Here is a 45,185-nt window from a genome sequence, read left to right as displayed (position 1 = left end):
CTTCCCCAATCTGACCCGTTTCTACACCCCGGGGGCCGCCCCGCCCGTGGGGTACCTGCTGTGAGTAATACCAATCTGCAGAATTGGCTGGTAGAATGGCCGAGTGGATTTCGGGCCAGACCAAGGCGCGACGAGGGCGCGGTGCAGGCACCGTAACCGAGGAGCAACGCTGGGCTGGCTCCGAAAGACACCGGCTCTCCCTTCCCCGCGCTTCAGCGCCTCTTCCCCACAACACCTTCCCTCCATTCTAACAGTGAATTCTGGAGGTTGGTATTAGCGGCCTGGGAGGGAGCGAGAAGCCGTTGCATTCCTAAGCCTTTCGACAGACAGGGAGGGATGTCCAAGCACCAAGCCACCCTCACCTGGAATCGTGGAGACGCTTCCTTCGCTTACAAGGAATATCCTAGGGAACACGACGTGGATTTCGGACATGGGCAATCGCTGCCCATGACGGCCGCTAAGGAGTATCTCGGCAAGGAAGAGATTCCCGATCCCGAGCAGGCCTTCGTGGCTTCGCTCTCCAGTTGCCACATGCTGACCTTCCTGGCCTTTTGCTCGCTGCAAAAGCTGACGCTCGAAAGCTACACCGATGAGGCGGTGGGGTTTCTCGAGAAGGGCGAAAGCGGCAAGCCGGTCTTAGGCCGCGTGGAGCTGCATCCAAAAACGGTTTTCGCCGAAGGGGTGGAGGTCTCCCGGGAGAAGCTGGAAGAGCTGCATCACAAAGCGCATACGGAGTGCTTTTTGGCGAACTCGGTCAAAACCAAGATTTTGACGGTCTTGGAGGGAGTTTGAAGTTTCCCGTGCCCCCTTGGGAGAAGCGGGAGAAGCGGGAGAAGCGCGAGATCACGCGCCGAGTGAGCCTTCCAGGAGCCGGTCGAGGTAAGTGAGGAAGGCGTTTTGGCGGGTGGGGTAGCTGGCCTTGCGGTCCTTCATCCGGCGTTGGATGAGGCCCCCGGTTTCTTCGGTTCCCGAGCCGAGGAGGAGACTGTCTTCCGAGGGCGTTCGCAGGGCACGGGCGACTTCGGGCGAAGCCAAACTGCTGGCGGTGGCCAGGGGCAGCAGCCGAGCCAACAAAGCGCTGGGGAGAGCGGGCGCTTCCTCGACCGCGGCGCTGAAGGGCAGGCCGCGGAGCCGATGAACCAGCCAGGTGGTCAGGCATTCGGCGCTCCGGGCGGCGTGCACGATTTTGAACTCTCCCCGATGTTCCAGCCAGCCCGCCACCCAGTGGGCGCGGCGGGCATCGCGAAAGTAGCGTTCGCCCTCGACGAGGGCCCCGAGCTTTTGCCGAAAGTCCAGCAGCGAAGTGCGCGCCGGCTCGTCTTGGAGCCAAGCGGCCTCCAGGAGTCCGCCGTCGGGAAGGGTTTCGCACTCGGCTAAGCGCGCGGCCGGGAAGCGGCTCCCAGCCGGGACGTGGCCCGCCAGCAGGAGGACTTCGCAATGGGGATGGGTCAGGGCCCAGGTCAGTTCCTCCGCTTCCGAGGAGTCGGCCTCCGGGAAGTGATCGAGAAGGTAGAGAACCTTGGCGCGAGGGACTTCGATTTCGCTCGGTCGCAGGGCCGGGATGGCTTGCCCTATGGCCTCGGCCAGTTGGCGGCCGCTTTGCTCGACGGAGAATTTTGATTCCAAGACCACTTGGCTCTCGAAGCCGAGGGCGGCGGCGGTGGCCGGTCGCTGAGCCCACTCCAGTAGGGTTTCCGCGATGGTGGCCACCTCGCCCGGGCCGACCAAGCGGCCATTGCGACCGTCCTCCACGGCGTCCGCCAAGTTGCCAGCTCGGGAGGCCAGGATGGGCAGCCCGGCGGCCAGCGCGGTCAAAAGCGGGGAGGGGAGGAGGCCCGGATGATCCTCTTCCAAGTGGACGAAGACGTGCGCCATGGAGAGCGCGTCTTGGTAGGCCGCTTCGTCGACCGGGCCGATGAAGACCTGCTGCGAGAGGCCGAGCTGGGCGGCTTGAGCGCGGAGTTTCTCGCGCTGCGGGCCATCCCCATCCAGCAGGAATTCGAAGGCGATTCCCTGCGCCTGCAAGCGGGCGAGCGCTTCCAGGAGGTCGTGAAAGCGGGTGGCGGGATGGAGATCGCTCTGCGCCAGGAGCACCAAGGCCCCGCCAGGACGATGGGCCGGACTCGCGGCCACCACTCCTTTGCGGTCGACCGCTGGCGGGCACCATTGGCAGCGTCCCGCCAAGCCGAGGGAGCGGGCTTCTTCCACGGCGGCCTCGGTCGGGAGGAAGAGCGGGCGGGCCGCTTGGCCGAGGCGTTGGCGCCAGGCGCTTTCCAGTCGAAACCAGTCTTCCGCCGCGGGAGAGAGGCTGAAGGAGAGGCCGGTCCGGCGGTGAATGGCCAGGGCCACCAGGGCACAAGCGCCGCCTTGGGTGGCGTGAAGATGGCGGACGCGACGGCGAACTAGGCACCGGGCCAGCGCTTCGGCTTGGGCTTCGAGGCGTTGGGGCTGGCGAAGAAATTCGAGGCTGGGTTCGACCAGGACCGGTTTCCCATCGAAGGCGGCTTCCAGCACGCTGGGCGCGGGCAGGTGGAGGACTTCGCTTTCGCGATCGCGGACCGGCTGGCCCGCCAGGGGGGGCACGAGGGAGGCGAAGAGGAGGGAGTGCCCGGATTCTTTCAGCTGCCGGGCCGCTTCCTTCTGGCAATCGCGAAGCGAGGAGGGGAAACGGCTGGTGAGGAAGGCGACGGTGGCCGGCGAGGTCAGGGGCACCCCACGGCCTTAGCGGCAGGCGGGGCGGACTTCAACGAAAGTCCCTCACTCCAGCTCTTTCATGAGGGCCCGGTCGTTTAGGATTTTGTCCCATTCGCGATGGGCGAGGTCGGCCGCTTGGTTGATTTCCAAGATGGCCTGTTGGATGCGGCTGTAGGCACGCACCCCGTCCAGTTCGCGGCGGTGGCGGTGGTAGAGTTGGCCCAAGTCGACCACCGAATCCGCGTAGTCCGAGAGGCGGCGGTCGAGGGAGGGGCGGATGCGCCGGAGGTCGGACAAGGAGTCGGCTACGCCGTCCTCCTGCAAGCCCCCGCCGATTTGGACGGCATCGTCATCGATGGCCTTGGCCAGCTCATTGTGGATGATGGAGAGGCGATTGAGGGAACCGGAGAGACTGAGTTGGTCCGGCGTCCGGCCGAGGCCGTGCAGCAGGAGAAGACGGGCCGAGAGGTGCTGGGGCAGGGCTTGGCAAACTTCCTTCAGGCGGCTCTGCACGTGGGGGTTGCGCAGGAGGTCGGGGTTCTGGTGCTTTTGGAGAACCCTTTGGATTTCCGCGAAGGTGGCCAGGGCTTGGCGGGTGCCTTCGCTCCGCTCGGCCCGGGCGATGTCCCAAGCTTGCTCGAAGTTCTCGAACTCCATGATTTGGATTTCCCAGAGAGGGGCGGCTCCTTGGGTCAGGAGCAGGTCGGAGACATCGATGCGGTTTTCCTGGGGGATGCCCACGATCTGACAGTCTCCTTCGGCCGCGCCTTCGATCTTGGCGCTGACCCCGCCCACCGGCAGGATCATCCCGGTGGCATTCATATCGCCGGTGATGGAGAAGCCGGCGTCGATCTCCTCCCCTGTCAGGAGGGCTTGGAGCAGGAGGCCGCAGGCCACCGCTGCGGAGGGGCCGTCCTTCTCGATCCATTTCTCCTGAAAGCCGATTTCCACGGTGCCCCCCTGCGGCCAACCGTCATGCCGGATGCGGAGGTATTTCACGACCTCGCGGAGGGCGCCGGTCATCATGTCGCCCGTGTCTTGATTGAACTTCACCCGCATGCCGCCCGCGTCCTCCCCGCCCGGCACCCAGGTGGCGTTCATCTGGGAGGAGGAGCCGGTTTGCTCGCCGATTTCGAGGGAGCGGACCAGGAGACCTTTGACTTGGCTCTGCTTTTCCACCAGCTCGACCGACCAGCCGCACGAAAGCCCCCAAAGAGAACTAAAGAAAAAGGCCAGGGAGAACTTCATTGAGGAAAGCCGACTGGAGGGAGGGTGGGCACGAGAGCGGGACGGGAGCGGTGGGAGCAGATAAGCGGCCAAAGCCGGGATTGGCAAGAACGCACGTTTGATCTTTGGAGGGGGCTCCGCTTAAGGTGCCGGGTCCATGGAACGACCCTCGATTGAGACCCGGGAAGAGGTCATGTTTTTTGATACCGACTGCGGGGGCGTCGTGCACAATCTGGCCTACTTGCGGATGATCGAGACGGCCCGCACCCGCCTGGCGACCGAGGCCATGGGGATGAATTTGCGCCAGATGGCCGAGGAGAAGCTGTTTCCCGTCTTGCTGAGCACGGAGGCCAGCTACAAGCGACCGGGGACGCTCGGGGACGGGCTGTTGGTGCGGGGGCGCTTGGCCTCGCTCGAGAGGGTCCGCTTTTGGACCGAGTTTGAATTGCTCCGCCAGCTGGATGAGCAGGTGCTGGTGACTTGCCGCCAATCGCTCGCGCTCGTGCGGATGCCGGAAGGACGTCCCCAGCGCTTGCCCCAGGAATGGACCGAACGCTGGGGAGGGGGCGGCTGATGGGCGAGAAGATTGTCTACTTCGATTTGGAAACCCGCAAACTCCTCAACGATGTGGGAGGATGGGGAAATCGAGACAAGCTCGGCATCTCGGTGGGGGTGAGCTACAGCACCGCCGAGGAGCAATACCACATCTTCCGCCAGGAGGAGGCCGAGGCCCTCGTGCAGCAACTGCTGACCGCCGATTTGGTGGTGGGCTTCAATCACCTGAGCTTCGACTACGGAGTGCTCCAGCCGTTCTCGATTTTGACCCTCGAGGAGCAGACGCGGAATCTCGATCTGATGGTTTCGCTGGAGGAGAAGCTCGGTCACCGCATCAGTCTCGATGCCGTGGCCACTGCCACGCTCGGCTTGAGCAAGGTGGCGGTCGGGACCGAAGCCGTGCTCTGGTGGCGGGACTATGAAAAAACCCAAAAGCCGGAGCCCATGAACAAGATCGCCCACTACTGTGCTTACGACGTCAAGGTGACCAAGGCGGTCCATGAGTTTGGACGTCGCGAGGGGCACATTGTCTATCGCGACAAAGCGGGCCGCGACCAAAGGGTGGAGGTGGCTTGGTGACGACTTTTTTGCTCGACCATCCCCACTCACCTATCTATTAAGCTTCCCCGTGTCCGAGGACCCTTCTAAAGACGATCTCCAACGCTCCTTCGACCAGATTGTGGATCGCTTGGAGAACGGAGAGCTGCCTGTGGCCCGCAAGCGGCGTCGCAAAAAGAAGCGCTCCCTTTCCGGGAGCACCTACGTGGATGCCCGCAATCAGGTCCATGAGTTCGAGAACGGAGGGGAGAGGCCGCTCGAACTGGATTTTGAAAAGGAGGGGCCCCGCGAGCGCCGCGCTCACACGATCCGGCTGAGCCGATCCCTTTTTTTCCTGTGGCTGCTGCTGCCGCCCTCCCTGGGAGTGGCTTTTTTTCTCCTCTCCCTTCAGGCTCCCACCCCCACGAGGGGGCCCGAGCCTCTCGCCGCGGGCTCGGTGAAAGAGACCGCTGAGGGGGACGCGCTTTCCAAGGAGGAGGGGGGAGCGATCCAGGTCGAGCAAGAAGGCCTGCTCGGCTCCGAGGACGTGAGCGAACGCTTTCAGCAAGCAGTGGAGACGGTTCGCAGCTTTTTGGGCGAGCCCATGCTGGAGAAAAAGATCGCCTATCTCCGCAGGACGCCCGGGCTGATGCAGCACGTGGAGCACAGCCAGAACCATCCGATCTTCCGTCTCCGGAGAGCCCAGCAATACGGGCCCCGCTACGCGGTGCAAGAGGGGGTCATTTTGCTGCCGGTGACTTTTCCGGTGATCGGCGAGCGCATCGTGCCGGTGGAGGAGACGATCGAAGGCATGCGCCTGGATTTCGATAGCTTGATCGCCTACAGCGAAGTCTCTTGGCGAAGTTTGCAGCAAGCGCCGCCCGCCGCCCCCGTGCTGCTGCGCGCGCGGGCCGAAGTGGTGGAAATCAAAGAGCGCCAAGGCGAGCTGTCCGAAGAAATGATTCTGGAGTTGCTGCATCCAACCAAAGAAGAGAGCGTGAGGGCGGTTTTGCCCTCGTCGGAGTGGGAAGAGACCTCTGAGCTGGCTCACTTGCGGGAGGAGAAGAAAGTCCAGGTGACCTTGTATGCCCAAGCCCTGAAAGCGCCTCGTGAGGATGGCATCCGGCTGGAGGTGGTGGAACTGGTGACCTTGGGCTGGTTTGTGAAATGAGCAGGAGAGCGGAATGGTCGGGGACAGCGTTCCTGCGCTGGTTGGGAGAACCCTTGCTGGAATCCTGGCGGGATTCTTGGGGCTGGCTGGGACGCCGTTGGCGGGCTTTGGTTCTTTCTCTGCTGCTGGTGGCGGGCTCGGTCATCCTGATGAGCCGGACGGTGGACGGCCCTTGGCTGGAAGCGAGCTTGGTGGAATCGAATGCGGAGCGAAAGAAGATGGCTGAGTCCATCAGCAAGTGGGGGGACTTCCTCTACTACACGCTCGGCTTGGTCACGGCCCTGTTTTTGCTGGCCGCGCTCCGGCGGTCGGCCCACTGGCGACGGGTCGCGGCCACCGTGCTGGTTTCGGCGGTCTTGGCGGGGCTGGTCTGCAATCTTTTCCGAGCGGGGCTGGGTCGACCCCGCCCAAGCGCCCGCGACGATTCGGGCCAGAAAATTCCCGATGGCTTTTATGGGCCGCGATGGAAGCCAGGGAGCGGCCCCGACAACCAATACCTGGGCTTTCCCAGTGCGCACAGTGCGGTGGCGGTGGGAACGGCCGTGCCGCTGGCCATTTTGGCCCCGCCTGTAGGCGTGCCGCTCTTGCTGGTCTCAGCCAGCATCCCGTGGTCGCGCATGGCGCTCAATCGCCACCACCCCAGCGATCTTTTGGCGGGCTGTTACCTCGGAGTGGTCTTTGGGCTGGCGGCCGGTCTTTCCGCAAGAAAACGTCATGCTACGAAGCGCCCCACGTAGGGAGAAGGGATGGCCGAAAACATTTTTGGAGAAGCCCTCGAGCCCTGTGGCTTCGACCCTAAGACGGGATTCTTTCGGGACGGGTATTGCCACACCTGCGGGGAAGACACCGGACAGCACACGGTGTGTGCCGTTCTGACCGCCGAATTTCTCCAGTTCAGTCGGGCACGTGGCAATGATCTCGAGACGCCTCGACCGGAATTTCAGTTTCCGGGGCTGAAGCCGGGCGACCGCTGGTGTCTTTGCCTCGGGCGCTGGATCGAGGCCCGGGAGGCCGGGAAGGCGCCCCAGGTCGTTCCTCGAGCGACCCATCTTTCGGTCCTCGAGTTTCTGGACCGAGAGGAATTGGAGCCTTTTTTCCTTTCGGACGAAGGGTGAGAACGCGTTCTGACCGCCGCTTATACCAACCTCCAGAATTCACTGGTAGAATGGAGGGAAGGGAGGGGCACTTGGCTTTGAACCAGGGGCCAAGAGAGGAGGCCAAGAGAAGCGACTCCGCGGGGGGTCAGGGGCCTTCGGCGTCGCGGAGGTGTTGGAGGAACTGTTCTCGCTCGCGGCGATGACGCTTGGTGGGGCGTTCGCCGCCTTGTTCTTTCGCTCGGCGATGGGCTTCGGCGGCGGCTTCTCGATTTTCTGCTGGAGTGAGGTCCGAGTAGCAGGTGACGGCTTCGGGAGCACCGACCCGTTGGCGGAGGAGTTTTTCGACTCGCAGGTGGAGTTCGAGCGGGCCTTTCGTCAGGCGGAGTTCGTCTCCGATGCGGAGAGGGGTGGCGGGTTTGAGGGCTTTTCCTTGTCGCTTAAGATGGTCCGCCTGGCAGGCTGCGGCTGCCAGGGGGCGGGTTTTGTGGAGGCGGACCGACCAGAGCCAAAGGTCGGCCCGGACGCTGTCGGTGGGTGGGGCGATGCCGGAAGATGCCGGAGGAAATTTCCGGAGGCAAGGCGCGAGTTTCGGCCTAGAGGGGCGGATGCAGTTCACGCTTTTTGGCACGCCCGTGCGGGTGCAACCCATCTTCTGGGTGGTGATCGTGATTTTGGGTCCCATCTGGGCGCTGGATGATCCGGGCGGGTGGAAGTTGATGCTGGTGTGGGTGCCGACGGCCTTTGTCTCCATCCTGGTGCATGAGCTGGGGCATGCCTTTTACTTCCGCAAGGCGGGCGGCCGTCCTTCCATTCTCCTGTATGGCATGGGGGGCTTGGCCACGGCCACGGGGCGCTTCCAACGCCGGGAGCTTCTCTGGATCACGGCGGGGGGACCGCTCTTCGGTTTCGCCCTCGCGGGGATGTTGCTCTTTACCCAGCGCAGCTTGGCCCAATCCGGTCTCGAGCCTTCTCCGCTCTTGGTGGCGTTCTTCGTGTTTGGGATCAATGTGAACGTGTTCTGGACCCTTTTGAATCTGATGCCGATTGAACCACTCGATGGCGGGCAGTTTCTCCGGCATTGGATGCGGGAGGGAAAACAGAAGTTGCGCTCGACGATCGGGGCCGTGACGGCAGGGGGCCTGGCCTTGGCCGGGCTGGCCTTTTACCAGAGTCTTTTGATGGGGGTGCTCTTCGGTTATCTCGCCTGGACGAATTGGCAGGCTCGCGAGGGCGAGTTCCAAAATCCTTGGAATCGCGGGGGCTCAAGCTAGCGGGAGGGGATAGGATTGACTCGGCCATCCCGATCAAGGACACTAGGGTATGCCCAGTCTGCCGACACTCCTGCGCATGGGTGCCTTGGGAGCGATCCTGTGGTCCTTTGGGGTCTGCCTTTTGATTTTTTACGGCGACTACCTGTTTCACCAAATGCCGGATTCACCGCTGCGCCGGTTTGAGTCCGTGGGCAGTCTCTTGGACCTTTTCAATGGGGTGCTCCCGGGCGCGCTCGGGGCGCTCCTGGTGGCGCATCGTTTGCGGGTGGGGCGGGGAGGCGATGGCGATTCTCTTCTTTTTTTGCTGGCCGCTTGGGGGATCGCGCTCTGGGTGGCTTTCAAGGCCTCTGGTCAGATGGCGGAGCTGGACCTGGTGGCCAGTGTTTGGTGGCTATTTTAGCTTATACCAACCTCCAGAATTGGCTGGAAGAATGGAGGGAAGGTGTTGTGGGGAAGAGGCGCTGAAGCGCGTGGAAGGGAGAGCCGGAGTCTTTCGAGCCAGCCTTAGAGCGCGGTGTGCCGGACGGCATTGCAGAGGATGCGGTTGGTGGCATCGCTCTGCTGGAAGTAGTCCATGCCGAGGAGGATGACCCAGCCGCCGTCGAAGGATTGCGCCACGATGGGAGAGGGCCGTTCGGTGGTCCAGGATTCGACTTTGGGGCCGGGCTGGTAAAATTGGGTGGAGTTGGTGGTGCGGAAGGTTTCGCCGATCCCTTCTCCGATCTGATGGCCCCGGGGGGAGAAGGCCACTTCGCTGTTATCCCGACTGCGGGAGATGGTGGTGGCCAGGAGGTCGAGCTGCTCCAAGAGGCCGAGGTGCTTTTGTTGGAGGCCGCAGAAGACGAGGTTTCCCCCGTAGCGGAGGAATTCCTTCAAGGCGGGCTCGAGGTCTTCGTGGAGCACTTCGCGGAGGAAACGTTCGCCATCGACGGATTCCTCCAGGGAGTGGTTGCTGAAGTGCTCGGGCTCGGGGATGACGAGGGCTCGGGATTTGAGGAGCTGTCGGCGAAATTCGTCGTCGAAAAGCCGCTGGTGGTAGACCTGGATTTCCCAGTCCGGCAGGCCTTCGCGGAGAGCCTCGACGGTGTGGCGGGATTCGCCATCCCGGTCGGCGTAGGCGTCCCAGACGAGGATTTGGCGGGAGTCGAAGAGGTTGCCCGCGCTGAAGCTGAGCCCAAGCAATTGCTCCACTGGGACGGCCAGCCGCTCTTGGTTGACGAGGGTGAGATGAATGGCTCGCCCTTGAAGTTCCGGGTTTTGGCCTACGAGGTGGGTGCCGTTGCGGAGGTCGAGGGCGAGGTAGGAGCTGCCGGCGGCCCGCTGGGCGGGGAAGGGGCGAGGGCTGGTTTCGGCGTCCGGGAATTCCCAGAGCTGAACGGCGCTCAGCTGGACTTGGGCGGCCAGGCTTTCGCTTTTGAGCTGGAGGGTCTGGCGGTCGGCCCGCTCGACCTCGCCGGACAATTGGATGCCCCTGGTCAAAAAGAGGGCGTGCTCCCGCGGGCTGGTTTGGAGGGCGCTTCCGTGGTGGGTCAAGGTGTCAGTGCGCTCGAGACGATGGAGCCAGGAGCGGGGAATCTGCAAGGGGCCGAGGTCCTGGGCGTCGAAGAGGAGTTCTTCCGCGTTCAGCTCGATCCACTCGCCCCGCAGTTCACTGAAGTCGCGCAGGGTGAGCGAGAAGGGGGCGGGCGAGTCGTTCGCTTCGTCCGAGAACCGAATTTGGCGGGTCCGGCTGCGGTCGATCGCGACCTGCGTGCCGGGCGAGAGGGCGGGTTGGCAGAGGATGCCCTCGGCGTCGAGGGAGAGCAGCTCGGCTTGGAAGCGATCGCCGTTGGCCAAGCGAATCTCGCAGGAGAGAGGCTGGCTGGCTGGGAGCAGCCAAGGCGTGGCGGGAAGAAGAAAGATTCCCGAGCGGAGAAGAGCGATGGCAAAACCGTGTCTCATCATTCCGGAGATAGTGACGGTGAAGGCGGAGCGGCAGGGTCGGCTGCCGACCTCGTGGGAGAAAGAGCAAGAACCGGGCACAGTCCGCCTTTTCTGCGCGGGCGCTCGGCTTGAATTTCATTGCCAAGCCGAGAGAGAACCGTAAAGATCTGCCCGGTGAGCGTGATTCCCAGATGGGTCTTGGGTCGGCTGCAGCAGGCCGCCCCGACCGATGCGGAGACCGGCGGCCAAGCGGGTCCTTCGGATAATCTCTTGGTCGCGCGGGCGCAAGCGGGCGATTTGCGAGCCTTCGATTCTCTGGTGGAACGCTACCGAGGGAAGATTTACGCCATCATTGTCAACTTGATCAAAGACAGCGCGGAGTCGTGGGACCTGGCGCAGGATGTCTTTCTCAAGGCGTGGAAGGCCTTGCCGAAGTTCGAGGCGCGCTCGCAATTTTACACTTGGCTCTACCGCATCGCCCACAATGTGGTGTATGATTGGATGCGGAAGCGCAAGAGTCGCGGTCCTCACGTGGAAGAGACAGCCATCCGACAAGACAACATCGAGGCCGGAGCCCGCACCGCGCCGCGGGAAGCCATCCAGCCGGATGCCCAGGCCGAGCGCGGGGAACTGCGCGAGCGGCTCGACGCGGCCCTGGCCCAGATTTCGGAGGACCACCGGACCGCCATTTTGCTGAAGGAAGTGCAAGGGCTGAAATACCACGAGATTGCCGACGTAATGGGCTGTTCGATCGGCACGGTCATGTCGCGGCTCTTTTATGCCCGCAAGAAGTTGCAGGAGATTTTGAAGAGAAATGAGGAGTGATCCGTCGGAATCCCCGAGAAAAATCATCATGAGATTGACCGAAGAACAAATGGTCCGTTGGCTGGACGGGGAGTTGTCGGACTCGGAACGGGCTGCGGTCGAGGCGCTGGCTTCGGCCGATCCCGAGCTGCAAGCCTGGAAGCAAAGCGATGACGAGCTGCGTTCGGCGCTCCGAGAGCGTTTTTCGGCTTCCGAGGAACCGGCTTACCCGGATCTTTTCCAGCACCAGCTGCGCCGTCGTCTCGAGGAGGAGGCCACCCGGCCGCGGGGCTGGAAGCAGTGGTTCCAGCGCGTCCATCCTTTTACGCTGCTCGGTTTGCCCTGGGCGGTGGCGGCGGCTTCCCTCATGCTGCTGGCGGTCTTTGTCTTTTCTGACCAGCATCGGGAAAAGATGCCGGTCCTCTCGAGCGTGGCGGCTGCCAGCGCCTACTCTCCCGTGCCGGGGATTTCGGCGGAGGCTTTCTTTTCCCCGACCGCCAATGCCACGGTCATCGTGTTGGATGGCTGGGAGCCGCTGGAAGAGGAGGAGTTGGCAGGGCTGGAGTTCCTCTTTGACGAGGCCGAGGGCGGCCCGCCCAGCGAGAGCGAGGCTTTGGATGAGCTTGCAGTTCTCAGCCTCCCCTATTAAGAACACCAGCCATGAACCGGCGACATGCCCTCTTCTTCGCAGCGACCTTCCTTCTTTTCCCTCTCGGCACTCTCCAGGCGGCCGAGGAGCCGAAGGTTTGGGGAGCGCTGATTTTGGGGGGCGCGGACTTGGCGGTGGCGGGGAGCGATTCCGCGCAATTCCAGGAAATCCGGGGCCGGCTCTCCAAGGAAGCGCAGCTTCGCTTTTCCGAGTATGTTTTGCTCGGCGAAGAAACCCAGGCCGTTCCCAAGGAATTCGATACCTGGGTCGTGCCCTCGAAGGAGATTTTCTTGGAGCTGGATTACAAGGGAAGCGATGCCAGCGGAATGAAGTTCTTCCTCCGCCTCTGGCACAAGGAGACGGTCAAGACCAAGGCGGACGTGGTGCTGACGCCCGACCAGCCTCTTCTGATCCGCGGTCCCCAATGGAAGGGCGGCTACCTGATCTTCGCGCTCGATTTGGTAAACTGAATCCGGCCGACCCCTTGCTCCGGCAGCTTGCGAGGAGGAGGCAGGAAGCGGAAAGGTCGCCCGCCAGGGGAGCGTTCTTTGAAGGGCGCTCTGCGCCCTTTCTTCTGAAACGCCTATGACGACTTGCCGCTTTTTCCTCCTCTGTTTCCTCGGGCTTTCGCTGGGCTCCTTTTCCGGGTGGGCGGCCCCGTCTAAGAACGTGCTCTTTCTGGTGGTGGATGATCTCAATACCTGGCTTTTGGGCGATCCCCAGCGATACACGGGGAGGGTGGTGGCGCCGAACATCCGAAAGTTTGCCCAAAGTGGGGTGCTTTTCCGGCAGGCCTACACCTCGAGTCCCTATTGCTCGCCTTCCCGCACGGCCCTCTTCTCGGGCGTGAGTCCTTGGAAGTCGGGCGTGTATGACAATGCGGCCGTCATGGAAGAGAGCGAGCCTCTCAACCGAGCCACCTCTCTTCCCAAGCTTTTCCAGGAGGCCGGTTACTTCACCGCTTCCTACGGAAAAATCGGGCATGGCTGGCACATGCGGAAGGATTTTGACGGCCAGCTGGGCCACAAGCGCAATCCCGTGCCTCCCGGGGCGCCTTTCTCGCCCGCGGCCCGGGGCGAGAGCGATTGGGGTCCGACCCACCTGGCGGAGGAGGAGATGAATGACACCCGCTACGCCGATCGGGCCATCGAGCAGCTGGCCAGGGAACACCAGCAACCGTTTTTCATCGCCTGCGGTCTCTTTCATCCGCATATGCCATGGTATGTCCCGCAGGAGTATTTCGATCTTTTTCCGCTGGAGGAGGTGGTGGTCCCCGAGCTGTTGGCAGGCGATCTCGAAGACCTTCCGCCCTTGGCCGATCGCGTTTTGACGAAGCGCCGCATCGTGGACGAGATCGTGGCGACTGGGGAGCATCAGAAAGCGGTCCAAGGCTACCTCGCGACGACCGCCTATGCCGACCGGCAGATCGGGAGAGTCTTGCAGGCTTTGGAGGAAAGTCCCTATCTCGATGAGACCATCGTGCTTCTCATGAGCGACCATGGCTTCCACTTGGGGGAGAAAAATCATTGGCAGAAGGCCACGCTCTGGGAAGAGGCCACCCACTGCCTGCTGATGATGCGGGTGCCTGGAATGACCCGCGCGGGCGGCGTCTCGCCGCGTTTTGTCTCCCTGCAAGATCTCTACCCGACCTTGGCCGAGCTGTGCGGCTTGCAGGCCCCCGAGTATGTCGACGGCCGTTCTCTGGTTCCTTTGCTCCACAACCCGGAGGCGGCTTGGGAGAGCACCGCGATGAGCGCGCTCTACGAGCGCTTTCTGGCCTTCCGCACGGAGCGCTTCCGCTACATCCGTTACAGCGAGGAGCAAGAGGAACTCTACGATCTGTCCAAGGATCCCAAGCAATGGACCAATTTGGCGGACAACCCGGAGTATGCCGAGGCCTTGAGAAAGCTGCGCGCCCGGGTGCCTGCTTACAGTGAGATGGCCAAGCCCGTGGCGGTCAAAAAAGGCAAGCGCTGAGCGTTTTGGGCTGGCTCACTCCGGCGGTTGACCGGGAGTTTCAGGAGGATAGGTCAGGCGGAAGTGACCCTCCCGCTGAAGGGCTTGGAGCAGGTGGGTGCGGGCTTCTTCGACCTCGATTTGCTGTTCCAAGAGATCGCTTTCTAGGCGCTCTTTTTGCTCCGCGAGCACTCGTTCCAGCTCCTGGGTCCACCAGGCACCAAAGGCTTGGCCAATGGCCAGCGACATGCGGAAGGCGAGCTGGGGGTCGGGATGGCGGAAGAGGATTTCAAAGTGGCGAGGGGGCGAGGGCAGGAGCCGGATTTCGAGGCGCTGGCGGATTTTCTCTAAGAGGGCCGCGGGCTCGCTCACTCCCCAGGCTTGCGAGAGCTGGACGGCCTGGGCCGCTTGCAGGAGTCGAGAATCCGTCTGAAGGGCGGTCAGCAGTTCTTCTTCGGTGGCGGGCACGCCTTGGCGTTCCAGGAGGGCAGGGGCCGGGGGTTCCGGCACTTCCAAGACGGTTCGGGCTTGGTGATCCAGTGGATCGCACTGGCAGAGAAGAAAGAGGCTGCCGAGCGAGAGGGAGAGCGCGCGATGCGGGGGCATGGGGCAAAAGGGGGAGGAAGACGCGAGCCAGCCCAGGCGGCGGCTGGAGGTCAAAGGTTTTTGACGGTCGGGAGGGTGCCTTGTTCGGTTTCTTGCTTGAGGCGGAGTTGGCCGCAGGCGGCGTCGATGTCATGGCCCTTTTCTCGCCGGAGGGTCACGGCCACACCGGATTCGGCCACCAGGTCGCGAAAGGCGTTTTGGCGGGCTTCGCTGGGTCGGACCCAGGGAAGACCTTCCACGGTGTTGTAGGGGATGAGATTGATCTTGGCTTGGAGGGCGCGGGCTCTTTTTGCCAGGAGGGCGGCTTGTTCGAGGCTGTCGTTGACTTGGTCGATCAAGATGTATTCGAAGGTGAGGCGCTGCTTTTTGTGCTCCCGCCAGTGGTGGAGGGCGTTGAAGAGCACCTCGATGGGGTAGCGTCGATTGATCGGCATGATTTGGTCGCGCACTGCATCGTTGGCCCCGTGGAGCGAGATGGCGAGGCGGATCTGCAAGGGGACGGTGGCCAGCTTCTTGATCTGGGGGGCGAGGCCGCTCGTGCTGACGGTCATGTGGCGCGCGCCCAGATTGACCCCCCAGTCGGCGTTCAAGATGTGGAGGGCCTTGGTGAGTTGGCTCAGGTTGGCGAGCGGCTCGCCCATGCCCATGAAGACGAGGTTGTCCACCCGGTGGCCGCTTTCTTTTTCGGCCGCCAGGACCTGTTCCACGATTTCTCCGGCGTCGAGGTTGCGGGTGAATCCAGCCAGCCCGGAGGCGCAAAAACGGCAGCCGTAGGCGCAGCCCACCTGAGAGCTGACGCAAAGGGTGCGGCGATCCGAGCGCTCGCCATAAAGCGCGGGCGAGGCCGGGATGAGAACGGTTTCGATGTAGCGGCCGTCGTGCAGCCGGAAGAGGAACTTGCGGGTGGTGTCAGCGGACCCTTGGGCTTGGACGAGGTCGAGGGAGCCGAGGGCGAATTCCCGCCAGAGTTTTTCGCGCAGACCCTTCCCGAGGTTCGACATTTCGGCCGGGGCCAAGACGCGATGACGGTAGAGCCACTCCAGGATTTGCTTGGCTCGGAAGGCCGGTTCCTGGGCCGAACGCAGCCAGGCCCGCAACTCGTCCGGCAGCATGCCTGTGAGAAAGGTCATGGCTTATGCAAGGCGGGTGGGTGGTCTCGGGTCACGTTCCAAAAATGTCCTTGGCAAGCTACCCGCCCGACGCCAGGAATATGCCCGATGCGCGCCTACCAAATCTTCGCCGCCCTGCCAGGTGATCTCGCCGATGAGATCCTGACCTTTTTCCGTCACGAAGACCGGGACACCTACCGGGCCGCGCTCCTCACCCTCTGCCAGCAGCGTCGGCTGCGCCCGGTCTTCATCCAGCGCAAGCCGGCCACCGAGCAGATGGCTTGGATTCGGAAGTATCTCCAAATCGTGGCCAATGATTCCATGGCGGAAACCGTCCTCCAGACCTGGTTCCTGAAGGATCGCCAAGATCTTTTGAAAGTCTTTTTGGATGGAGTGGGAATCGAACATGATGGCAAGGGCGCGGTCGAGAATCTTCCCGAGGCGCTTGATGAGGAAAAGCTTTCCCAAGCAGTCGACCAGCTCTTTGCCGACTACCCACCGGCGGAAGTGTCAGCTTACCTCTACCTTTTCAATCTGCAACGAAGCACGGGCTGGGAAGAGCTTTCCCAACTTCTGAAATCGGATCCCCGAGTCCATCCCAGTGGCCAAGGCCAAGAGGTGGCCTCACTGGAGAAGGCGCCCGTCGAGGAGGTCGCTCAGTCGGAAGAGCCCCCGCCCGCCAAAAAAGCGGCCAAGAAGAAAGCCGTGAAGAAGAAGGCCGCCAAAAAAAAGGCAGCCAAGAAGAAGACCTCCTGAGCTGGCGGGTCAGGGAAGAAGGGCTGGTTTGGCTTCCTGGATCGTGAAGAGGACAGGAAGCGGGCGTCCCTGGGGAGCGCTTATACCGAGCTGGAGAATTGGCTGGTAGAATGGCCGAGTGGATTTCGGGCCAGACCAAGGCACGACGAGGGCGCGGTGCAGGCACCGTAACCGAGGAGCAACGCTGGGCTGGCTCGAAAGACACCGGCTCTCCCTTCCCCGCGCTTCAGCGCCTCTTCCCCACAACACCTTCCCTCCATTCTAACAGTGAATTCTGGATGTTGGTATTAGCGGAAGTAGTGCCGAAGGGCTTCGACCACGCCCAGGCCGGCGCCCCGGGAGGCCACGAATCCTCCATGAGCGGTCACTTGGTGGCGGACTTCGGAGACGGCGTTGCCAGGGCAGGCGATCATGCCGGCGCAGTCGGGGTGGAGCATGGTAAGGTCGTTGTGGTTGTCTCCCACGGCAAAGACGCGTTCGGTGGGAACCTCTAGGAGCGACGCCAAGTGGGAGAGGGTGCTGCCCTTGTTGTAAGCGCGGTGGGCGATGCGGAGGTAGATGGAGTTGCGCTCGTAGTGCAGCTCCGGGTGCTCTGTTTTGAAGCCATCGAGGTAAGCGACGATCCCATCCATTTCCTCATCGGAGCGGGCCACGATGCCAGCGGGTTCGTCTTTTTCCTCGATGTAGCTGGCCCCGGTTTCGCTTTCGATGAATTTGCGGACCTTTTTGAGGGATTTGCGGATCGATTTGAAGAAGACTCGGTGGGCTTTCTCGCAGCGTTCATTCCAGGGGCCCAAGGGGACCCAGCGATGAAAGCGCCCCGGCTGGTAGAGTTCGCGTTCTTTCACGATGAGGAAGTCGGGCAAGCGGCGGAGGCCGTGGTCCGCCATGCCTTGGAGGCAGTGGAAGAGCCCGCGTCCGGTGTTGATGGCCCAGCGGGCATTTTGCTCGCGGAGTGCGTCCATGATTTCGAGAAACTCGTCCACGATGAGCGGGCTGAACTCTTCGTGCACGAGGGTGCCATCGAAGTCGAAAGCGAGCAGGCAGGACGGCGGGGGCGGGGGCGAAGAACTCATTTCGGAAACGCTTTGGCCAAGGCCTCACCGCAGCACCGCTAGCCAATGCACGAGAGTGGCGGCCAGAGCAAGGGAGAAGGCCACTTGGAAGAACAAGCAGAAGCGAATCTGGCGGGGGTCGCCGCCACGATCGCGAAAACGTCGCAGCAGGCTATCCATCCCCGCAAAGAGCGAGCAGAGGACGGCCGGGGTGAGGGCGGCGAGGTCGGGGAGTTCGGCAAAGAGCCGGGCATCCCAACCGGCCAAGGCATTCTGCCAGGCGAAGGCGCCCACCGTGAAGAGGAGGATCGAGCCCATCTCGGCGGCGTGTCGTTGCCGCGGCAGTTGGCTGCTGGGTTGGTGTCGTTTCACCAAGACCGCGGTGGCCAGGAGCGCGGCCAGGAGCAGGCCGAGATGGAGTCCTCGCCAAGGCACCTGGCGCAAGCTGGCCTCCCAATCAGAAGCCTCGCCCCAGCCCTTGAAAATCTCCCAGCTGCCTGCGGCCAAGCGACTCCCGATGGCGAGGGGGTTTTCCTGGGTCAGAAGGTGGCGGAGACCGCTTGCTTCTACTTTTTCCTCTGTGCGAGCGGCGGCCACCTGCTCGGGATGGCTGGTCCAGCGGCAAGCGCCTCGCTCATGAGCAAAGGGACTCCCGAGGGTGGTTTGCGCGAAGTCGAGACGGGGGCCGATCGCGAGAAAGAAGGCCAACAAAAGAAAGGCCGAGCCAATCAAGTGATTCTGCCAGCTCCACGGCCCGGCCCGCCTGGGGGAGGCGGTGGCCGAGGGGGGCTTCACGACAGCTTGCAAAAAGCGAAGATTGCTCACGAGGAAGAAGGTCCCGAGCAGCGGAGTGATGAGCGGGTAGGCCAGCCAGCTGAGACCGGCCAGAAAGCCCAAAAGCAGATGCATCCCGAGGGTGTTGTGTTTGAGCGTTTCGACCGCCGTCAACCAGGTCAAGAGCAGCAGGAGTCCGAAGAGGAGTTGAGGATCGAAGCGGAGGCTGGCGGGGAGGACGAAGAGCAGGGCGAGCGAGATGATGAGGTTGGCTGTGCTGAGAGGCGCTTTCCCGCGGCCGATGAGAAAGAGCGTGAAGAGCACTAGAAAGCTGTAACCGAGGGCGCGATTGAAAGCCCGGCCCTGCTCCAGGGGCAACTCCGGCCCCAAGCGGGCGGCTAGCCAGGGCCAGAGCGGATTGGAATAGCCATCGCTGCGGTGAGGGGTCCATTCCCTGAGAGAACGGGTCAGCCCGGAGCGGACTTCCAGGGCGCGCGATTGGTGGGTCTGCTGGAGGAAGTAGGCTTCGGCGGGGGAAGCCTTTTCGGGCACAAGCGCCGATTGCATGCGGTCGGCCAGGCCAAAATACATCCCCGAAAAGCCGGCTAGGAAAAGCAGGAGGAATCTCCTGCGTCGACGAAGATTCGCTCGCACCGAGGGAGGGGCCGGCGGTGGGTTTTCCAAAGCGGGGGAGTCGAGCATGAAAAGGCACCCTCCCTCCGGCCTTCCGAGGCCACAAGGATTTTGCGTCTTTTCGGCCGCCACGCGGAAGATCCTCTCTCGCCATCACGTAAAAAGGCCGATGGTTTCCCGACTTCTTTTGGTCCTCTGGCTTTCGGCTGTAGCCGAGGTCGGGGCCGATTTGCGCCTGCCCGCCATTTGGTCGGACCGCATGGTGCTGCAACACGGCGGGCAAGCCGTCATGCGTGGTTGGGCCAAGCCGGCCTCCCAGGTGGTGGTCAAGGCTTCTTGGGCGGAGGCCCCGTTGGCGCGAGTGCCAGCCGATGCCGAGGGGCGCTGGGCAGCCCGCTTTTCCCTGCCCGAGGCCTACGGCGGCCCTCACCAAGTTACGGTGCAGAGCGGAAAGGAATCCCTCGTCCTGCGCGAGGTCTTGATTGGCGAGGTCTGGCTCTGTGCCGGCCAAAGCAATATGCGCTGGCCCATGAAGAAACTGCCCAGCCACCGAGGAGTGCTCTCGCAGGCCCAGGACCCCCAGTTACGGCTCTTCGGCATCCCCCAGGTCGCGGCCACCCGCCTGCATGAGGATTTTGGCGGAGAATGGTTGAAAACCCGCCCCGAGACCTTGGCGCATTTCAGTGCGGTGGCCTACTACTTCGGGAAACGCCTGCGGGAGGAGCTGGGCGTGCCGGTCGGTCTGGTCCGGAGTGCTTGGGGGGGAACGCCCGCCGAAGCCTGGGTCAGCAGCGAGGGCCTGGCGGGCTTCCCGGAATTCCAAGAGCGCATCCAGCGGATTTTGGAGACACCTGATGATTGGCATGCGCTCAAGCAAGAAATGAAGTCGCCCCACCGGGAACCGACCGTGCTTTTCAATGGCATGATCGCCCCCCTGCGCGGCTTGCCTTTCGAAGGGGTTCTCTGGTATCAGGGAGAATCCAATGTGGGCCGGGCCGAACAATACGAGCGTCTCTTCCCGGCCTTGATTCGCGACTGGAGACGCTATTTCGCGAGCGAGGAACTGGCCTTCTACTTCGTGCAGCTCGCCCCCTATCGCTATCAAGGGGACAGTCTCCGGGAGAGCGCTCTCTTGCGCGAGGCGCAGGGGGCGGCCTTGGCGTTGCCGGCGACCGGCATGGCCGTCGCCCTGGACCTAGGGGAGCGAAAAGAAATCCATCCGAAGGGCAAGGACGTGGTGGGCCAGCGCCTGGCTGGCCTCGCCTTGGCCAACAATTATGGGAGAGCCTTGGCCGCCGAGAGCCCGCGGCTCGATCGCCATGAGGTGGAAGGGGAATCGATGCGGTTGTTCTTTCAGCACGCGGACCAGGGCTTGGTCGCTTCGAGCGGGGGCTTGGCTCGCTTTGAGGTGGCGGGGGAGGATCGTGCCTTCCACCCGGCCGAGGCGGAGTTGGACGGTTCCACCGTCTTGGTCCGAAGCGGGAAGGTGGCCCAGCCCGTGGCGGTCCGCTATGCCTTCACCAACTGGACCGAGGCCACCCTGTTCAACCAAGCGGGCCTGCCAGCGCCGTCTTTCCGAACGGACGATTGGCCGGAGTGAGCAGCGCGTTTCTCGCGGGAAAGCCGGTGGACATTTTCGGTCCCAGAGTCAATCATCGACCTCCATGCTGACCATCCGCAAGATGACGAAAGCGGTCGGGGGACGGACCCTCTTCCAGAACGCCGACTTCACCCTGAACTGGGGGGAGCGCTTTGCCTTGGTCGGCCCGAATGGCGCGGGGAAATCGACCCTCTTTCGCATGATTTTGGGCCAAGACCAGGCGGACGAAGGCGAAATCGAGCGCGATGAGTATGCCCTGACCGGGAGCTTGGAACAGGAGGCGGGCGACGCCGGAGACGAGAGCATCTTGGAAATCGCCATGGGCATCAACCCGGAAATGGCCAAGCTCCTCCGCATCATCCATCGGCACGAAAAGGCCGGCACCACTGGCGATCCCGAATTCGCTCAGGCGCAGGACGAATTCGATGCCCAGAACGGCTACCAATTGGAGCCCAAAGCCAAGCGCATGCTGGGCGGCCTTGGCTTTCAGCAAGGCGACTTTGATCGCCCGGCCGCTGAGTTTTCCGGCGGTTGGGTCATGCGGGCCTACCTGGCCCGCTTGCTGGTGCTGGAGCCGGATCTCCTCATGCTGGACGAGCCGACCAACCACCTCGACCTCATGACGCTCCTCTGGTTCCAGCGGCACCTGCAAAATTATGGGGGCGCCATCTTGGTCATTTCTCACGACCGGGACTTCATGAACGCGGTCGCCGAAAACATCGTGGAGATCGACGAACAGCAGCTCATCCCCTACCAAGGCGACTACTCCGCCTACGAAGAACAGCGAGAAGCCCGCTACGAGCAAAAAGTCAAAGCCTACCGCAACCAACAAAAGGAAATCGAGCGGGTGCAGGAATTCATCGATCAATTTCGTTCCGTCTCCTCCAAAGCCTCCCAAGTGCAGAGCCGGGTCAAGCAGCTCGAAAAAATGGACAAGCTGCCCAAACCCATCGCCACCCGCAAAGTCTTCAAATTCAACTTTCCCCAGCCCCAACGCAGCAACCAGAAAGTCATCGAGCTCCGGGGCTTGCACCAAGCCTACGGCGACAAGAAAATCTACCAAGGGCTCGATCTAGTGGTGGAGCGAGGCGAGCGAACGGCCCTAGTGGGCCCCAATGGAGCCGGGAAGTCCACCCTCATCAAGCTCCTGGCAGGCGCGCTCGCATTCCAAAAAGGAGAGCGCGAGTGCGGCTACCTCACCAAGATCGGCTACTTTAGCCAGCACCGCTCCGAAAACCTCCAGGACAACAACACCGTCCTAGAAGAAGTCATCGCCTCGAATGCCGAAATGCGGGAAGACGAAATCCGCTCCGTCCTCGGCTCCTTTCTCTTTCGGCGGGCCGACGTCCACAAAAAGATCCGAGTGCTCTCCGGTGGCGAGAAAAGCCGGCTCAACCTCGTGAAATTTCTCGTCGATCCCCCGAACCTTCTCCTAATGGACGAGCCCACCACCCACCTGGACATCCTCTCAGTGGACGCCCTCGTGCAAGCGCTCAAGGCCTACCAAGGCACGCTCCTCTTCATCTCCCACGACGTTCACTTCATCCGCTCCCTGGCCGATCACGTCCTCCACATCAATGAAGGCCAAGTGACCCGTTATGTGGGCGGCTACGACTACTTCCTGGAAAAGTCTGGCCTCAACGACGATCGCTCTGCTGTGACCGCGGGGTAAGTTCAGGGTTCGGGTTTCGGGAAGGTGGCTATTCTCCCACTGGATCCGGTAGCTGGAGCGCTGGTTTTTAGGCTCATCCAGCAGCGCCCAGCCCCGAGAATCGGGGATTTCACGCAAATCCAGGAAAAGCGTCCAGCGCTCGACCAAAGGAAAGCGCCGAAATGCTAGTTTTTTATTGATTGCGAACGAGATAGGTCCTACTCCTAAGAGTCCCTTACTCAATCCCATGAAGCCACTCCCTCTTCTTCTCGGACTGTCCCTCACTGCAAACTCCTTGGTGGTGGGGCAGGAAAACAGCTCTTACTCGGACCCGGTCGGCTACCACTCCATCGACTTTCAAGGTGGTTCTGACACCGGATTTTCTCTCCCACTCTTTCGTGATCGAGTGGAGCAAGGCCTCATCCAAAGCGTCGACGCGGGCACCAGCACCATCACGGTCAACTTCACCATGACCGCCGATGAGTACGTCTATCAAGTCGGCTCCCAGACGGACACTTATTTTGTCTTGGTTTGCGATGGCACCAAAGAAGGCGGCTTTTACACCGTGACCGACAACGGCACCGACACCCTCACCATCGACATGGCAGGCGACGGCACCGTCAGCGATCTCGACGGAGCCACCATTAAGGTGTTTCCTTATTGGACCTTGGGGACCCTGTTTCCTAATGGAGAAGGAGTTGTAAAAACAACGGACCCCTTTTCCATTCAGTCTGTTGTGTTTTTCACCAATCAGAGCGCTACTGGCGTCAACTTACCGTTCCCTTTGAGTTACCTCTACTTCGACTCTTCGAATGACTCGCAAGACGGTTGGTATTCGTCGGCGAATTTCGTACCCGGTGCTGTGGTAAATGATACGATTTTGAGTCCCGATACCTATTTCGTTGTAAGAAACCCGGCTGGAGCGAACAGTTCAGTTACCTTGACGGGGGAAGTTCTCATCGATTCCCTGAGAACTCCTGTCAACAAACCATCGTCGACCGAAGCCCAGGACATTTATATTGGAGTTCCTTACCCCGTTGCGGTGAGTGCGCCCGAAACAGATCTTCTCGAGTCAGGGGCCTTTACGGCAACGACTGACCCTTTTACCATTCAAGATGTTGTTTTCGTTTTTGATAACGGCACCATCGACGTGAATAAGCCGTTCCTCGAAAGCTACCTCTATTTTGACTCCTCGGATGACGCTCAAGACGGCTGGTATTCGACCTCAAACTTTGTGCCGGGAGCATCGGTAGATGATCAGAAGATTTTTTCCTCCGCCACCGGTTTGGTAGTGCGCAAGCCGGCCGGCTCGCCCCAAGGAACTACCTTCTGGATTTTCAACTCCCCCTACACCGCGCAATAACAAAATTTCTTACCGAGAAATGAAAAACCTACCTTCTTTGAAAGTAATCCTGGCAAGCGTCTTAGGGCTTTTGGCAAGCATTTCGACTGGCCACGCGATTGTGGTAGCTGCCAGCGGGACCATCGCCAATCCCACTGATTCAGATGGCGGTTTGGACCTCATAAACTCCACCTATGCCGCCCTTTTTATCGATACTTTGGGAGATGGACTCGAACTAAGTCCAGGGACTTTCACGACTGACGAGCTGATTGGCGATGATTTTTTGGTCGCGTTCGGGGTGTCCGAAACCGGGTTTGGCGGTCCACAGATTGTATTTGCTGATACGCCGGTGGATTTGGACTTGGCTCCCGATGCAGGGGACCAATACTACGTGGCGTGGTTTATCGGCCAGACTGGAACGACGCCCACCACGATTACTTTGGCTGAGGGCGATCCTTTTGGCTTCGACCGATCAGCAGATTGGATCCTTCCGTCTCTAGGCAACACTGGGCCAACGACCTCGGCTGCCTCCCCTTTCGGCTTTGCTACCGTCATCCCCGAGCCCTCGACTTCACTGCTCTCTGCTCTTGCTGTTTTCGGCCTGATCGCTCGCCGTCGTCGCTAGATTACGCTACCGAATTTTTCTTTTTCAGAAAAGGCCGGGCCATGCCCGGCCTTTTTTGTGCCTTCAACCGTCAAGCAGCCATCGAAAATCCGCAATCCCTACCCTCCCACGTCCACCTTTTCCGGTGTCAGCTCGATGAAGTGACGCCAACTGAGGGCGGGCTCCGCGCTCGAGAGGGTGCCGGCGAAGGGGCGGCTTTTGGGCGCTTTCGGCTTGTTGATGGGGAACATCTGGGCCTCAGCCGGGAGCTTGTTGGCCTTGCGGGTATTGCACGGCACGCAGGAGGTGACTAGGTTTTCCCAAGTGGTCTTGCCCCCCTTGTCCCGCGGATGGACGTGGTCCAGATTCAACTGCTTGGCGTCGAACTGCTGCCCGCAATACTGGCACTTGTATTCGTCCCGCTGGAAGATGTTTTGCCGGGTGAACTTGACTTCCTTGCGCGGGAGCCGGTCGAAAAAGGAAAGCACGATGATTTCGGGCACCGCGTAGTCCGCCCGGGGGCTGGAGATGACGGGGCCTCCCAGGCCGCCCTTCTCGGAGAACTCCAGCCACGAATCACAATCGTGGGTGTAAAAGTTGTTTTCCTGGTCCACTCTCACCACCTGGGCATGGCCCAAGAGGAGCAGGACAAAGGCTCGTCTTGCGGTGCAAGTGTTGACCGGTTGCCAAAGTCGGTTCAGCACGAGGACCGAACTGTTGAGGTTCGATTTCACGTGAATGTCGGGCTGCCAAGAGCCTAGGCAGCGGCCTCTTCGGGGCAAGGAAAATTCACGAGTTTGCCTTACGGCGCCCCCGCCTGCCTCCCGCCTTGCGAAAAAGGAGCGGCTGGTTACCTTGCCCATCCGCCAACCCCCCCTTTTTTGATGCTCCCTTTCCGCTTTTCTCTCGTGGTGGCCCTGTGGCTGGGCTGCTTGGCCTGGGCGTCGCAGGCCAAGGCCGTCGATCCCGCTGACCTCTATCTCCAAGGCTACCTCATGATGCTGGACGGCCGCAAGCTGGAGCGGGCCGGGGAATTGGAGGGCGCTTTGGAGAAAATGAAGGATGCGAGCGAGATTTTCGATGGCATCGCCCACGATTTCCCTGAGTGGCGGCGCAACACCATTGTTTTTCGCAGGAAGCGGATCCGAGACGAGACGCTCGACCTGTTTGATCGAGTGGCGGCCATCCGAGCGGCCGCGCGCCAGACTGAGGAGGAGCCCTCCGAGCCGCCGCTGATCGACTTGGAGCGGCCCGAGCTCGAGAGGGAGGGACCTGACTTGGCCATCAGCCGGGAAATGATGGCGCGCATTGCTCGCTACGAGGAGACCGTGGGCCGTCAGGACAAGAAGATTCGCTCGCTCGAGGACGATCTCCAATTTCGCACCAATCAGCTGGAGCTGGCTCGCAAGCGCGTGCAGGAGGCGGAACGGGACAACGCGGCGCTCAAGGGCCGCTTGGATCGGACCCGCCTCGATCTGCAAAATCTCCAGACCAGCGCCCAGGATGAGGTCCAGGAGTTGAAGGACCAGTTGGCCGCGGCCGAGGCCCGCAGTGCCCAGGCTCTCGCCGCCCTGGAGGAGGGCCTGGCTTCTCTTTCGGCCGAGCTGGGAGAGGAACGGGCCGGGGAACTGGCCGCCCTCCGCCAGGAGCACCAGGCTGAGGTGGCCGCACTGCGCCAAGCGCATGCTCAGGAGTTGGCCACGGTGCGGGAGGCCCATGCGGCCGAGACGGCGGTTTTCCAAGAGCGGGTGGCGGCGCTCGAGGGCGAACTGACCCTGTCGCGCACCCAGATGGAAGCGGCCTTGGCGAAGTCCCAAGCGCTCGCGAATGATCTGAGCCAAGCCCAGGGAACGATCGTCCTTTTGCAGAAGGAGAAATCGAGGCTGGAAACCCAGCGGGACGAAATGGCCATGATGCTGAACATCCGGAGCGATGAAGAAGCCATCGCCAAGCTGACCCTAGAAAACGGCCGTCTTCTGAGCGAGTTGGCGGCGGCCAATGAGCGGATCCATATTCTGGAGAGCCAAGAGCGGGAGCGGAGTCGCTCCCAGGAGGCTCTCGCGCAGCAAAAAGACGCCTTGGGCGAGCAGGTCGAAGAGCTGGCCGCTACGAAGGCCGAGCTGCAAGCCGAGCTAGAACGGGAAGCGGAGGCCAAGCGGCAAGCCCTCGCCAGCGTCATGGCGGAGGGGGACGAGGCCCAGGAGGCAGCCCTGGCCCGAGCAGCGGCCGAGGCGGAAGCCCTGCGGGAAGAGGAGCTGGCGGCGCTGCGTTTGGAGCTGGCCACCATCCGGAAGGATCTGTTGGCGGTGACCCAAGAGAACGCGGCTTACGATCTGCGCGTGGATCAGCTGATGGGCGAACTCGAGGACACGCGCATGGCCTTGGAGGAAGCCTCGGTCGAGATCGACGACACCCAGGCGCAGGAGGAGAACCGGCTCTTGCGAAAAATCATCCTCAAGCAGCTCCGCCAACAGGCCATTCGCCAAAACCAGCGCCAACTGGTTTTGGAGGAGCTCAATCGACTCCAGATCGATTCCAAGACGCTCATTGGGAATGTCGAGCGGATGGCGGGCGATCCCCTGGAGCTGAGCGACGCCGAGAAAAGCCTTTTCCAAGAGAACCCCGAGCTGCTTTCGCTGGCGGAGGGCGGGGGCAATGCCCTCGCGGTGGTGGCGGATGCCAAGGCGGAGCGGGCGGACCTTCGCAAGAAACTCCGGGACGAGGCGGCCGTGCAAGAGCAGTTGGCCAAGTTCGAGGCGGCGGCCGAGGATGATTTCTCAGCCGGACGCCTGGCGCGGGCCGCGCGCTCTTACAAACTCATCCTCCAGATCGTGCCCGAGGATGTGAAAGCCATTTCCAATCTCGGGGTGATTTACCTCAAGCAGGAGAAGTTCGCGGAGGCGGAGATCCAGTTCAAGAAGGCCCTGGTCTACCGGGATGACAGCGCCTTCGCCCACTTGCACCTCGGGATCGCCCTCTGGAGCCAAGGATTTCTCGAGCCGGCCATGGACGCGGCCGAGGTGGCGGCCCGTCTTTCGCCCCGGAATGCCCGGGTCTGGGAGGCTCTCGGCCAGATGCAGGCGGAATTTGGCAACACCCGGGAGGCGGAAGAAGCCTTTCTGGAAGCGATCCATCTGGAGCCCGCCGAGCCCTACGCCCATTTCAATCTGGCCGTGCTCTACTCCCAACCCGATCTCCGAGATCGGGAAAAAGCGGGCTTCCACTATCTGGAGGCCATCACGCACGGCTTGGAGCGCGATCCTAGCCTGGAGGCATTTCTCGAGCAGGGCTAATACCAGCCAACTCTGCAGCTTGGTATAGGCCAAAGTTGACCGGCTTTCCTCCAGGCACCGCTTGAGGCACCGTTCCTCCAAGCACCGTTCCGCTGGCTTATCCAGTGGCTTGGTATAGGGCAGAGGGGTGAGAACGCTTCGCCCCCCCGCCCTCCTGCTGCTGTCCTACTGGCTGCTAGCGGCCTGCGCCCCCGAGCCTCCTTCCAAAGAAGGATCGCCCGAAGAGCGGCTTGAGGGGCTGCAACGGGAGAACGATCGCTTCCGCCAACAGTTGCAAGACATGGAAGAGCGCCTGGAAACCCTCGATCGAGCGGCGGAGGAGATCCGGCGCTTGCAGCAGGAGAACGAGGCGCTCCAGCAAGAGTTCGATGCCTATCGCCAAGAGTTCCGGGTGTCCTTCCGCCAGCGCTTGCAAGAGGGGGGCGTGGTCGAGAGCGTGGTGCTGCGCGATGGCCAAGTGCTGGAGCAGGTGGTCGCCAAGCGTCTCCTCCCGGATGGCTTGCTCGTGCAGCACTCCATCGGGGTGGCCAAGGTGCCCTTTGCGAGGTTGCCCTTGGTCTGGCAAGAGGCCTTCAACGTGCGTCGCTAGAGAGAAAGGCTTCCAAGAAAGGCAGGAAGCTTTCGGCGGCGGTCGAGCCGACCTCGAGCACGTCTTGGTGGTCGAGCGCTTCCGGCTTCATCCCGGCCCCATAATTGGTCAGGCAAGAGAAGGCGGCCACTTCCAAGCCGAGGGCTCTCGCTTGGATGGCTTCCAAAACGGTCGACATGCCCACGGCATCCGCCCCCCAGCTACGATACATGCGGATCTCTGCCGGGGTCTCATACTGTGGTCCCGGGAGACTCGCGTAGACCCCTTCCCGCAAGAGCAAGCCGCAGGCGCGCGCTGCCTGCTCGGCGCGGGCGCGGAGGGAGGGGGCGTAGACCTCGGTCAGGTCCTGGAAATGAGGGCCGCCGCTCAGGGGGCTGGCCCCGGTCAGGTTCAAATGGTCGCTCAGCATCATCCATTGGCCGGGGGCCCACTCGGGGCGGAGGCAGCCGGCGGCGTTCGTCAGAAGCAAGCGTTTCACCCCCATCTCGGCCAGGGCGCGGACGGCCGCGGTCACGTCCCGCGCCGAGTGGCCTTCATAGAGATGGCAGCGACCTTGGGCGATCACGAGACGCTCCCCCTCTCTTTCGCAGAGGAGGAAGCGGCCCTGGTGGCCGGGGACCCGCGATTCCGGGATTTCGGGGAATTCGGAAAAGGGGCGACTCTCGACCAGCTGAAACGCTTCGGCCACCGGCCCGAGTCCGGAGCCGAGGACCAGTCCCCAAGTTGGCTTGGCTTGCATGGCAAACAGGATACCCCGGTCGTGGGGATGGCGAGGGGGAATCCTGGGAATTGCAGCGCGGGCCAAGCGGAGTAGGCTTCGACATGCTCACCCCTTCGGGTCGTCTTTCGATTCCCGCTTACGCCATGGCCTTGGCGCAGGTGGCTTGCCTGCGCTCGGAGGATCCGTTCCGGAAGGTGGGGGCGGCGGCTTTGGACCATGCCAATCGGGTCATCGGGACAGCCTACAACGGGCTGGCCCCGGGCTTTGAGGTCTCGGAGGGCTTTTGGGACGATCGCGACCAACGTCGCAAGTACATGCTGCACGCCGAGGTCAATCTCTGCTCCCTGTTCAAGCGGGGCGACGCCCGCCTCATCGCCGTCACCACCAAGCCTTGCACTTCCTGCATGCAGATGATCTGCGCCTACGGGGTGAAGGAGGTCTACTACCGAGACGAGTATGGGGTGAGCGAGGCGGATGACTTGGCGGCGCTCTACGGCGTGACCTTGCAACAGATCTCGGACTACCCGCATGTGGATTTGGACGAGCGCTAGGCGCGCCCAGGGCCGCTCGCTCACGCGGGGGGAGCGGCCTCTGTCAGCAAGCTCTGGGCGAGGGCGCGGGAGGTCTCGCTCGCGCCGCCCAGCATGCGGGCCAGTTCTTCGATGCGGGCCTCGCCCGCGATTGGTTCCAGGGCGGAGGCGGCTCGGTCCTGGATAAGAAGTTTGCGGACCACGAAGTGGGATTGGGCGGCCGCGGCCACTTGGGGAAAGTGGGTGATGGCGATCACTTGATGGCGGGCTGCCAAGTGGGCCATCTTTTGGCCCACGGCCTTCGCGATTTCGCCGCCCACATTGGCATCGATCTCGTCAAAGACCAGCAGCGGGGTTTCATCCTGCTCGGCGAGCGCGCTTTTCACGGCCAGCATGACCCGGGAAATTTCTCCGCTACTGGCGACCTGTCGGAGGGGCTTGGCGGGCTCGCCCGGGTTGGGGGCGAAGTGGAATTCGGAGTCCTCGGCGCCTTGGGGGCCGGGCTGGGAGCGGCGGACGAGGGCCACCGCGAAGTCGGCTTTCAGAAAACCCAATTCGCTGAGATGGCCGGCGATGTCTTTGGCCAAGCGGGGGGCCGCAGCTCTTCGTTTGGCGCTTAGGATGGCGGCTTGGTCCTCGAGAGCGGCCCGCGCGCTCCGGAGGGTGGCCTCTCGCTCAGCGAGCGATTCTTCCCGATTCTCCATTTGCGAAAGCTTGGCGGAGAGCGCTTGGCCCCGGGCCATCACGTCGTCGAGGGCCGGGCCATATTTCCGCTTCAGGCCCTCCAGCAGATCGAGTCGCTCCGCGAGGCGAGATTCCTCGGCCGGGTCCAGCTCCAGGCCCTCGGCGTAGTGGCGCAGGGAGCTGTCCAATTCCCGGAGTTCGAGAGCGGCTCCTTCCAAGCCCCCGCAGAGTTCGGCCGTCTGGGGATCGAGCTTTTCCAAGTCTCGGCAGAGGCGCTGGAGTTCGGCCAGTTGATTGAGGAGGCTGTCATCGTGTTCGGAGAGCAGACCCGTGGCTTGGGCGGCCGCCTCCAAGAGGCGGGAGGCATTGGAGACGCGCCGATAGCGTTCTTCGATCTCTTGGTCTTCCCCGGGCTGGAGTTGGGCGGCCTCGATTTCGCTCCCTTGGTGGCGGAGGAGTTCCAGCTCGGCCAGGCCGGCGGCCTCCCTCTGGCGAAGGCTCTCGTAAGCCTCCTGCGCCTCTTTCCAAGTGGTGTAGGCGCGCTGGTAGGCGGCCCTTTCCCGGCTGGCCCGGGCGTAGGCATCGAGCATTTCCAACTGCCGTTCGGGGGAAAAGAGGGATTGGTGGTCGTGGGGGCCGTGGAGGTCGATCAAGCGCCCGCCAAGCGAGCGAAGGGTGGCTAAGGTGGTGGCGGCGTCATTGAGAAATTGCCGATTGCCGCTCTGGGAAATGACCCGGCGGACCAGGAGCTGTCCGTCTTCGCAGGGCGGGAGACCCGCTTCTTCCAGGAGGGCATTCACTCCGCTGGCATCAGGCAACTGGAAGATGGCCTGCACGGTGCACTCCTTCTCACCCGTGCGGATGCTGCCTTTGTCGGCCCGTTCGCCGAGAACCAACTTGAGCCCGCCCACGATCATGGACTTCCCGGCCCCCGTCTCCCCGGTCACCGCCACCAGACCCGAGCCCAGCTCCCAGCGTAGCTCTTCCACGAGGGCGAGGTGACGGAGGGAGAGCGCGGTCAGCATGAGGTGAATCGAGGCTTGCCCGGGAGGGCCTGGGGCTGATTATGCCGTCGTGCGGGGGGGATTCAACTGATGGACCTGGAATTGGTGTTGCTAGGGACGGGGACCTCGGTCGGGGTGCCCGTTTTGGGCTGCCAGTGCCCCACCTGCCTCTCGTCCGACCCGCGGGACCGGCGCACCCGTTCGGCCGCCTGGGTCCGCACGCCGGAGTGTTCCTTCGTCATCGATACCGGTCCGGATTTGAAGGAGCAGTGCCTGCGCGAGGGCGTGGGCGAAGTGAACGCAGCCCTCTACACCCACTCCCACACCGACCACACGGTGGGCTTCGATGATTTGCGGCCTTTTTGCTTCCGGCGGGAGACGCGCTTTCCGGTCTACGGCAGCGGCCGGACCCTCCGGGCCCTCGAGCGGATGTTTCCCTGGGCCTTCGACGCCGAGATGCGACCCGGCTACGTCCGCGTGACCTCGCACGTGGTGGAGGACGCCTTCACGCTTGGGAAAACCCGGATCACGCCCATTCCCATGGAGCACGGGAGCGAGCAAGCCTACGGCTACCGCTTCGACCGGGAGGGCTGCGCGCCCTTGGCCTACCTCACTGACTGCAAGCGCGTGCTGCCAAAGGGCCTCGAGCGCTTGGCGGGGGTGGAGCTGGCGGTGGTGGATGCCCTCCGCGAGAAGCCCCACCCGACCCACATGAATTTCGACGAAGCGGCCGATTTGGTCCGCCTCTTGAAGGTGCGCCGTGCTTGGTTCACCCATTTGACCCATGATCTAACGCACGACGAGGTCTCCGCGCGGGTGCCCGAGCAAGTCGAGCCCGCCTACGATGGCCTGCGCATCCAACCATGATCGCCTTTTTCTTTCGTTCTTTGCTTTGGCTGGCAAGCGGCTTCCTCTTGGCGGGGGCGGCCGGGGCGGCCCCTTTGCCTCCGGAGCAGGTCTCCATTCCCGAGAGAAGCGTGGTCATCGTCTACAACCAAAATCTGGCCGAGAGCCGGGTCTTGGCCGAGTATTATGCGGAGAAACGGAAGATCCCTCACGAGCAGTTGGTGGCGCTCGACTGCTCCCAGGGCGAGACCATCTCCCGCCGGGAGTTCCGCGAGACCATTGAAAGTCCCTTGCGAGAGACCTTCACCCGGGAGGGCTGGTGGAGGCTGGCGGACACTGGGGAGCAAGGCATCCAAGCCACTCGAAATCGCATCCGGCTCCTGGTGCTGATGCGAGGCGTGCCCCTCCGGATCAAGCGAGAGGTTTCCCCGGAATTGCGCGAGACGATCGCGGCGGCCAAGGCGGCCGGCCAAACGCCGCCCAAGGAGCCTCTCAATGAAGCCAGCGTCGATTCTGAACTGGCTCTCCTAGGGGTGTTCGCCGCGCCCGCGGAGGGCTTTGTGAAGAATCCCTTCTTTGAAAAAGACGAGTCCTTTCTCAAGCTCCCGGTGGCCGGAATGCTGCTGGTGGGGCGCTTGGACGGACCCAGCGCCAAGGGGGTCATCCGCATGATCGATGAGGCTCTGGCGGCCGAGGAGGGGGGGCTGTGGGGGCGGGCTTGGTTGGATGTCGGCGGGCCCCATAAGAAGGGGGATGTCTGGATCGAGGAGATCGCCCAGCGAAATCGGCTCGAAGGGATGCCGGTCTTTCTCGATCGCAACCGGGCCACCTACCCCAAGCAGTTTCCCATGCGGGACGCTGCCCTCTACTACGGCTGGTACACCACCCACCGGAACGGCCCGCTCCTCTCGCCGGATTGGCGTTTCAAGCCGGGGGCGGTGGCCATTCACATTCACTCCTTCAGTGGGGCCACGGTTCGCCAAGCCAACAAGCATTGGGCGGGGCCGATCCTAGCCAAGGGGGCGGCCGCCACGGTCGGGAACGTCTGGGAGCCCTACCTCGAGATGACCAATTACCTTCACGTTTTCAATGATCGGCTCCTGAAAGGCTACAGCTTGATCGAGGCCTCTGCCATGTCGGTTCCGGTTTTGTCCTGGATGAACGTGACCTTGGGCGATCCGCTCTACCGACCTTTTGCGAAATGGCACGTCCTGACGAGCGAGGTCTTCAGTGGCTCCCAGGACAAGGCCTATCGCTTGGCCCGCTTGGACGCCAAACAGTCCGAAGGCCAGGGGTGGAAGGCGCTCCAGAAGCGGGTGGCGGAGACGGCCCGGACCATTGGGAGTGGCGATCTTTTCGAGGCCGTCGCGGGTTGGGAGCTGCTGGAGGCGGCCCCGGATGGCGAGCTGATCCTGCGCAATCTCTTGCAAGCCCGCGCCCGCTGGGACGATCCCGCGGATCGGCTGCGGGTGGATTTGATGGAGGGCGATTGGTTGCGGCGGCAGGGCAAGACGGCCGAAGCGGGGTCCTTTCTCGGCCAAGTGCGCTCTCGCTATGCCGAGGTGCCCGAGGTTTCGGCGCTCGACGAGTGGCTGGGACAGCTGACGCCCCAGGAAGAGTGAGTGGGGCGCGGTATGCGGACTTTCTTCGGCAGACGGCGGCCGAGGAACGGGTGCAGGAGGGCGAGACTTGGCGTTCCCGGACGGAGTTGGAGTTGCAGTCGCTCTGGTTCTCCGGCCAGTTTGGCCGGGAGTTCCAAGATGAGGAGGGTCGCTCGATCCGGCTGATCCAGGCGGGTTTTTGGAATCGGGAAAGCGGGCCGGATTTTGAGCACGCCGCCATTGAGGTGGAGGGAGAGCGACGGGTGGGCGCGATCGAAGTCGATAAGGTGGCCCGCGATTGGGAGCACCACGGGCACGGGGTCAATCCGGCCTTCGAGGAGGTGGTGCTCCACGTTTTTTTTGGTCGCACGGAGGGTCCCCGATTTTTCACACGGACCCGCTCCCATCGAGAAGTCCCCCAGCTCTGCTTGAGTGAACTCCCGAGCGCGGGAGAAAAAGGCTGGGCCGCCGAAGCCCTGCCGGGGCGCTGTGTCCGCTCCCTGGAAGCGCTCTCGGAAAAGGCATTGGAGGAGCTTTTGCGCAGTGCGGCCCAGTTCCGGGCGGAGAACAAAGCGCGGCGCTTTCTACGAACGGCCACCCTCCAGGGCGAGGAACAGGCTTGGTTCGAAGCGCTCGCGGAAAGCCTGGGCTACGCGGCCAACGCCGTGCCCTTGCGGATCCTGGCCCAGCGTTGCCCGCTCGCTCTTCTGAGAGAAGAACCGGCCTCGGTGGAGGCGCGCTTGTATGGAGAGGCAGGCTTTCTGGACCTAGAGGGCTATGAACGGGCGCGGGGTGAAACCCGCGCTTACCTCCGGGGCCTATGGGAGGAGTGGTGGAGTCGGCGAGAGGAAGCGGCCCGCCGCCTCCGGCTGCCGTGGGCCTTGCGGGGTTCGCGACCCGCCAATCACCCGCATCGAAGAATCGCCGCCCTAGCGCTGGTGGCGGGCGCTTGGAGCGAGTGGCGAGGCCTCTGGAGCACGGAGGCTCCCCGAGAAGTGGCCCGAAAACTGGGGGCCTTGGAGCATGAGTTTTGGTCGCACCACTTCACCCTCTCCGCCCAGGCCTTTTCTCGTCCCACCGCGCTCATTGGCCCGGCTCGGGCGCGCGATTTCCTGGGAAACTTTCTTTTGCCGGTCCGGTGGGTCCGCCAGGAGATCGCTTGGAGCGAAATGGAGCAGTTGCCTCCCGCGTCCCTTTCCAAGCCCCTGCGACGGGTGGCGGTCCGCCTCTTTGGCTCGGCGGAAAAAGCGCGTAGTTGGGACAGGCGTTTCTGGCAGCAGCAAGCGCTCCTCCAGATCTACCAAGATTTCTGCCTCCAGGATGCCAGCGGCTGCGCCCGTTGCGCCTTTCCGGAGCAGGCAGCGGGGTGGGGTTCTCTCTGATCCGGGGACCGGATCAGGGTTTCAGGTTTCAGGTGCTTGGCCGTTCTTCCAATTGTTGGGGTCGCTTGGTATAATGACTGCGGGCACCCAATGCGACTCTCTTATGCCGAATCCGAAGACCGATCCTGAAGCCGAGTTGGAATCCATCCGTCGCTGGGTCCATGCCATGGATTCCCAGTTTCGCTTTCCCGGCATGAAGCGGGGGGTGGGGTGGGATGCTCTCATTGGGTTGCTGCCGGGGGTGGGGGATGTGGCTTCTTTGGCGATTTCTGCTTGGCTGACCAAGCGGATGGCGGCCTTCGAGCTGCCCGCCGAACTGAAGGCCAAAATGGTAGCCAATATTTTGCTGGATGCGGCCACGGGGATCGTCCCGCTCGCAGGGGATTTGCTGGATGTGGTCTTTCGCGCCAATCGCCGGAATCTGAAGCTCTTGGAGGCGTTTCTCGCAGCGCCATGAAATTTCTTTTCTCACTGGCTCTCCTGGCCTTTCCCCTCTTTCCCCTCTTTCCCCTAACGGGCTGGGCGGGGGACGGGTCGGCCGGCCTGCCCGAGGAGAGCGCCCAAATCATCCTGGTGGCAGCCGAACAATCTCGGGCCACGGTGTTTCTTTTGGAAAGAGGCAGGGGTGGTTGGCAGCAGGTCTTGGCTTCCATGCCGGCCCGAATCGGGAAAAACGGTTTGGCGGCTGGCCTCGGCCTCCACCCGCGGCCGGGCGAGAAGGGCTTGAAGGTGGAAGGCGATGGCAAGACCCCGACTGGCATTTTCGAGATTCCGGCGGTTTGGGGGTATGCCGCGAGTGTCCCCACCCGGATGCCTTACCGCCAGGTGACGAGCCGGGATCTCTGGGTCGAGGATGTGGACTCGGTCCATTATAACCGTCATTTGCGGCTGCCCCATGAGCCGGCCTCCGATTGGGAGCGGAAGGCCCAGATGCGGCAGAACGATTTGGCCCACGCGCTGAAAATCGAGATCGCTCACAACACCCGCCCCCATCCAGAAAAGGGCAAGGGCAGCGCCATCTTCATGCACATTTGGCGTCGCCAAGGGCAAGCTGCCACCGCGGGCTGCGTGGTGGTGAGTGAGGGACACTTGCGGAGGATCGTCGCTTGGCTTCGTCCCGAGAGTCGTCCCGTCCAGTGGGTGGTGGCCGCCGAGCGCTTGCCCGAGCTACGGCGGGCCTTGCGCTGGGGTGACGCCGGAGGCAAGGAGGATCCACGAGAGAGATGAGGAAGGGAAACACGCCGCTGCCTGTCCAACTGCTCCTCTTTCCGAGCGAGGGATTGACCTGCGCCGATGTGCTGGCGCCGGTGGAGAGAGACGTGGCGGTCCAGGTGCTGGCAGAGTATTACGGCCACCAGCACTTCGATCCGAATGGGGCGGAGTTCTGGGATTTGACCCAGTCTGTTTCTTCTGGCCTGGATGGCGAGGATTTGCGCGAGATTTCTGTGATGGAGTTGGCCTTCCGGCCAGAGCCCCATCGCTCCCGCAAAGCCATCCTGGTCGATAATGGGACTCTTGAGATCACGGGGAAGTATTACGGGCTCCTGCTGGAAGGCCAGGTTCCGACTCGGGTCTTCGTCGATCGCAGGGAGGCCTTTGCCTGGCTCGGGAAGAAAGACCCGCTCGAGCATCCCGACTTGCCAGCCATTGCCATCGTCTGATCCGGCCCCCCCGCGGCTTCGAGGTTGCTTCTTTCTCTGGGCTTTCCTAAGCTGACCGGTGGTTACGCAAATATTGACGCATCCCGGCGGGGCGCACAAAGACGAGTTGCTGGCGTGCAGTCTTTTGATGGCCAAGCACCGCGTGCCGGTCGTGAGGCGGGAGCCGACCGAGGCCGATTTGGCCGATGAGTCCGGCTATGTCATCGACGTAGGCGGCCAGCATGCGCCGGCCCAGCGAAATTTCGATCACCACCAATTCCCGCGGGAATTCCCCCCGGTTTGCGCGCTCTCGCTGGTGCTCCAACACCTCGGCCTGTATGAAGAAGCCAAGCGCTGTTGCGATTGGCTGGAGACGGCCGAGTGGTTTGATGCCCGGGGACCGCGAGCGACCGCGGAGTGGCTTGGCGTGGAGCGGGAGGCCTTGGGCCGGCTGAATTCCCCGCTCGATGTCACCCTCCTGCGCCGCTTCGCAGCTTGCGAGCAACTGGAGCCGGGCGAGCCACTCTACGAGGTGCTCGCGATGGTGGGAGAAGACTTGCTCGGTTACGTGGAGGGCATGCGGGATCGGGTGGCGGCCCTCCGGGAGCAGGCTGAGTTCTGGAGCATCGCCCCCGAGGAGGGTGATCCTTTCGAGGTCCTTTTTGTGCCCCGAAGCGAGCCCTTGCCCGAGGAGCCGGGCGCGGGCGTCGGCCGCTTTGTGGAGCAGGCGGGCAAGCTGGAAGCGGTCGCGGGCACGGTCTATGCCGACCGGCGGGGAGCAGGCTATGCGCTTTCCCGCTTCAACGATGACGAGCGGCTCGAGTTCACCCGCATCGCGCAGGAGCCGGATGTCCACTTCGCGCATGCGCGGGGGTTTGTGGCCAAGACTTCGGCCACCGATCCCGGGCGTTTGCGGGATTTGCTGGCGCAGAGTTGGCGGGGGCGTTGAGACGCTTGCCCGAGTCTTCCCAACTTTAGCAAAAGGGGCGAAAGGGGCCGGAGCTAGTAGCGATCGAGGTCGAGGTAGGGATGCCGTCGGCTCAGGAATTCGGCGTCCGAGCGCGGGCGATGGCGCGCCCGATGGTCCATGACAGGCTGGGGAGGGCCGCTGGGCCGGGCGATTTTTTTCTTCTTCTCTTTGGCAGGCGGGTGGGGTCGAGGGTCTTTGCGAACAATCCGTTCTCTGCGCAAGCGCCTCTCCACGGGGTGCTGTTCGGCGTAGCCCACCGGTGGGGCGATCCGGGGATGGACGGGAGCGGGGCCGTAGTGGCCGAGCGGCGGCGCACCGTGCCCTGCGTGCCGAGAGACTCCGTAGTCGGAGTAGGTGCAGGAGGCGAGGCCGAGGAGAGGGAGGGCGATCAGGATGGGGAAGCGTTTCATAGGCAGGCGCTGGATCCTTGGAGAGGACGCGGCAGGGGGAGGGTTCATTCAAGGTCCTGGGAAGAGAAAGTCGAGAGTCGTCCACGATCCCGCCTTGAGCGGAGGGCGGGGGCGGTGGTAGGCTCCCGCCATGAAATCCGCGCTTTGCCCACTGGTAGGCCTTTTCTGTTCTTTGGCCGCGGTGGCTCCGGGCGAGACGCTGCAAGTAGGCACCAAGGAGGCGCCGCCCTTCGCCTTACAAAGCCCGGACGGGGAGTGGCGGGGCTTGGCCATTGATCTCTGGAAGGAGGTCAGTGAGGAGTTGGGCTACGAGATCGTTTTCCAGGAGCGAACGCTGCCTGAGATGCTCGCTGGCGTGGAGTCGGGAGAATTGGATGTGGCGGTGGGTGCTCTCACCATCAGCGCCCAGCGCGAGCAGGCCATGGATTTTAGTCATCCCTTTTTCTCGACCGGATTGGGCATCGCGACGCCCGCGCGGGAGCAACCGGGTTGGTTGCAAGTGTTGCTGGGGTTTTTCTCTTTCGATTTCTTGAAGGCCATCCTGGCTCTGGTGGCGGTGCTGCTGGCGGCGGGGGCGGCCGTTTGGCTTTTTGAGCGGAAGAGAAACCCCGAGCAGTTTGGGGGAGTCCCCAGGAAAGGCTTGGGCGAGAGTTTTTGGTGGTCGGCCGTGACCATGACGACGGTGGGCTATGGAGACAAGGCGCCTGTCACGTTGGGGGGCCGGGTGGTGGCGCTCATTTGGATGTTTCTCAGCATCATTATCATTTCCGGTTTCACGGCCTCGATCGCCTCTTCGCTCACGGTCCGGCAGTTTGATTCCGCCATTCGCGGGCCGCAAGATCTGGGGCGTTTCGCGGTGGCCACGGTGGCGGCCTCCACCAGCGAGAGCTACCTCCGGGAAAAGGGGGTTCGCTTTCGGGCCTTTGCCACCTTGGAAGAGGCCATGGAAGCGGTCGGCGAGGGCGAGGCCGATTGCGCGGTTTTCGACGCGCCCATGCTGCGCTATCTGGTGCAGGAATCCTTCGCCGGCCAACTCAAGGTCCTCCCGCAAACCTTTTACCGCCAGGATTACGGCTTTGCGCTCGCGGCGGGGTCGGTCCGCCGGGAGGAGGTCAATAGCGTTTTGCTGGACCGGATCGCCGGCCCTTGGTGGGCGGGCGTGCAGGAGCGTTACCTGGGCGGCGAGTGAGGGCGAGGGATGAGGCCAGGGCGGCGGTTTGTCGCGCCAAGTTAGAGGGTCTCCAGCTTCCCCACTTGGCGGCCGAGATCACGGTGGAGTGGAATGCCCGCCTCCGCAGTACGGCCGGGCGGGCCTGGCTGCGGGACAAGCGGATTGAACTCAATCCTGGCCTTCGAACCTTGGGGGAAGAAGAGGTCGAGCGCACCCTTTTGCACGAGTTGGCGCATTTGGTGGCGACGGCCCGAGCGGGGCGGAGGCGGATTGCGCCCCACGGCCCGGAGTGGCGGCAGGCCTGCGCCGACCTGGGGATCGCGGGCGAGGCGCGGACCCATCGACTGGACTTGCCCCGGAGGCGGCAAGCTCGCCGGCATCGCTACCGCTGTCTGGGGTGCCAGGCGGTGGTGGCGCGGGCGCGGCGCTTTGCGCAGGAAGTGGCCTGCCGGGCTTGTTGCCAGCGGTATGCGGGAGGGCGCTTTGATCGACGCTTTCTTCTTCATCCGATTGAAGAAAGCGATGTTTGACAGCGTTTCTCAAGGCAGACAGCCTAGCGATCATGAAGCGAACCTTCCCGAGTTTTCTCGCCTTGGCCCTCTTGGGCTGCTCCCCTCTTTCCACCACTGCCCAAAATATGATTCCCGCTCCCGACGACGTGGCCGCTGTTCCTGAAGACGCTGACCGCTCTGAATCTGGCCTGGCTTGGAAGGTCTTGCAAGAGGGCACCGGGGAAGGCAAGCCGGGCCCGCGCGATTCGGTCACGGTCCACTACACGGGGTGGACCACCGATGGGAAGATGTTCGATAGCTCGGTCGCGCGGGGAGAGACCATCAGCTTCCCGCTCAATGGGGTGATCGCCGGGTGGACCGAAGGCCTCCAGCTGATGGTGGTGGGCGAGAAACGCCGTTTCTGGATTCCGGCCGCCCTGGGCTATGGAGAGAATCCCGGCGGAGGGCGTCCCGGGGGGATGCTGGTCTTCGATGTCGAACTCTTTGAAATCGAGGCCGCTCCCGAGCTCCCCCCAACCCCCGAGGATGTGGCGGCGGTGCCCGAAGGGGCCGAGAGTTCGGCCTCGGGGCTGGCTTGGACGGTGCTGGCAGCCGGGGAGGGCGAAGCCCGGCCCGAACCCACTTCCCTGGTCAAGGTGCATTACAGCGGCTGGACGACTGATGGGCAACTCTTCGATAGCTCCGTGCTGCGGGGTGAGCCGGCCACCTTTCCGCTCAACCGGGTGATCAAGGGTTGGACGGAAGGGGTCCAGCTGATGACGGCTGGGGAGAAGCGCCGCTTCTGGATTCCGGCCGAACTCGCCTACGGTGACAACCCGCGCCCGGGCGCTCCTCAGGGAATGCTCGTCTTCGATGTCGAGCTGCTGGAGATCGTCCGCTAGGCGGGCGGGGGCGTAATGGTTTCCCGGACCGATGGAAAACAAAGACCGCCTTCGGGAGCACTACCTTCACAAGCTGCGTGAGGAGGGCCAAGCCCCTGCTTCGGTCTATCGTTTCTGCCAAGAACTCGGCTTGAGCGAGCGCGATTTCTTTTCTCATTTCGCCTCTTTTGAGGCCATCGAGCAGGGGTTCTGGAGGGAGACCGTAACCGGGGTGCTGGACGCGGTGCGCGCGGGCGAGGAGTGGGATTCTTTCGATGCCCGCCAAAAGCTCCTGACGTTTTTGTATGCCTTCACCGAGAAGTCCCTCGATTTTCGCTCTCTCCTGCTGCTGCGCTTTCAGGAAGTGTCGGTTTTCAAGAAGCTCGGCGTGAGCCGTGGCATGGAGGAAGCTTTCAAAGACTTTGCGAGGGAGATTTTGGAGCAGGGGCGGGAGAGCGGGGAGGTGGCCCGTCGCGGTCGCTTGAATGCCCTCCAGCCAGAGGCGCTCTATGTCTTGTTTCGCGCGGTCATGGATTACCATCTCAAGGACACCAGCGAGGGCTACGAGCGCACCGATGCCTTCATCGAAAAGGCGGTCACGCTGGGCTTTGATTTGCTGCGCACGCAGGTCATTGATTCGACCTTTGACTTGGCGCGCTTTCTCTTTGCGCGCCGCTCCGTGACTGCCTGAAGCGATGGAGGAGCAGGACCGCATGCGCACTACGCGCCTCGGCCGGATGGCGTCGCTCGCTGGGACCGGCGCCAAGGTGGGCTTCAATTACCTCAAGCACTACGGGCGGAAATCGCTCACCGGAGAGACGGATCGCCGCCCCTTGGACGAGGCGAATGCGGACGCGGTTTACAAGACTTTCAGCCAACTGAAAGGCGGGCCCCTCAAGCTGGCTCAGATGCTCAGCATCGATAAAAATCTTTTGCCGGAGGCCTACGCCTCCCAGTTTGCCAAGGCCCAGTATTCCGCTCCGCCGCTTTCCTACCCGCTGGTGGTGCGGACTTTTCAGCGGGAGTTTGGGAAAGCACCGACCGAGCTTTTCGATACCTTTTCCCGCCAGGCGGTCCGCGGCGCGTCCATCGGGCAGGTCCACCGGGCGACCAAGGACGGCCGCTCCTACGCCGTGAAGGTCCAGTATCCGGGGGTGGCCGAGAGCTTGCGGAGCGATTTGGGGGTGGTGAAACCGATCGCCCTCCAGATCCTCGGCCTGCGGGAGGCGGATGTCAGGGAGTACTTTCGGGAGGTGGAGGAGCGGCTCTTGGAGGAGACCGATTACGAGCGCGAGCTGGAGCAGTCGATCGCCTTGTCCCAAGCCAGCCGTGGTCTAGCCGTCCGCTTCCCCGAATACCATCGGGAGCTTTCCGGCCGCCGGGTGCTGGCGATGGATTGGGTGGAGGGCGATCCGCTGGATGTCTACGCGGATTCCCAGCCCCCCGAGGCGGAGCGGGACCGGGTCGGCCAGGCGCTCTGGGATTTTTACCACTTTCAAATTCATGAGCTGAGGCAATTTCACGCCGATCCCCACCCCGGGAACTTTTTGGTCCAAGACGGGCAACTCTGGGTCCTGGATTTTGGCTGCACCAAGGAGATCCCAGAGGCCTATTATGAGAAGCATTTCCGCTTTCTCGACCCGGCGCTCTTGGACGACCAGCAACTCATGACCGAAGCGCTGGTGGACTTGGGCGCGATCCTTGCGAGCGATCCACCGGAGGAGCGGGAGCGGATGGCGGCGCTTTGTCGGGAGTCCGTCCTGCTACTGGGGCAGCCTTTTCGGGAGGGCCATTTCGATTTCGGGGCGCCGGAGTATATGGAGCAGATTTACGCCATCGGCGAAGCCAATAGCAAGAACCGGGAGCTGCGCAGTCTGCGGGGGGCGCGCGGTTCGGCCGATTCGGTTTACATCAATCGCGCTTACTTCGGACTCTACAGCTTGCTGGTGCGCTTGCGGTCTCACGTCACCACGGAGCTGCCCGATTGGCTGCGGCCGGTGCGGCCGGCGGAAGTCGCTTGATGCCGATCCAGCTCGGCGGAAGTTGGAGGCCCATGCGGTTCTTCTTTTTTCTGCCTGCGCTGGCTTGTCTCTCGGCTGGGAGCGGGTGCCGTGAGCGGAGTCGGGAGGTGGATGAGCGTTCGCTCGATCTTTCCGGCGCTTGGGAGGTCCAGCTCGATCCCAAGGATTTCGGCGTGGATCTGGAGTGGATGAGGAAGCCCTTCGGCGAGGTGGTCTCCCTTCCCGGCACCTTGGATGAAGGCGGGGTCGGCAAGCGGCACTGGCTGAAGCCCGCTCTCACCCCGGAGGCCTTGATGGCGCCCCGGCGAGAACGGTCCTTTGTGGGCCCCGTCTGGTATCGGAGAGAGTTCGAGGTTTCCAAGCGGTGGGCTGGGAGAAGGGCGGTCCTGGAATTGGAGCGGGTGCTTTGGCAATCGCGCGTGTGGGTGGATGGCCAAGAGCGGGCGGCCCCCCAAGATAGCCTCTCGGTGCCGCATCGGTTCTCGCTGGGAGAGTTGGCTGCAGGGACGCATACTTTGGCCCTTCGGATTGACAATGCCGAGCAATTTCCCGGGATCAGCGAGGCGCTCCCCGAGTTTTCCCATCCGCGGGAGGCCCAGCCGGCGGCCCACGGCTATACCAATCAAAGCCAAGTGCTCTGGAGTGGAGTCTTGGGCGAGATGGCGCTGCGTCCGCGGGCCCCCGTCCGGGTGGAGGCGGTTTCCATCTTTCCAGAGATGGCTTCACAGGAACTCCGTTTGGAGATGACGCTGGCCAATGATTCGGGGGGGCCAGCCGAGGGGCGCTTGGAGCTGACGCTGGCGAGCGAAAAGGAAGGAGGCGGCCGCTCGGTCCGGCGAAAGATCTTCGCCTTTCAGATGGCGGGCGAGCGGGAGGAGATCACGCGGACGTGGGCGGTGGAAGCGACGCTCGAGCCATGGAGTCTGGAGAGTCCCCGGCTGTATTCTCTGGAGGTGGGGGTGGAGCGCTCGCCCAATAGTGCTTGGCGGGGGCAGTTTGGTTTTCGAGAGTTTGCCCGCGAGGGCAGTGCCCTCCTCCTGAATGGGGCACCCGTCTTTCTGCGGGGGGATACCGATTCGGCCGTTTTCCCGCGTCGCGGGCGACCGCCCATGGAGAAGGCGGCTTGGCGGGAACGTTTGCAACGGGTGCGCGACTACGGCTTGAACCATGTGCGCTTCCATTCCTGGTGCCCGCCGCGGGCGGCTTTCGAGGCGGCCGATGAGTTGGGCCTGCTCCTCCAGATCGAGCTGCCCCACCAGTCGAAGCGTTTTGGAGAGCTGGGCTCGTCCTTCGATTGGCTGAACCGCGAGGCCCGGCGAATTCTCCGCGAGTATGGGAATCATCCTTCCTTCGCGATTTTTTCGCTGGGGGCGGAGGTGGAGGGCGATGAGGAGTCGCTCGAGTATTTCGTGCGGGCGCTCCAGCGGGAGGACGATCGACGATTGTATCTCGGCAGCAGCGGGGGACCGGCCACGGCGGCGGATGACTTGGTTCTGCTGCCAGGGCTCTCGCTGCGGCCCGGCCCGGCGGGCCGGCCGGTCGATTTCCGTGAGGATTTCCGGGAGGCCTTGCTCGGGCAGTCTTTGCCGGTGGTGGGGCATGCGCTCGGGGGCTGGGCCAGCTTTCCCAATTTGGAGGAGATCGGCCGCTACGATGGCATTCTGCGGCCCTTGCCCTTGGAGTCGATCCGCGCCGATTTGCAGGAAAAGGGCCTTCTTTCGCAGGCGGAGGCCTTTTACCAGGCCTCGTCTCGCTTTGCCTCCCGGCTTTACAAAGAAGAGGTCGAGCGAGCGCTCCGAACGCCCGGGCTGGATGGATTTCAGCTTTTCCAACTGCGAGATTACCCGGGACGGGGGACGCAAACCGTGGGGCTCTGGGATGCCTTCGGCACGCCCAAGCCGGGGGTGAGTCCGGCGGCCTTTCGGCAATTCGCGGGTTCGGTCGTGCCGCTGGCGCGGTTTGAGAAAGCGGTTTGGACGGGCGGGGAGACTTTGGCGGTGGACTTCGCGCTCTTCAATGGCGGCCCTTCTTTGCGGGAGGCGAGCGTGGCGTGGCGCTTGCGTCGGGCGGCGGGACAGCTTCTGGAGACGGGCTTTGCCAAGCCCCGGGAGGTGCCGAGTGGGGGCGTGACCGAGATGGGGTCACTCGAGCTTCCCTTGGTGGGCTTGGTGCGAGCCGATCGCTTGGTTCTGGATGTGGAAGTCAGCGGAAAGTGGCGCAATGCCTGGTCCCTGTGGGTTTACCCGGAGGAGCGGGCTCTGCCGAAGACGGATTGGCTGCTGCTCTCGGATTGGAAAGAGGCGGGGGAGGCCTTGGCCGAGGGGCGAAAGGTCTTTTTCGAGCCCCCGCTGGAGGAGATCGCTGGACCGCCCGGAGGATTTTGGCCGGTCCAGGGGAGTCCGGTTTTGCGGCCGGAGGAGGCGGGTTTTTTGGGGGTTTGGTGTGACCCGGAACACCCGGCTTTGCGGGATTTCCCGACCGAGGCGCAGGCTGATTGGCAATGGCAGCGGATTTTGGAACAGGCCTGCCCGGTCATTTTGGATGGGCTGGAGGTCGAGCCGCTGGTGCAGGTGATCGACCATTTCGCGAGGAACCACCGGCTGGCCCTGGCCTTCGAGGCGCGGGTGGGGGAGGGGCAGTTGCTTTTTGTTTCGGCGCGCTTGGAGGGCGGTCCGGCGGCGCGGCAGTTGCGCCGCTCCTTCCTCCGCTATGCGGGCAGCGAGGCTTTCCGACCCAAGGCGGAACTGACTCCCGAGGCCTTCCAGCTCCTGCGCCGCTTGGACCTTTGAGGAAATCGGCCCGCGCCGGCCCTCAAGGTTCTTATACCAAGCTGGAGAATTGGCTGGTAGAATGGCCGAGTGGATTTCGGGCCAGACCAAGGCGCGACGAGGGCGCGGTGCAGGCACCGTAACCGAGGAGCAACGCAGGGCTGGCTCG

Annotated in this window: 45 protein-coding genes; 33 read left to right on the top strand and 12 right to left on the bottom strand. The window is 62.9% G+C overall.

The window, feature by feature from the left end; translation table 11 throughout:
- The first annotated feature begins 336 nt into the window (after nucleotides 1-336).
- On the top strand, nucleotides 337-792 hold the full coding sequence (locus AAF555_07440) for an OsmC family protein (GenBank protein ID MEM6911403.1): 456 nt from the start codon (nucleotides 337-339) through the stop codon (nucleotides 790-792).
- Between the two features lie 51 nt (nucleotides 793-843).
- Here the strand turns inward: AAF555_07440 and AAF555_07435 are convergent, their stop codons facing one another.
- Together AAF555_07435 and AAF555_07430 are read right to left on the bottom strand one after the other, a co-directional pair.
- Nucleotides 844-2,712 (bottom strand): glycosyltransferase, encoded by a 1,869-nt coding sequence (locus tag AAF555_07435; protein ID MEM6911402.1) that lies wholly within the window; start codon nucleotides 2,710-2,712, stop codon nucleotides 844-846.
- Between the two features lie 45 nt (nucleotides 2,713-2,757).
- A complete protein-coding gene (locus AAF555_07430; GenBank protein ID MEM6911401.1) occupies nucleotides 2,758-3,942 on the bottom strand; it encodes a S16 family serine protease in 1,185 nt (394 codons plus the stop codon).
- A 136-nt stretch (nucleotides 3,943-4,078) separates the two neighbouring features.
- Between AAF555_07430 and AAF555_07425 the strand changes: the two genes are divergently transcribed.
- The 5 genes from AAF555_07425 to AAF555_07405 are packed head-to-tail and all read left to right on the top strand — an operon-like array spanning nucleotide 4,079 to nucleotide 7,299.
- The gene (locus AAF555_07425; protein MEM6911400.1) at nucleotides 4,079-4,495 is read left to right on the top strand and encodes a thioesterase family protein; all 417 of its coding nucleotides are present in this window, start codon (nucleotides 4,079-4,081) and stop codon (nucleotides 4,493-4,495) included.
- Entirely contained in the window at nucleotides 4,465-5,055 is a 591-nt protein-coding gene (locus tag AAF555_07420) for a ribonuclease H-like domain-containing protein (protein ID MEM6911399.1), read from the top strand. The genes AAF555_07425 and AAF555_07420 overlap by 31 nt, the downstream gene beginning before the upstream one ends.
- A gap of 49 nt (nucleotides 5,056-5,104) precedes the next feature.
- Nucleotides 5,105-6,184: a hypothetical protein gene (locus AAF555_07415; protein ID MEM6911398.1), complete on the top strand. Its 1,080-nt coding sequence runs from the start codon at nucleotides 5,105-5,107 to the stop codon at nucleotides 6,182-6,184.
- Nucleotides 6,181-6,921, top strand: coding sequence for a phosphatase PAP2 family protein (locus AAF555_07410; GenBank protein MEM6911397.1), 741 nt, complete (start codon nucleotides 6,181-6,183; stop codon nucleotides 6,919-6,921). The genes AAF555_07415 and AAF555_07410 overlap by 4 nt, the downstream gene beginning before the upstream one ends.
- A gap of 9 nt (nucleotides 6,922-6,930) precedes the next feature.
- Nucleotides 6,931-7,299, top strand: coding sequence for a DUF2237 domain-containing protein (locus tag AAF555_07405; protein ID MEM6911396.1), 369 nt, complete (start codon nucleotides 6,931-6,933; stop codon nucleotides 7,297-7,299).
- Between the two features lie 127 nt (nucleotides 7,300-7,426).
- Here the strand turns inward: AAF555_07405 and AAF555_07400 are convergent, their stop codons facing one another.
- Nucleotides 7,427-7,897, bottom strand: a complete 471-nt coding sequence (locus AAF555_07400) for an RNA-binding S4 domain-containing protein (protein ID MEM6911395.1) — start codon at nucleotides 7,895-7,897, stop codon at nucleotides 7,427-7,429.
- Between AAF555_07400 and AAF555_07395 the strand changes: the two genes are divergently transcribed.
- Nucleotides 7,887-8,552, top strand: coding sequence for a site-2 protease family protein (locus AAF555_07395; protein ID MEM6911394.1), 666 nt, complete (start codon nucleotides 7,887-7,889; stop codon nucleotides 8,550-8,552). The genes AAF555_07400 and AAF555_07395 overlap by 11 nt on opposite strands.
- 49 nt (nucleotides 8,553-8,601) lie before the next feature.
- Nucleotides 8,602-8,952 carry a hypothetical protein gene (locus AAF555_07390; protein ID MEM6911393.1) on the top strand — a complete coding sequence of 117 codons (351 nt, stop codon included), beginning with the start codon at nucleotides 8,602-8,604 and terminating at the stop codon, nucleotides 8,950-8,952.
- A gap of 104 nt (nucleotides 8,953-9,056) precedes the next feature.
- Here AAF555_07390 and AAF555_07385 read toward each other — a convergent pair whose 3' ends face one another.
- Entirely contained in the window at nucleotides 9,057-10,496 is a 1,440-nt protein-coding gene (locus AAF555_07385; GenBank protein ID MEM6911392.1) for a hypothetical protein, read from the bottom strand.
- Nucleotides 10,497-10,649: 153 nt separating this feature from the next.
- Between AAF555_07385 and AAF555_07380 the strand changes: the two genes are divergently transcribed.
- The 4 genes from AAF555_07380 to AAF555_07365 all read left to right on the top strand — a co-directional run bounded on the left by AAF555_07380 (nucleotide 10,650) and on the right by AAF555_07365 (nucleotide 13,905).
- The gene (locus AAF555_07380; GenBank protein MEM6911391.1) at nucleotides 10,650-11,300 is read left to right on the top strand and encodes a sigma-70 family RNA polymerase sigma factor; all 651 of its coding nucleotides are present in this window, start codon (nucleotides 10,650-10,652) and stop codon (nucleotides 11,298-11,300) included.
- A gap of 28 nt (nucleotides 11,301-11,328) precedes the next feature.
- A complete protein-coding gene (locus AAF555_07375; protein ID MEM6911390.1) occupies nucleotides 11,329-11,928 on the top strand; it encodes a hypothetical protein in 600 nt (199 codons plus the stop codon).
- A gap of 11 nt (nucleotides 11,929-11,939) precedes the next feature.
- Nucleotides 11,940-12,398: a hypothetical protein gene (locus tag AAF555_07370; protein ID MEM6911389.1), complete on the top strand. Its 459-nt coding sequence runs from the start codon at nucleotides 11,940-11,942 to the stop codon at nucleotides 12,396-12,398.
- A 115-nt stretch (nucleotides 12,399-12,513) separates the two neighbouring features.
- Nucleotides 12,514-13,905: a sulfatase gene (locus AAF555_07365; GenBank protein MEM6911388.1), complete on the top strand. Its 1,392-nt coding sequence runs from the start codon at nucleotides 12,514-12,516 to the stop codon at nucleotides 13,903-13,905.
- 15 nt (nucleotides 13,906-13,920) lie between these two features.
- Here the strand turns inward: AAF555_07365 and AAF555_07360 are convergent, their stop codons facing one another.
- Both AAF555_07360 and rlmN read right to left on the bottom strand, forming a co-directional pair.
- Nucleotides 13,921-14,490, bottom strand: coding sequence for a hypothetical protein (locus AAF555_07360; GenBank protein MEM6911387.1), 570 nt, complete (start codon nucleotides 14,488-14,490; stop codon nucleotides 13,921-13,923).
- Nucleotides 14,491-14,540: 50 nt separating this feature from the next.
- Entirely contained in the window at nucleotides 14,541-15,620 is a 1,080-nt protein-coding gene (rlmN, locus tag AAF555_07355) for a 23S rRNA (adenine(2503)-C(2))-methyltransferase RlmN (GenBank protein ID MEM6911386.1), read from the bottom strand.
- A gap of 87 nt (nucleotides 15,621-15,707) precedes the next feature.
- Between rlmN and AAF555_07350 the strand changes: the two genes are divergently transcribed.
- Complete coding sequence (locus tag AAF555_07350) at nucleotides 15,708-16,355, top strand: hypothetical protein (GenBank protein ID MEM6911385.1); 648 nt, start codon at nucleotides 15,708-15,710, stop codon at nucleotides 16,353-16,355.
- A 287-nt stretch (nucleotides 16,356-16,642) separates the two neighbouring features.
- Here the strand turns inward: AAF555_07350 and AAF555_07345 are convergent, their stop codons facing one another.
- Together AAF555_07345 and AAF555_07340 are read right to left on the bottom strand one after the other, a co-directional pair.
- Nucleotides 16,643-17,431 (bottom strand): HAD hydrolase family protein, encoded by a 789-nt coding sequence (locus AAF555_07345; GenBank protein MEM6911384.1) that lies wholly within the window; start codon nucleotides 17,429-17,431, stop codon nucleotides 16,643-16,645.
- Between the two features lie 24 nt (nucleotides 17,432-17,455).
- Complete coding sequence (locus tag AAF555_07340) at nucleotides 17,456-18,886, bottom strand: hypothetical protein (protein MEM6911383.1); 1,431 nt, start codon at nucleotides 18,884-18,886, stop codon at nucleotides 17,456-17,458.
- A gap of 100 nt (nucleotides 18,887-18,986) precedes the next feature.
- Here AAF555_07340 and AAF555_07335 point away from each other — a divergent pair, with 100 nt between their 5' ends.
- The 4 genes from AAF555_07335 to AAF555_07320 all read left to right on the top strand — a co-directional run bounded on the left by AAF555_07335 (nucleotide 18,987) and on the right by AAF555_07320 (nucleotide 24,035).
- Nucleotides 18,987-20,417, top strand: a complete 1,431-nt coding sequence (locus tag AAF555_07335; protein MEM6911382.1) for a sialate O-acetylesterase — start codon at nucleotides 18,987-18,989, stop codon at nucleotides 20,415-20,417.
- Nucleotides 20,418-20,481: 64 nt separating this feature from the next.
- Nucleotides 20,482-22,089 carry an ABC-F family ATP-binding cassette domain-containing protein gene (locus tag AAF555_07330; protein MEM6911381.1) on the top strand — a complete coding sequence of 536 codons (1,608 nt, stop codon included), beginning with the start codon at nucleotides 20,482-20,484 and terminating at the stop codon, nucleotides 22,087-22,089.
- A gap of 226 nt (nucleotides 22,090-22,315) precedes the next feature.
- Complete coding sequence (locus AAF555_07325) at nucleotides 22,316-23,431, top strand: TIGR02597 family protein (GenBank protein MEM6911380.1); 1,116 nt, start codon at nucleotides 22,316-22,318, stop codon at nucleotides 23,429-23,431.
- A 19-nt stretch (nucleotides 23,432-23,450) separates the two neighbouring features.
- Nucleotides 23,451-24,035, top strand: coding sequence for a PEP-CTERM sorting domain-containing protein (locus AAF555_07320; GenBank protein ID MEM6911379.1), 585 nt, complete (start codon nucleotides 23,451-23,453; stop codon nucleotides 24,033-24,035).
- A 98-nt stretch (nucleotides 24,036-24,133) separates the two neighbouring features.
- Here AAF555_07320 and AAF555_07315 read toward each other — a convergent pair whose 3' ends face one another.
- Nucleotides 24,134-24,748 carry an HNH endonuclease gene (locus tag AAF555_07315; GenBank protein MEM6911378.1) on the bottom strand — a complete coding sequence of 205 codons (615 nt, stop codon included), beginning with the start codon at nucleotides 24,746-24,748 and terminating at the stop codon, nucleotides 24,134-24,136.
- A 150-nt stretch (nucleotides 24,749-24,898) separates the two neighbouring features.
- Between AAF555_07315 and AAF555_07310 the strand changes: the two genes are divergently transcribed.
- Both AAF555_07310 and AAF555_07305 read left to right on the top strand, forming a co-directional pair.
- Nucleotides 24,899-27,307 (top strand): tetratricopeptide repeat protein, encoded by a 2,409-nt coding sequence (locus AAF555_07310; GenBank protein ID MEM6911377.1) that lies wholly within the window; start codon nucleotides 24,899-24,901, stop codon nucleotides 27,305-27,307.
- A gap of 127 nt (nucleotides 27,308-27,434) precedes the next feature.
- On the top strand, nucleotides 27,435-27,896 hold the full coding sequence (locus AAF555_07305) for a hypothetical protein (protein ID MEM6911376.1): 462 nt from the start codon (nucleotides 27,435-27,437) through the stop codon (nucleotides 27,894-27,896).
- Here the strand turns inward: AAF555_07305 and AAF555_07300 are convergent.
- A complete protein-coding gene (locus AAF555_07300; protein MEM6911375.1) occupies nucleotides 27,880-28,635 on the bottom strand; it encodes a purine-nucleoside phosphorylase in 756 nt (251 codons plus the stop codon). The two genes, AAF555_07305 and AAF555_07300, sit on opposite strands and share 17 nt — an antisense overlap.
- 83 nt (nucleotides 28,636-28,718) lie before the next feature.
- On the opposite strand from AAF555_07300, the gene AAF555_07295 reads away from it, so the two are divergent.
- Nucleotides 28,719-29,168 (top strand): deoxycytidylate deaminase, encoded by a 450-nt coding sequence (locus AAF555_07295; GenBank protein MEM6911374.1) that lies wholly within the window; start codon nucleotides 28,719-28,721, stop codon nucleotides 29,166-29,168.
- A gap of 20 nt (nucleotides 29,169-29,188) precedes the next feature.
- Here the strand turns inward: AAF555_07295 and recN are convergent, their stop codons facing one another.
- Nucleotides 29,189-30,856 (bottom strand): DNA repair protein RecN, encoded by a 1,668-nt coding sequence (recN, locus tag AAF555_07290; protein MEM6911373.1) that lies wholly within the window; start codon nucleotides 30,854-30,856, stop codon nucleotides 29,189-29,191.
- A 69-nt stretch (nucleotides 30,857-30,925) separates the two neighbouring features.
- Here recN and AAF555_07285 point away from each other — a divergent pair, with 69 nt between their 5' ends.
- The 7 genes from AAF555_07285 to AAF555_07255 all read left to right on the top strand — a co-directional run bounded on the left by AAF555_07285 (nucleotide 30,926) and on the right by AAF555_07255 (nucleotide 37,253).
- Nucleotides 30,926-31,702 carry an MBL fold metallo-hydrolase gene (locus tag AAF555_07285; GenBank protein ID MEM6911372.1) on the top strand — a complete coding sequence of 259 codons (777 nt, stop codon included), beginning with the start codon at nucleotides 30,926-30,928 and terminating at the stop codon, nucleotides 31,700-31,702.
- A complete protein-coding gene (locus AAF555_07280; protein ID MEM6911371.1) occupies nucleotides 31,699-33,303 on the top strand; it encodes a TIGR03790 family protein in 1,605 nt (534 codons plus the stop codon). The genes AAF555_07285 and AAF555_07280 overlap by 4 nt, the downstream gene beginning before the upstream one ends.
- Nucleotides 33,270-34,664, top strand: a complete 1,395-nt coding sequence (locus tag AAF555_07275) for a DUF2851 family protein (GenBank protein ID MEM6911370.1) — start codon at nucleotides 33,270-33,272, stop codon at nucleotides 34,662-34,664. Before AAF555_07280 ends, AAF555_07275 begins: the two co-directional genes overlap by 34 nt.
- Nucleotides 34,665-34,767: 103 nt before the next feature.
- Nucleotides 34,768-35,121 (top strand): DUF4112 domain-containing protein, encoded by a 354-nt coding sequence (locus tag AAF555_07270; GenBank protein ID MEM6911369.1) that lies wholly within the window; start codon nucleotides 34,768-34,770, stop codon nucleotides 35,119-35,121.
- Nucleotides 35,118-35,891: a L,D-transpeptidase family protein gene (locus AAF555_07265; GenBank protein ID MEM6911368.1), complete on the top strand. Its 774-nt coding sequence runs from the start codon at nucleotides 35,118-35,120 to the stop codon at nucleotides 35,889-35,891. Before AAF555_07270 ends, AAF555_07265 begins: the two co-directional genes overlap by 4 nt.
- On the top strand, nucleotides 35,888-36,325 hold the full coding sequence (locus AAF555_07260) for a hypothetical protein (protein ID MEM6911367.1): 438 nt from the start codon (nucleotides 35,888-35,890) through the stop codon (nucleotides 36,323-36,325). The genes AAF555_07265 and AAF555_07260 overlap by 4 nt, the downstream gene beginning before the upstream one ends.
- Before the next feature lie 58 nt (nucleotides 36,326-36,383).
- Nucleotides 36,384-37,253 (top strand): MYG1 family protein, encoded by an 870-nt coding sequence (locus AAF555_07255; GenBank protein ID MEM6911366.1) that lies wholly within the window; start codon nucleotides 36,384-36,386, stop codon nucleotides 37,251-37,253.
- Between the two features lie 53 nt (nucleotides 37,254-37,306).
- Here the strand turns inward: AAF555_07255 and AAF555_07250 are convergent, their stop codons facing one another.
- Nucleotides 37,307-37,684, bottom strand: coding sequence for a hypothetical protein (locus AAF555_07250; GenBank protein ID MEM6911365.1), 378 nt, complete (start codon nucleotides 37,682-37,684; stop codon nucleotides 37,307-37,309).
- A gap of 130 nt (nucleotides 37,685-37,814) precedes the next feature.
- On the opposite strand from AAF555_07250, the gene AAF555_07245 reads away from it, so the two are divergent.
- From AAF555_07245 to AAF555_07220, 6 genes are read left to right on the top strand one after another with little or no spacing between them, the layout of a single operon-like run.
- Nucleotides 37,815-38,873, top strand: a complete 1,059-nt coding sequence (locus tag AAF555_07245; GenBank protein ID MEM6911364.1) for a transporter substrate-binding domain-containing protein — start codon at nucleotides 37,815-37,817, stop codon at nucleotides 38,871-38,873.
- Nucleotides 38,870-39,385, top strand: a complete 516-nt coding sequence (locus tag AAF555_07240; protein MEM6911363.1) for a SprT family zinc-dependent metalloprotease — start codon at nucleotides 38,870-38,872, stop codon at nucleotides 39,383-39,385. The genes AAF555_07245 and AAF555_07240 overlap by 4 nt, the downstream gene beginning before the upstream one ends.
- 32 nt (nucleotides 39,386-39,417) lie before the next feature.
- Nucleotides 39,418-40,248, top strand: a complete 831-nt coding sequence (locus tag AAF555_07235) for an FKBP-type peptidyl-prolyl cis-trans isomerase (GenBank protein ID MEM6911362.1) — start codon at nucleotides 39,418-39,420, stop codon at nucleotides 40,246-40,248.
- A gap of 31 nt (nucleotides 40,249-40,279) precedes the next feature.
- Nucleotides 40,280-40,918, top strand: coding sequence for a hypothetical protein (locus AAF555_07230; protein MEM6911361.1), 639 nt, complete (start codon nucleotides 40,280-40,282; stop codon nucleotides 40,916-40,918).
- Between the two features lie 22 nt (nucleotides 40,919-40,940).
- Nucleotides 40,941-42,248 (top strand): AarF/UbiB family protein, encoded by a 1,308-nt coding sequence (locus tag AAF555_07225; GenBank protein MEM6911360.1) that lies wholly within the window; start codon nucleotides 40,941-40,943, stop codon nucleotides 42,246-42,248.
- A 32-nt stretch (nucleotides 42,249-42,280) separates the two neighbouring features.
- Nucleotides 42,281-45,037: a sugar-binding domain-containing protein gene (locus AAF555_07220; GenBank protein ID MEM6911359.1), complete on the top strand. Its 2,757-nt coding sequence runs from the start codon at nucleotides 42,281-42,283 to the stop codon at nucleotides 45,035-45,037.
- Nucleotides 45,038-45,185 lie beyond the last annotated feature (148 nt).

The organism is Verrucomicrobiota bacterium (assembly GCA_039027815.1).
Lineage (GTDB): Bacteria > Verrucomicrobiota > Verrucomicrobiia > Verrucomicrobiales > JBCCJK01 > JBCCJK01.
Note: the sequence above shows the minus strand (reverse complement) of the source record. Positions and strands in the feature narration are given on the sequence as shown.

Coding starts and splice junctions, on each gene's coding strand:
- AAF555_07440 (MEM6911403.1), top strand. CDS start 337: ATGTCCAAGCACCAAGCCACCCTCACCTGGAATCGTGGAGACGCTTCC.
- AAF555_07430 (MEM6911401.1), bottom strand. CDS start 3,942: ATGAAGTTCTCCCTGGCCTTTTTCTTTAGTTCTCTTTGGGGGCTTTCG.
- AAF555_07425 (MEM6911400.1), top strand. CDS start 4,079: ATGGAACGACCCTCGATTGAGACCCGGGAAGAGGTCATGTTTTTTGAT.
- AAF555_07420 (MEM6911399.1), top strand. CDS start 4,465: ATGGACCGAACGCTGGGGAGGGGGCGGCTGATGGGCGAGAAGATTGTC.
- AAF555_07410 (MEM6911397.1), top strand. CDS start 6,181: ATGAGCAGGAGAGCGGAATGGTCGGGGACAGCGTTCCTGCGCTGGTTG.
- AAF555_07405 (MEM6911396.1), top strand. CDS start 6,931: ATGGCCGAAAACATTTTTGGAGAAGCCCTCGAGCCCTGTGGCTTCGAC.
- AAF555_07395 (MEM6911394.1), top strand. CDS start 7,887: ATGCAGTTCACGCTTTTTGGCACGCCCGTGCGGGTGCAACCCATCTTC.
- AAF555_07390 (MEM6911393.1), top strand. CDS start 8,602: ATGCCCAGTCTGCCGACACTCCTGCGCATGGGTGCCTTGGGAGCGATC.
- AAF555_07385 (MEM6911392.1), bottom strand. CDS start 10,496: ATGATGAGACACGGTTTTGCCATCGCTCTTCTCCGCTCGGGAATCTTT.
- AAF555_07375 (MEM6911390.1), top strand. CDS start 11,329: ATGAGATTGACCGAAGAACAAATGGTCCGTTGGCTGGACGGGGAGTTG.
- AAF555_07370 (MEM6911389.1), top strand. CDS start 11,940: ATGAACCGGCGACATGCCCTCTTCTTCGCAGCGACCTTCCTTCTTTTC.
- AAF555_07365 (MEM6911388.1), top strand. CDS start 12,514: ATGACGACTTGCCGCTTTTTCCTCCTCTGTTTCCTCGGGCTTTCGCTG.
- AAF555_07360 (MEM6911387.1), bottom strand. CDS start 14,490: ATGCCCCCGCATCGCGCGCTCTCCCTCTCGCTCGGCAGCCTCTTTCTT.
- rlmN (MEM6911386.1), bottom strand. CDS start 15,620: ATGACCTTTCTCACAGGCATGCTGCCGGACGAGTTGCGGGCCTGGCTG.
- AAF555_07350 (MEM6911385.1), top strand. CDS start 15,708: ATGCGCGCCTACCAAATCTTCGCCGCCCTGCCAGGTGATCTCGCCGAT.
- AAF555_07345 (MEM6911384.1), bottom strand. CDS start 17,431: ATGAGTTCTTCGCCCCCGCCCCCGCCGTCCTGCCTGCTCGCTTTCGAC.
- AAF555_07340 (MEM6911383.1), bottom strand. CDS start 18,886: ATGCTCGACTCCCCCGCTTTGGAAAACCCACCGCCGGCCCCTCCCTCG.
- AAF555_07335 (MEM6911382.1), top strand. CDS start 18,987: ATGGTTTCCCGACTTCTTTTGGTCCTCTGGCTTTCGGCTGTAGCCGAG.
- AAF555_07330 (MEM6911381.1), top strand. CDS start 20,482: ATGCTGACCATCCGCAAGATGACGAAAGCGGTCGGGGGACGGACCCTC.
- AAF555_07325 (MEM6911380.1), top strand. CDS start 22,316: ATGAAGCCACTCCCTCTTCTTCTCGGACTGTCCCTCACTGCAAACTCC.
- AAF555_07320 (MEM6911379.1), top strand. CDS start 23,451: ATGAAAAACCTACCTTCTTTGAAAGTAATCCTGGCAAGCGTCTTAGGG.
- AAF555_07310 (MEM6911377.1), top strand. CDS start 24,899: ATGCTCCCTTTCCGCTTTTCTCTCGTGGTGGCCCTGTGGCTGGGCTGC.
- AAF555_07300 (MEM6911375.1), bottom strand. CDS start 28,635: ATGCAAGCCAAGCCAACTTGGGGACTGGTCCTCGGCTCCGGACTCGGG.
- AAF555_07295 (MEM6911374.1), top strand. CDS start 28,719: ATGCTCACCCCTTCGGGTCGTCTTTCGATTCCCGCTTACGCCATGGCC.
- recN (MEM6911373.1), bottom strand. CDS start 30,856: ATGCTGACCGCGCTCTCCCTCCGTCACCTCGCCCTCGTGGAAGAGCTA.
- AAF555_07285 (MEM6911372.1), top strand. CDS start 30,926: ATGGACCTGGAATTGGTGTTGCTAGGGACGGGGACCTCGGTCGGGGTG.
- AAF555_07280 (MEM6911371.1), top strand. CDS start 31,699: ATGATCGCCTTTTTCTTTCGTTCTTTGCTTTGGCTGGCAAGCGGCTTC.
- AAF555_07270 (MEM6911369.1), top strand. CDS start 34,768: ATGCCGAATCCGAAGACCGATCCTGAAGCCGAGTTGGAATCCATCCGT.
- AAF555_07265 (MEM6911368.1), top strand. CDS start 35,118: ATGAAATTTCTTTTCTCACTGGCTCTCCTGGCCTTTCCCCTCTTTCCC.
- AAF555_07260 (MEM6911367.1), top strand. CDS start 35,888: ATGAGGAAGGGAAACACGCCGCTGCCTGTCCAACTGCTCCTCTTTCCG.
- AAF555_07250 (MEM6911365.1), bottom strand. CDS start 37,684: ATGAAACGCTTCCCCATCCTGATCGCCCTCCCTCTCCTCGGCCTCGCC.
- AAF555_07245 (MEM6911364.1), top strand. CDS start 37,815: ATGAAATCCGCGCTTTGCCCACTGGTAGGCCTTTTCTGTTCTTTGGCC.
- AAF555_07235 (MEM6911362.1), top strand. CDS start 39,418: ATGAAGCGAACCTTCCCGAGTTTTCTCGCCTTGGCCCTCTTGGGCTGC.
- AAF555_07230 (MEM6911361.1), top strand. CDS start 40,280: ATGGAAAACAAAGACCGCCTTCGGGAGCACTACCTTCACAAGCTGCGT.
- AAF555_07225 (MEM6911360.1), top strand. CDS start 40,941: ATGCGCACTACGCGCCTCGGCCGGATGGCGTCGCTCGCTGGGACCGGC.
- AAF555_07220 (MEM6911359.1), top strand. CDS start 42,281: ATGCGGTTCTTCTTTTTTCTGCCTGCGCTGGCTTGTCTCTCGGCTGGG.